At 73.2% G+C, this 42,801-nt stretch carries 36 protein-coding genes and 1 pseudogene; 19 read left to right on the forward strand and 18 right to left on the reverse strand.

The window, feature by feature from the left end; all coding sequences use genetic code 11:
* From ACZ5D2_RS37460 to ACZ5D2_RS37500, 9 genes are all read right to left on the reverse strand, one after another.
* Nucleotides 1–430 (reverse strand): phosphoadenosine phosphosulfate reductase domain-containing protein (locus ACZ5D2_RS37460; protein WP_468935796.1); only part of this gene is annotated, 430 nt, incomplete at its 3' end.
* Nucleotides 427–972 carry an adenylyl-sulfate kinase gene (cysC, locus tag ACZ5D2_RS37465; RefSeq protein WP_350993795.1) on the reverse strand — a complete coding sequence of 182 codons (546 nt, stop codon included), beginning with the start codon at nt 970–972 and terminating at the stop codon, nt 427–429. The genes ACZ5D2_RS37460 and cysC, both read right to left, overlap by 4 nt.
* A 38-nt stretch (nt 973–1,010) precedes the next feature.
* Entirely contained in the window at nt 1,011–1,718 is a 708-nt protein-coding gene (locus ACZ5D2_RS37470; protein WP_468935798.1) for a phosphoadenylyl-sulfate reductase, read from the reverse strand.
* Nucleotides 1,715–1,894, reverse strand: coding sequence for a hypothetical protein (locus ACZ5D2_RS37475; RefSeq protein ID WP_266843340.1), 180 nt, complete (start codon nt 1,892–1,894; stop codon nt 1,715–1,717). The genes ACZ5D2_RS37470 and ACZ5D2_RS37475 overlap by 4 nt, the downstream gene beginning before the upstream one ends.
* Nucleotides 1,891–3,597 carry a nitrite/sulfite reductase gene (locus tag ACZ5D2_RS37480; protein ID WP_371676081.1) on the reverse strand — a complete coding sequence of 569 codons (1,707 nt, stop codon included), beginning with the start codon at nt 3,595–3,597 and terminating at the stop codon, nt 1,891–1,893. Before ACZ5D2_RS37480 ends, ACZ5D2_RS37475 begins: the two co-directional genes overlap by 4 nt.
* A gap of 218 nt (nt 3,598–3,815) precedes the next feature.
* Nucleotides 3,816–3,899 carry a putative leader peptide gene (locus tag ACZ5D2_RS37485; protein ID WP_312847410.1) on the reverse strand — a complete coding sequence of 28 codons (84 nt, stop codon included), beginning with the start codon at nt 3,897–3,899 and terminating at the stop codon, nt 3,816–3,818.
* A 373-nt stretch (nt 3,900–4,272) separates the two neighbouring features.
* Nucleotides 4,273–4,836 carry a GNAT family N-acetyltransferase gene (locus ACZ5D2_RS37490; protein WP_468935803.1) on the reverse strand — a complete coding sequence of 188 codons (564 nt, stop codon included), beginning with the start codon at nt 4,834–4,836 and terminating at the stop codon, nt 4,273–4,275.
* A 26-nt stretch (nt 4,837–4,862) separates the two neighbouring features.
* Nucleotides 4,863–6,134 carry a GAF domain-containing protein gene (locus ACZ5D2_RS37495; protein ID WP_371681125.1) on the reverse strand — a complete coding sequence of 424 codons (1,272 nt, stop codon included), beginning with the start codon at nt 6,132–6,134 and terminating at the stop codon, nt 4,863–4,865.
* A gap of 385 nt (nt 6,135–6,519) precedes the next feature.
* Nucleotides 6,520–8,163, reverse strand: coding sequence for an acyl-CoA dehydrogenase family protein (locus tag ACZ5D2_RS37500; RefSeq protein ID WP_468935806.1), 1,644 nt, complete (start codon nt 8,161–8,163; stop codon nt 6,520–6,522).
* Between the two features lie 17 nt (nt 8,164–8,180).
* Between ACZ5D2_RS37500 and ACZ5D2_RS37505 the strand changes: the two genes are divergently transcribed.
* Nucleotides 8,181–9,296, forward strand: a complete 1,116-nt coding sequence (locus tag ACZ5D2_RS37505) for a YihY/virulence factor BrkB family protein (RefSeq protein WP_371676078.1) — start codon at nt 8,181–8,183, stop codon at nt 9,294–9,296.
* A 141-nt stretch (nt 9,297–9,437) separates the two neighbouring features.
* Nucleotides 9,438–10,172: a helix-turn-helix transcriptional regulator gene (locus ACZ5D2_RS37510; RefSeq protein WP_468935810.1), complete on the forward strand. Its 735-nt coding sequence runs from the start codon at nt 9,438–9,440 to the stop codon at nt 10,170–10,172.
* Here the strand turns inward: ACZ5D2_RS37510 and ACZ5D2_RS37515 are convergent.
* A complete protein-coding gene (locus tag ACZ5D2_RS37515; protein WP_266843348.1) occupies nt 10,103–10,504 on the reverse strand; it encodes a VOC family protein in 402 nt (133 codons plus the stop codon). The genes ACZ5D2_RS37510 and ACZ5D2_RS37515 overlap by 70 nt on opposite strands.
* 199 nt (nt 10,505–10,703) lie before the next feature.
* Between ACZ5D2_RS37515 and ACZ5D2_RS37520 the strand changes: the two genes are divergently transcribed.
* From ACZ5D2_RS37520 to ACZ5D2_RS37540, 5 genes are all read left to right on the forward strand, one after another.
* The gene (locus ACZ5D2_RS37520; protein WP_371676076.1) at nt 10,704–11,168 is read left to right on the forward strand and encodes a CcdC protein domain-containing protein; all 465 of its coding nucleotides are present in this window, start codon (nt 10,704–10,706) and stop codon (nt 11,166–11,168) included.
* A gap of 71 nt (nt 11,169–11,239) precedes the next feature.
* Entirely contained in the window at nt 11,240–12,331 is a 1,092-nt protein-coding gene (locus ACZ5D2_RS37525) for a sensor histidine kinase (protein WP_468935815.1), read from the forward strand.
* Complete coding sequence (locus tag ACZ5D2_RS37530; protein WP_371676074.1) at nt 12,328–12,990, forward strand: response regulator; 663 nt, start codon at nt 12,328–12,330, stop codon at nt 12,988–12,990. The genes ACZ5D2_RS37525 and ACZ5D2_RS37530 overlap by 4 nt, the downstream gene beginning before the upstream one ends.
* Before the next feature lie 266 nt (nt 12,991–13,256).
* Complete coding sequence (gene rsgA / locus ACZ5D2_RS37535; protein WP_371676072.1) at nt 13,257–14,357, forward strand: ribosome small subunit-dependent GTPase A; 1,101 nt, start codon at nt 13,257–13,259, stop codon at nt 14,355–14,357.
* 89 nt (nt 14,358–14,446) lie between these two features.
* On the forward strand, nt 14,447–15,358 hold the full coding sequence (locus tag ACZ5D2_RS37540) for a DUF2199 domain-containing protein (protein ID WP_371676071.1): 912 nt from the start codon (nt 14,447–14,449) through the stop codon (nt 15,356–15,358).
* On the opposite strand, the gene ACZ5D2_RS37545 is transcribed toward ACZ5D2_RS37540, so the two are convergent.
* Nucleotides 15,355–15,840 (reverse strand): DUF456 domain-containing protein, encoded by a 486-nt coding sequence (locus ACZ5D2_RS37545; RefSeq protein ID WP_371676070.1) that lies wholly within the window; start codon nt 15,838–15,840, stop codon nt 15,355–15,357. The genes ACZ5D2_RS37540 and ACZ5D2_RS37545 overlap by 4 nt on opposite strands.
* A gap of 24 nt (nt 15,841–15,864) precedes the next feature.
* Complete coding sequence (locus tag ACZ5D2_RS37550; RefSeq protein WP_266844118.1) at nt 15,865–16,842, reverse strand: helix-turn-helix domain-containing protein; 978 nt, start codon at nt 16,840–16,842, stop codon at nt 15,865–15,867.
* Nucleotides 16,843–17,042: 200 nt separating this feature from the next.
* Between ACZ5D2_RS37550 and ACZ5D2_RS37555 the strand changes: the two genes are divergently transcribed.
* Both ACZ5D2_RS37555 and ACZ5D2_RS37560 read left to right on the forward strand, forming a co-directional pair.
* Nucleotides 17,043–20,804 carry a S8 family peptidase gene (locus ACZ5D2_RS37555; RefSeq protein WP_468935820.1) on the forward strand — a complete coding sequence of 1,254 codons (3,762 nt, stop codon included), beginning with the start codon at nt 17,043–17,045 and terminating at the stop codon, nt 20,802–20,804.
* A gap of 130 nt (nt 20,805–20,934) precedes the next feature.
* The gene (locus ACZ5D2_RS37560; protein WP_468935823.1) at nt 20,935–22,752 is read left to right on the forward strand and encodes a protein phosphatase 2C domain-containing protein; all 1,818 of its coding nucleotides are present in this window, start codon (nt 20,935–20,937) and stop codon (nt 22,750–22,752) included.
* A gap of 146 nt (nt 22,753–22,898) precedes the next feature.
* On the opposite strand, the gene ACZ5D2_RS37565 is transcribed toward ACZ5D2_RS37560, so the two are convergent.
* A complete protein-coding gene (locus ACZ5D2_RS37565; RefSeq protein WP_267008500.1) occupies nt 22,899–23,114 on the reverse strand; it encodes a hypothetical protein in 216 nt (71 codons plus the stop codon).
* A gap of 198 nt (nt 23,115–23,312) precedes the next feature.
* Between ACZ5D2_RS37565 and ACZ5D2_RS37570 the strand changes: the two are divergent.
* Together ACZ5D2_RS37570 and ACZ5D2_RS37575 are read left to right on the forward strand one after the other, a co-directional pair.
* A pseudogene (locus tag ACZ5D2_RS37570) lies at nt 23,313–23,909 on the forward strand (thiamine pyrophosphate-dependent enzyme); the annotation flags it as partial.
* 132 nt (nt 23,910–24,041) lie between these two features.
* Complete coding sequence (locus ACZ5D2_RS37575; protein ID WP_371676066.1) at nt 24,042–24,479, forward strand: ATP-binding protein; 438 nt, start codon at nt 24,042–24,044, stop codon at nt 24,477–24,479.
* A gap of 87 nt (nt 24,480–24,566) precedes the next feature.
* Here the strand turns inward: ACZ5D2_RS37575 and ACZ5D2_RS37580 are convergent, their stop codons facing one another.
* On the reverse strand, nt 24,567–25,631 hold the full coding sequence (locus ACZ5D2_RS37580; RefSeq protein WP_371676065.1) for a DUF2637 domain-containing protein: 1,065 nt from the start codon (nt 25,629–25,631) through the stop codon (nt 24,567–24,569).
* A 192-nt stretch (nt 25,632–25,823) separates the two neighbouring features.
* Nucleotides 25,824–26,699, reverse strand: a complete 876-nt coding sequence (locus ACZ5D2_RS37585; RefSeq protein ID WP_468935829.1) for a (2Fe-2S)-binding protein — start codon at nt 26,697–26,699, stop codon at nt 25,824–25,826.
* 141 nt (nt 26,700–26,840) lie between these two features.
* Between ACZ5D2_RS37585 and ACZ5D2_RS37590 the strand changes: the two genes are divergently transcribed.
* Nucleotides 26,841–27,518 (forward strand): GntR family transcriptional regulator, encoded by a 678-nt coding sequence (locus ACZ5D2_RS37590; RefSeq protein ID WP_371676063.1) that lies wholly within the window; start codon nt 26,841–26,843, stop codon nt 27,516–27,518.
* Nucleotides 27,519–27,565: 47 nt separating this feature from the next.
* On the opposite strand, the gene ACZ5D2_RS37595 is transcribed toward ACZ5D2_RS37590, so the two are convergent.
* Nucleotides 27,566–28,324, reverse strand: a complete 759-nt coding sequence (locus ACZ5D2_RS37595; RefSeq protein WP_371681124.1) for a hypothetical protein — start codon at nt 28,322–28,324, stop codon at nt 27,566–27,568.
* A gap of 196 nt (nt 28,325–28,520) precedes the next feature.
* Complete coding sequence (locus tag ACZ5D2_RS37600) at nt 28,521–30,200, reverse strand: PucR family transcriptional regulator (protein ID WP_371676062.1); 1,680 nt, start codon at nt 30,198–30,200, stop codon at nt 28,521–28,523.
* Nucleotides 30,201–30,455: 255 nt separating this feature from the next.
* Here ACZ5D2_RS37600 and ACZ5D2_RS37605 point away from each other — a divergent pair, with 255 nt between their 5' ends.
* From ACZ5D2_RS37605 to ACZ5D2_RS37635, 7 genes are all read left to right on the forward strand, one after another.
* Entirely contained in the window at nt 30,456–31,349 is an 894-nt protein-coding gene (locus tag ACZ5D2_RS37605; RefSeq protein ID WP_371676061.1) for an FAD binding domain-containing protein, read from the forward strand.
* A gap of 2 nt (nt 31,350–31,351) precedes the next feature.
* Nucleotides 31,352–31,984, forward strand: a complete 633-nt coding sequence (locus ACZ5D2_RS37610; protein WP_371676060.1) for a (2Fe-2S)-binding protein — start codon at nt 31,352–31,354, stop codon at nt 31,982–31,984.
* Between the two features lie 2 nt (nt 31,985–31,986).
* Entirely contained in the window at nt 31,987–34,386 is a 2,400-nt protein-coding gene (gene pucD, locus ACZ5D2_RS37615) for a xanthine dehydrogenase subunit D (protein WP_468935836.1), read from the forward strand.
* 321 nt (nt 34,387–34,707) lie between these two features.
* Nucleotides 34,708–36,171: an NCS2 family permease gene (locus ACZ5D2_RS37620; RefSeq protein WP_371676058.1), complete on the forward strand. Its 1,464-nt coding sequence runs from the start codon at nt 34,708–34,710 to the stop codon at nt 36,169–36,171.
* Nucleotides 36,172–36,243: 72 nt separating this feature from the next.
* Nucleotides 36,244–37,395 carry an XdhC family protein gene (locus ACZ5D2_RS37625; protein WP_468935838.1) on the forward strand — a complete coding sequence of 384 codons (1,152 nt, stop codon included), beginning with the start codon at nt 36,244–36,246 and terminating at the stop codon, nt 37,393–37,395.
* A gap of 221 nt (nt 37,396–37,616) precedes the next feature.
* Nucleotides 37,617–38,870: a YncE family protein gene (locus ACZ5D2_RS37630; protein ID WP_371676056.1), complete on the forward strand. Its 1,254-nt coding sequence runs from the start codon at nt 37,617–37,619 to the stop codon at nt 38,868–38,870.
* Between the two features lie 60 nt (nt 38,871–38,930).
* Nucleotides 38,931–40,169 (forward strand): GNAT family N-acetyltransferase, encoded by a 1,239-nt coding sequence (locus ACZ5D2_RS37635; protein WP_468935841.1) that lies wholly within the window; start codon nt 38,931–38,933, stop codon nt 40,167–40,169.
* Nucleotides 40,170–40,190: 21 nt separating this feature from the next.
* Here ACZ5D2_RS37635 and ACZ5D2_RS37640 read toward each other — a convergent pair whose 3' ends face one another.
* Entirely contained in the window at nt 40,191–42,407 is a 2,217-nt protein-coding gene (locus ACZ5D2_RS37640) for a terpene synthase family protein (RefSeq protein WP_468935844.1), read from the reverse strand.
* Between the last annotated feature and the right edge of the window lie 394 nt (nt 42,408–42,801).

The following is a 42,801-nucleotide window of genomic DNA, read 5'->3' on the forward strand; positions in this document are numbered from 1 at the left end:
CGCCGAAGACCGCGTCGAACTTCAGCTGCTGGATCGCCTCGGTCAGCGGGACGGTCTGCAGCGGGTTGCGGACGCCGTCGGGGCGCTCGCGGAGCGTGCCGGCGTCGATGTACTCCTGGACGGAGGCCACGTGCAGGCGCAGTCCGTGCCGGGCGACGGCGCGGTCGCGGTAGGCCAGGACCTCGGGGAAGTTGTGGCCGGTGTCCACGTGCAGCAGCGTGAAGGGGACCGGCGCGGGCGCGAACGCCTTCAGCGCCAGGTGCAGCATGACGATGGAGTCCTTGCCGCCGGAGAACAGGATCACCGGCTTCTCGAACTCGCCCGCCACCTCACGGAAGATGTGCACCGCCTCCGATTCGAGGGCGTCGAGGTGCGACAGCGCGTAGGGCGCGTCGGTCTCTTCGTGCAGGTGAGCGACGGTGGCCGTCATGCCAGACCCCTCTCGGTGAGCAGAGCGTGCAGGGCCGATGCCGACTCCTGCACGGTCTGCGTGTGCGACTCGATGCGGAGGTCCGGGGATTCCGGAGCCTCGTACGGGTCGTCGACGCCGGTCAGACCGGAGATCTCGCCCGCCGCCTGCTTGGCGTACAGGCCCTTCACATCACGCTCGGAGCAGACCTCGACCGGGGTGGCCACGTGGACCTCCAGGTACGAGGTGCCCTCGGCGGCGTGCCGCTTGCGGACGGCCTCGCGGCTGTCCGCGAACGGCGCGATCACCGGCACGAGCGCCTTGACGCCGTTGCTCGCGAGGAGTTCGGCGACGAAGCCGATCCGCTGCACGTTGGTGTGGCGGTCCTCGCGGGTGAAGCCCAGGCCGGCGGAGAGGAACTCGCGGATCTCGTCGCCGTCGAGGACCTCGACGCGGTGGCCCTCGGCGCGCAGCCGCTCGGCCAGCGCGTAGGCGATGGTGGTCTTGCCCGCGCTCGGCAGACCGGTCAGCCACACGGTGGCGCCCTGGTCGCTCACGCTCATCTGCTTCTCCGTCGGTTCTCTGCTGTCCGTGGTCGTCATCAGCCGTGCAGTCCGCACTCGGTCTTGGCCCGTCCGGCCCACCGGCCGGCCCGCGCGTCCTCGCCCTCCGCCACCCGGCGGGTGCAGGGGGCACAGCCCACCGAGGCGTAACCGTCCATCAGCAGCGGGTTGGTCAGGACACCGTGTTCCGCGACGTACGCGTCCACGTCGTCCTGCGTCCAGCGGGCGATCGGGGAGACCTTGACCTTCTGCCGCTTCTCGTCCCAGCCGACCACGGGGGTGTTCGCCCGGGTGGGGGACTCGTCGCGGCGCAGGCCCGTCGCCCACGCCTCGTACGCGGCCAGGCCCTCTTCCAGCGGCTTGACCTTGCGCAGTGCGCAGCACAGGTCGGGGTCGCGGTCGTGCAGCTTCGGGCCGTACTCCGCGTCCTGCTCGGCCACCGTCTGCCGCGGGGTCAGCGTGATGACGTTGACGTCCATCACGGCCTCCACCGCGTCGCGGGTGCCGATCGTCTCCTCGAAGTGGTAGCCCGTGTCCAGGAAGACGACGTCCACGCCGGGGAAGGCGCGGGAGGCCAGGTGGGCGACCACCGCGTCCTCCATGGAGGAGGTCACGGCGAACTTCCCGCCGAAGGTCTGCGCCGCCCACGTGAGGATCTCCAGTGCGGAGGCGCCCTCCAGGTCCCGGCCCGCCCGCTCGGCCAGTTCCTTCAGTTCCGTGAGACGGGTGTCTTGAACGGTGGTCATATCTCGTCCCCTCCAGCGGTGTTGGACCGGACACCCCGGGCCAGCAGCCCGAGGTACTTCAGCTGGAAGGCTCGGTTGCAGGCCCTGCATTCCCAGGCGCCGTGACCCGTCTCGTGGGGAAACAGGTCCTCGTCGCCGCAGTAAGGGCAGTAGAACGGTGCGGCGCGCTCGCTCATGAGAGGTCCTCGTCGGCGGCGCGGCCCACCCAGGCGGCGAAGCGCTCGCCGTCCTCGCGCTGCTCCTGGAAGCGCGTGACGACCCGCTCGACGTAGTCCGGCAGCCCGGCCGAGGTGACCTTGAGGCCTCGGACCTTGCGGCCGAAGCCGGCCTCCAGGCCGAGGGCGCCGCCCAGGTGGACCTGGTAGCCCTCCACCTGCTCGCCGTCGTCGTCCAGGACCAGCTGGCCCTTGAGACCGATGTCCGCCACCTGGATACGGGCGCAGGCGTTCGGGCAGCCGTTGATGTTGATGGTGAGCGGCTCGGCGAAGTCCGGCAGGCGGCGCTCCAGTTCGTCGATGAGCGAGGCGCCGCGCGCCTTGGTCTCGACGATGGCCAGCTTGCAGAACTCGATGCCGGTGCACGCCATGGTGCCGCGGCGGAACGGGGACGGCTTGACCCGCAGGTCCAGCGCCTCCAGCGCCTCGACGACCGAGTCCACCCGGTCCGCCTCGATGTCGAGCACGATCATCTTCTGCTCGGCGGTGGTGCGCAGGCGGCCGGAGCCGTGCTGCTCGGCGACGTCGGCGATCTTGGTGAGGGTGGCGCCGTCCACGCGGCCGACACGGGGGGCGAAGCCGACGTAGAACCTGCCGTCCTGCTGCTGGTGGACGCCGACATGGTCGCGCCACTGGCCGCTGGGCTGCTCGGGTGCGGGGCCGTCGGTCAGCTTGCGCTTCAGGTACTCGTCCTCCAGGACCTGGCGGAACTTGGCCGGACCCCAGTCGGCGACGAGGAACTTCAGGCGGGCGCGGGTGCGCAGGCGCCGGTAGCCGTAGTCGCGGAAGATCGAGATGACGCCCTCGTAGACGTCCGGGACCTCGTCGAGCGAGACCCAGGTGCCCAGACGGACGCCCAGCTTGGGGTTGGTGGACAGGCCGCCGCCGACCCAGACGTCGAAGCCGGGACCGTGCTCGGGGTGGTTCACGCCGACGAAGGCGATGTCGTTGATCTCGTGCGCCACGTCGAGCAGCGGCGAGCCGGAGACCGCCGACTTGAACTTGCGGGGCAGGTTGGAGAAGTCCGGGTTGCCGACGATGCGGCGGTAGATCTCGTCGATGGCGGGGGTGCCGTCGATGATCTCGTCCTGGGCGATGCCGGCGACGGGCGAGCCGAGGATGACGCGGGGCGTGTCACCGCAGGCCTCGGTGGTCGAGAGGCCGACGGCCTCCAGGCGGCGCCAGATCTCCGGGACGTCCTCGATCCGGATCCAGTGGTACTGCACGTTCTGGCGGTCCGTGAGGTCCGCGGTGCCGCGCGCGAACTCCTCGGAGATCTCGCCGATGACGCGGAGCTGCTCGGTGGTCAGCCGGCCGCCGTCGATGCGGACGCGCAGCATGAAGTACTTGTCGTCCAGCTCCTCCGGCTCCAGGATCGCGGTCTTGCCGCCGTCGATCCCGGGCTTGCGCTGGGTGTAGAGGCCCCACCAGCGCATGCGGCCGCGCAGGTCGTTGGGGTCGATCGAGTCGAAGCCGGCCTTGGAGTAGATCGTCTCAATGCGTGTCCGCACGTTGAGACCGTCGTCGTCCTTCTTGAACTGCTCGTTGCCGTTGAGGGGCGTGTGGTGTCCGACGGCCCACTGGCCCTCGCCGCGGTGACGGCCGGTCTTGCGGCGCGCTGCGGCTGCGGGGGCGGCTGCGGGCGTTTCGGGGGTGGCGGCCATGACGGGTACGTCCTTCTTCAACGGCTCAAGGCGGGGGCAGGGGGAAGCGGCGGCGCGCCCCTGTCACGCTGGAGTCTCTGAGCAGGTGTGGCTGATTACCGCCCTTTTGCCGGGTTTGCCGGCGAGCGTGGGCGGTGTTCGGCCTCAAGGGGCTTGCGGGTGATCGACGTGTCCGCGGCAGCGGGGACTACGGCGATGTGCGGCGGTGGCTGGTTCCGTCAGCGTGCCGGACAGATGGCGCTGGACATGCGGCCGAGGTCGACGTGCCGCCGACTCACCAAGGCAATTCCAGCTCCATTCATGGCGGAAGCGTGTCATGCGCCGATTGGAGGAGTCCACTAGTGTCCACGATCCGGACGAAGTCGTCCCGAATCCTGGGACCGCGTGATCGGCGTCACCCCGGAGGGGGCTTTCGCGCAGGTGGGAGCGGGTGTTCCGGGGATCGGCCTGGCGGCCCCCACGAGGGGCGGAATCCGGCCTCCGGATCGTCTCCACGCTACCCCGGGGCGGGGCGGGGCGGGGCGGGGCTCGGCCGGGGCGGGCCCGGATGCGCCGGAGCCCGGGTCCCCGTGGCGGGGACCCGGGCTCCGGTGGGCGCGGCGTGAGGTGCCGCGTGCGGGTGCCGCATACGGGTGCGGTGCGGTGCGGTGCGCGGGTGCGGTGCGCGGAGGGGGCCTACGCGCCCGGCCAGGGGCCCGGGGTCGGGGTCTCCTGCTTCTCCTCGGTCTCGGTCCTGAACACCTTGAAGCCGCGGCGCTGGTAGTTGGCCATCGCCGTCGGGCCGTCCTGGCTGCAGGTGTGGACCCAGACCCGCCGGGTCCGCTCCCGCTCCGGCCAGCGGTCCGCGAGGTCCCAGGCGCGGGCGACTCCCAGCGACAGAAGGTGTCCGCCGATGCGGCGGCCCCGGAAGTCCGGGAGCAGTCCGAAGTACATGATCTCCACCACCCCGTCGGGCTGCGGGTCGAGCTCCACGTACCCGGCCGGGGTGCCCCGGTCGTACGCCACCCAGGTCTCCACGCCGGGCCGGTCCAGCTGCTCCACCCACTGGGCGCGGGTCAGCGACAGCCGGTCCGTCCAGTGGATGTCCCCGCCCACCGAGGCGTACAGGAAGCGGCTGAACTCCGGCGAGGGGACCTCCGCGCGCTCCACGCGGATCTCGGGGCCCGGGACGGCCGCGGTGACCAGATCCTCGGGCGAGGTCATTTCGAGGGACCAGGTGGTCAGAGTGATGGTGCTCATGCGCCTCAGGGAACCACACCCCCCGGTCACGGCCGGGGGGTCCCCCTGCCCCCACCGTGCCCCAGGCGGGACCGGACCACCGCGGGGGCGGTGGAGTGGGGGAGCAGCAGGTCGGGGTCCTCGGGGCGGATCAGCTCCACCTCCACGTCCTCCGCGAAGCGGTACGGCCGGTGGGTCAGCACCCCGGCGAGGTGGCGGCGGACCCGGGACAGCTCGGCGCGGACCGTCACGGTGCGGGCCGGGTCCCCGAAGAGTTCCGCGGCGAGTTCGGCGGCGGTGCGCCCGGCCGGGGCCTCCGCCAGCAGGAACAGCAGCTCCGCGTGGCGCGGGGTGAGCTCCTGGGACCAGCTGCCCGCGGCCCCGTACACGGTCGCCGACCAGGCCCGCGGCCGGCTCAGGTCCAGTACGACCCGGCTCACCGCCGCCCCGGCCGCGCAGGGCTGCTCCAGCCGCAGCAGCCAGCCGCCGGGCAGCGGCTCCGCCACGCAGTCGCCGAGCTGCGGGATCCACAGCCGCCCGGGCCCCAGCCCCTTCGGCAGCGGGATCCGGTCGGCGGGGGCCAGCCCCGTCACGGCGGCCGTCCAGCCGTGCGGGTCCACGGCCACGGCCCGCCCGGCCAGCCGGGCCAGCAGCGGGGCGGCGACCGACCGCAGCCGCTCCAGGGACTCAAGGTGGCGCACCCGCAGCTCGTGCTCGGCGAGCCGGGCCACCGAGGTGACCCAGGCCAGGGTCGCCGGGTGCATGGTGGCGAGCGGCCCGCTGACGTCGACCACCCCCAGCAGCCGCCCGTCCCGGGGATCGGACACGGGTGCGCCCGCGCAGGTCCAGTCGTGGTGGCTGGAGACGAAGTGCTCGGCCGAGAACACCTGGACGGGCCGCCGGGCCACGAGCGCGGTGCCCACCCCGTTGGTGCCGACCACCGCCTCGTCCCAGTCGGCCCCCACCGCGAAGCCCAGCCGGTCCGCCTTGCGCAGGATCGTGCTGTGCCCCTCCCGCCACAGCAGCCGCCCGTCGGCGTCGGCGACGACCATGATGTGCAGGGCCTCGTCGAGGGCGGGCAGCAGTCCCTCGCGCAGCACCGGGAGTATCTCCCGCAGCGGGGAGACCTGCCGGCGTTCCTCGGTCTCGGCGGCGGACAGCAGCCGCGAGCGGGCGTCCCGGTCGGGGTGCACCCCGCCGGCCAGCATGCGCCGCCAGGACTCGGCGATCTCCGGGCGGGGCGCGGCCGGAGGGCGGTCCCCGGCCAGCGCGGCGGCCCGCACGCCCTTGAGCAGACGCGCCGCCTCCCGCGCGTCCATGGCCGCGATGCGCGCCACGTCGACCGTGCCGCCTGAGGTGTGGGCCACCGGATCCTCCCCGTGCTGAACAGGACGTACTGCGGAGGCGTCCCCGCGGTCCCGTCCGTGCCCGTTCCCCAGGCACGTGCGGCGGGCACCTTCCACACCGAAGGGTCGCAGGGTTGCAACGGTATGCAACCCTCGCCAAGCCCCGGTCACCCGACCGAAACTATCGGCACGCCGCCGAGCGGCGTGGCAGCTCCTTCCTCGGGGCTTCTCGGATCGCGGGGTGGTGCCGAGTCGGCGCGGCGCCACCCCCGGTCCCACCGTGGCGGGCCCGGATCCCGGCGCTGAGCGGTTCGGGTCGTGGTGGTTTGGGGACCACGGCGGCCCAGGGGGACCGCTTTCAGCCCGTGATCCGCGCCCGTGCCACCACCGATGCCAGGTCCAGGGTGTGCGGCAGCGTCCCGAAGGCCGCGCCCCGGTCCCCGCCGAGCCGGGAAGCGCAGAACGCGTCGGCCACCTCCGGCGGCGCCCACCGCACCAGCAGCGATCCCTGGAGCACCAGGGCCATCCGCTCCACCACCCGGCGGGCCCGCGCCTCGATCCCGTCGAGGTCGGCCAGGTCGGTCAGCAGGTTCCTGATCGCCGCGTCCAGCCGGTGGTCGGCGCCCCGGGCCAGCCCGACCTCCTGGAGGAAGGCGTTCAGGGCCTGCGGCTCCCGCTGGAGCGCGCGCAGCACGTCCAGGGCCTGGACGTTGCCCGACCCCTCCCAGATCGAGTTGACCGGGGACTCGCGCAGCAGGCGGGGCAGTACGGACTCCTCCACGTAGCCGTTGCCGCCCAGGCACTCCAGGGCCTCGGCGACCATCGGCGTGCACCGCTTGGTGACCCAGTACTTGGCGGTCGGCACCGCGAGGCGCAGGAAGGCCCGCTCCCGGTCCGTACCGGCGTCGTACGCGGCCGCGAGGCGCAGGGTGAGGACGGTCGCCGCCTCCGACTCCAGGGCGAGGTCGGCGAGGACGTTGCGCATCAGCGGCTGGTCGATGAGCGGTGCTCCGAAAGCAGAGCGGTGCTCCGTATGGTGGACGGCCTGTGTCAGGGCCTGCCGCATCAGCGAGGCCGAGCCGATCACGCAGTCCAGCCGGGTCGCCGAGACCATCCCGATGATGGTCCGCACCCCCCGGCCCTCCTCGCCCACGAGCCGCGCCCACGTCCCGTCGAACTCGATCTCGCCCGAGGCGTTCGACTTGTTGCCCAGCTTGTCCTTCAGCCGCTGGATCGCGAACGCGTTCCGCGTCCCGTCCGGCAGCACCCGCGGCACCAGGAAGCAGCTCAGCCCGCCCGGTGCCTGCGCCAGCACCAGGAAACCGTCGCTCATCGGCGCCGAGCAGAACCACTTGTGCCCGGTCAGCAGGTACTCCCCGGAGGCGTCCAGCGGCACCGCCGCGGTGGTGTTCGCGCGGACGTCGCTCCCGCCCTGCTTCTCCGTCATCCCCATCCCGAAGAGCACCCCGCCCTTCTGCGCGGCGGGCCGCAACCCCTCCTCGTAGACGTGCGAGGTCAGCCGCGGTTCCCACTCCGCGGCCAGCTCCGGATCGGCCCGCAGCGCCGGTACCGCCGCGTGCGTCATCGACACCGGGCAGCCGTGCCCCGACTCGGCCTGCGACCACAGGAAGAACCCGGCCGCCCGCCGCAGGTGCCCGGCGGGCCGGCCCCAGGCGTCGGTGAGCCCCGAGGTCACCGCGTGCCCGAGGAGGCGGTGCCACGCGGGGTGGAACTCCACCTCGTCGATCCGGTGCCCGTACCGGTCGTGCGTACGCAGCACCGGCGGATTCCCGTTCGCCTGCCGGCCCCACTCCTGGGCCTGCGCGGAACCGGCCGCCCGGCCGAGCGCGGTGAGCTCCTCGCGCACCTCGTCCCGGAGGCCGGCGTCCACGTCCGCGAGGTGGCGCTCGACGCCCTCGGTGAGGGCCCGGTCGCCCAGGTAGGCCTCGTATCCGACGAGCGGCGGGGCCTGGTTGCTGACTGTGTGGGTGGTGGCTGCCATGCGGATACGGTAAGGACGTGCAGCCAGCAAAAGAAACAACCGAGCGGATCCCGGGACGGCTCCATCGGGCCCGCGTCCTCTATCGCAACGTCTCCAAGCGGAAGATGGCCTGGCTGCTGCTCAAGGACACCGTCAACTCGTGCGTCGAGTACCGGATCCTGGGGCTCGCGGCGGAGGCGGCCTTCTTCACCCTGCTCTCCCTCCCCCCGCTCTTCCTCGGCCTCCTCGGCCTCCTCGGCTACGTCGACGGCTGGACGGACACCCAGTCCGTGCAGAGCATCGAGGAGAACATCCTGCGCGCGGTCGGCACCGTCCTGTCCGACCGGGGCGTCAACGAGATCGCCAAACCCATGCTCGACGACGTCACCAGCCGCGGCCGCCCCGACCTGATCTCCCTCGGCTTCGCCTTCGCCCTGTGGTCCGGTTCGCGCGCCGTCAACGTCTTCATCGACACCATCACCGTCATGTACGGGCTCGACGGACAGCGGGGCATCGTCAAGACCCGGCTGCTCGCCTTCCTCCTCTACGTCGTCGCCCTGCTGATCGGCGCGATCGTGCTGCCGCTGATGGTCGTCGGGCCCGACGCGGTGGTACGGCTGGTGCCCTGGAGCACGGAGGTGATCGCGGTCCTGTACTGGCCCACGGTCACCCTGCTCTCGATCGCCTTCCTGACCACCCTGTACCACGTGTCCGTGCCCGTCCGCTCGCCGTGGATCGAGGACGTGCCGGGCGCGCTCGTGGCCCTCGCGATGTGGGTCCTGGGCTCGTTCCTGCTGCGGATCTACCTCACCAACACCGTCGAGGGGCCCACCATCTACGGCTCCCTCGCCGCGCCCGTCGCGATCCTGCTGTGGATCGGCATCTCGGCCTTCGCCGTGCTCGTCGGAGCGGCCGTCAACGCCGCCATCGACCGGGTCTGGCCCTCGGTGGCCACCGCCGCCGCGCGCGAGGCGAACGAACGCGTCCGCGAGGCCGAGGCCGCCCAGCTGGTGGCGCGGGCCGCCGCCTGGCGGGCCCTGGCCGAAGGGGAGTCCGAGGACGACGAGGACGCCGGGATGCCGTCGGAGTTCCCGGAGCGCTGGTCGAAGTTCCTGCCGCCCGAGGACTACGGCTCGCGGCTGCGCAAGCACTGACGCGCGCCGGGCCGGGCGGCGCCGGGCCGGGCGGCGCCGGGCCGCGCGGGGACCGGGTGCGACGAGGCCGGGCGGCGCGGGGACCGGGTGCGACGAGGCCGGGCGGCGCGGGCACCGGGCGGCCCGGCATAGCCTGGTGGCGTGTACGAGGAAGCACCGTCGGCCGCCGTCGCCGGAGCCGTGGTCTGGCGGGCCCGGGGACCCGGCGGGGTCGTGCTGCCCGACGGGTGCATGGACCTGCTGTGGGCCGGGGGCCGACTGCTGGTGGCCGGGCCCGACACCGGGCCGCACCCCGCCGGGGAGGTCCCCGGCCGGGCCTTCGCCGGGCTGCGGCTCGCCCCCGGCACCGCGCCCACGCTGCTCGGCGTACCGGCGCACCGGCTGCGCGACCGGCGGGTGGAACTCGCCGACCTGTGGCCCGCCGCCGAGGTGCGCCGGCTCACCGAACGGATCGCCGCCCACGAGGACCCGTGCGCGGGCCTCGAAGCACTGGCGCTGGCCCGCGCCCGCGCCCTGGGCCCGCCCGATCCGCTCCCCGCGCTGGTGACGGCCCGGCTGCGGGCGGGCCGGCCGGTGGCCGGCATCGCCGACGACGTCGGCCTCGGCGAACGCCAGCTGCGCCGGCGCTGCCTCGACGCCTTCGGCTACGGGCCCCGCACGCTGGGGCGGGTGCTGCGCCTCCAGCGGGCCCTGGCCCTGAGCAGGCGCGGGCTGCCCCAGGCCGAGGTGGCCCACACCGCCGGGTACGCCGACCAGGCGCACCTGGCCCGCGAGGTGCGGGCGCTGGCCGGGACCACCCTCGGGGCCTACCGGGCGGCGTCGGAGGGGGCGAACAGCGAGACCCCGCAGCCGTCGGGGTCGAGGACGACCGCGTAGCGCTGGCCCCAGAAGGCGTCCCAGGGCTTCAGGTGCCCCGGATGACCGGCCTCCGTCAGCTCGGCGTACAGCGCGTCCACCTCTGCGGGGGAATCGCACAGGAATGCCAGTTCCCGGCGGACGCCCCCGGTGGGCGGGGTCCACGAGGGGTCGAAGGAGCGCACGACGTCCTCCGTGTCCCAGGCGATCCGCAGGCCCCCGGGCAGGGCGGCCTCGACGTGCGGCTGCGAGTCGGCGTCGGCCGGCACGTCCAGGCCGAGCCGGCGGTAGAAGGCGAGCGAGGCGGCCATGTCGGAGACGACCAGGCCGATCATGTCGAGTCGTGGAGTCATAGCGGCAGGCTAGGCAGGCCCACCGGCCGGCGTCTTGAAGGAAACGGACATCTTTCCGGAGGGGGCCGGGAGGTCCTCGGGGGCGCCGGGTACGCCCTTCTCCACCCGTGGGTGGAGAAGGGCGTCTCCACCCCGGATCCACCCGCGTTCCACCCCGGAGCCGATCACGGCGGGCCCCCGCGTTCCTAGCGTGGACGGCATGGACATCGCACGCGTTCTGCTCATCGCCCTCGTCGTGGTCTTCGTCGTGGCCCGCCGGTTCGGCGGCCGGCCCCTGAAGGACCGGGGCCGTCTGTGGGTGCTGCCCGTCGTGCTGGTGTTCGTCGGCGTCAGCGGCGGCGGGCTCGTCGCCCCCGCCCACCCGCTCCTCAGCCTGGTGCTGCTCGCCGCCGAGATCGGCGTGGCCTTCGGGCTCGGCCTCCTGATGGGCCGTGCCATGACCGTGTGGCGGGAGCCCGACGGGCAGCTCTGGGCCAAGGGCAACAAGGCGGTCCTCGCCCTGTTCGCGGTATCCCTCGCCGCCCGGGCCGCGCTCGCCCTGCTCGGCTACGCCGTGGGGATCACCCCGCACACCGGGGCGCTGCTGCTGACCCTGGCCGGCTGGGTCCTCGCCCAGGGACTGGCCCTGGCCGCCCGTTCCCACCGGATCCCCGCAGCGGCGTGAGGCCGTTCGCGCGGACCCGCTCCGGCCCGGTCCGGGCCGGAGCCGGAGGGGACCGCCTAGAGTGGGCAGACATGTCACACCGGCTGCCCGTACTCACGAACACGCAGGTCAGGGTGGCCGTCCTGGTGGCGGTCCTGGCCTGGTTCCTGCACGGCCTGCTCTTCCCGCCGCCCGGCACCGCCGCCGTCGCCTGCGGACTCGCCGGGCTGGCCCTGATCCTCCTGGGCGCCACGATCGCGGACGGCACCCCGGCCGGCGGATGGGTGCTGGGCGCGGGCCTCGCCGCCGCCTGCGCGACCGGCCTGCTGGCGCCCGCCACGCCCTGGGTCGTCCTCGTCTTCGTCGTCTGCGGCCTGGCCGCCGGACGCCTGGGCGGTGCCGTCAGCGCGCTGCTGCTCGGCACCGGACTGGCCGCCGTCCTCGCCGTCACCCTCCTGCGCGGCCGGGACACCTCCGAACTGTGGAACCTCGTCGGTCTCTGCGGGATGTACGCCTTCGTCCGCGCGGCCCGCTCCCGCAAGGCCGCCGCGGAAACCGAGCGCCAGCGCGCGCTCCTCGCCGAGCGCGCCCACGTGGCCCGCGAGGTCCACGACATCCTCGCCCACTCCCTCTCCGCCCAGCTCATCCACCTGGAGAGCGCCCGCCTGACCCTGGCCGCCGGACGCTACGAGGGCGCCGCCGCGCTCGTCGACCGGGCCCGGGCGCTGGCCAAGGGCGGCCTGGAGGAGACCCGCCGGGCCGTCGCCGCGCTGCGGGGCGACGTACCGCCGCCCGGGGAGGCGCTGGCCGCCTTCGCCGAGGAGTACCGCCTCGCGACGGGCTCGGCGTGCGCCCTCACCGTCACCGCGGGCCCGCGCCCGCTGTCCGCCGAAGCGGCCCTCGCCGTGATCCGCACCGCACAGGAGGCCCTGACCAACGCGGGCAAGCACGCCCCCGGGGCCGACGTGGACATCACCCTCGCCCATCCCGGCGACCGCTACGAGCTCTGCGTCACCGACTCCGGGGGCACCGGGCCCGCCCCCGTGCCCGGACTCGGCTCCTCCGGGGGCGGATTCGGACTGGTGGGCATGGCGGAGCGGGCGGAACTCATCGGCGCCACCCTCGACGCCGGGCCGTACGGCACCGGTTTCCGCGTCCGACTGGAAGGACCCCTCGCACCGTGACCGCCGACAGCATCCCGACCCGCGTCCTGGTGGTGGACGACCAGACCGTCGTGCGCGAGGGCCTGGTGCTCCTGCTCGGCCTGCTGCCCGGCATCGAGGTCCTCGCCTCCGCCGCGGACGGCGCCGAGGCCGTCCGGCTCGTCGCCGAACACGCCCCCGACGTGGTGCTGATGGACCTGCGCATGCCCCGCGTCGACGGGGTCGAGGCCACCCGGCTCATCACCGAACGGCACCCCGGCACCGCCGTCGTCGTCCTCACCACCTACAGCGACGACGCGTCCATCATGGACGCCCTCAAGGCCGGGGCCCGCGGCTACCTCACCAAGGACGCCGACGCCGAGGAGATCGCCCGCGCGGTGGCCGCCGTCCGCGAGGGCGGCACCGGTCTCGGCCGGGCCGCGCAGGAACGCCTCGTCGCGGCCGCCGTGTCCGGCCCGTCGCAGCGCTCCCGCCCCACCGGCCTCCCCGACGGCCTGACCGCCCGCGAGGGGGAGGTGCTCACCCTGATCGCCGAGGGGCACTCGAACCCCGAGATCGCCCGCCGGCTGACGATCTCGGAGTCCACCGTCAAGACCCACATCAACAACCTCTTCGCCAAGACGGGCGTGCGGGACCGCGCCCAGGCCGTCCGCTACGCCTACCGGCACGGGCTGGCCTGAAAACCACAGTCCGCGGTCGGCCGAAACAAATCGGTGGCTGCGCCGTACGGGGTGCCCTATGGTTTCGCACGTCAGGGAGCGCGGCGACGTGCCGCTCCCGCACAGGGAATCAGGAGGTGAGGACATTGATGACTGTCACGGAGACGGGCACGGCCCGCATTCAGGAGTTCATCATCGTTGCCACCTCCGTGGCCTCCGGCTGATCCCATACCTCTCCGCGCGCCCACGGGCGCGCGCTGCCGGGGCCACCCTGTGAAGGGTTCCCCTTGTCTCTCTCTTCTCTTTCCTCCCTCCCGCACGCCCTCACCGCCTTCGGCTGGGACGACGCGTGGGACGCGGAGTTCGCTCCGTACGCCGACCAGGGCCTGCTGCCCGGCCGTGTCGTCCGGGTGGACCGCGGGCAGTGCGACGTCATGACCGCGGACGGCGTCGTCCGCGCCGACACCGCCTTCGTCACCCCGCACGACCCGATGCGCGTCATCTGCACCGGTGACTGGGCCGCCGTCGAGGCGACCGGAAACCCGCGCTACGTCAAGGCGTACCTGCCGCGCCGGACCGCCTTCGTCCGGTCCACCTCCTCGCAGCGCTCGGAGGGGCAGATCCTCGCCGCGAACGTCGACTACGCGATCATCGCCGTATCGCTCGCCGGCGAGCTCGACCTCGGCCGCATCGAGCGGTTCCTCGCGCTGGCGTGGGAGTCGGGGGCGCAGCCGCTGGTCGTCCTCACCAAGGCCGACCTCGTCCCGGACCCGACCGCCCTCGGCTACCTGGTCCAGGACGTGGAGACCACCGCTCCCGGCGTCCCGGTGCTCACCGTCTCCTCCCACACCGGGGAGGGCACGGACGTGCTCGCGGCCGTCGCCGCCGGCGGCACGAGCGTGCTGCTCGGGGTCTCCGGGGCCGGCAAGTCCACGCTGGCGAACGCGCTGCTCGGCGCGGACGTCATGGACGTGCAGCAGACCCGCGAGGTCGACGGCAAGGGCCGCCACACGACCACCACGCGCAACCTCCTCGCCCTGCCGGGCGGGGGAGTCCTGATCGACACCCCCGGGCTGCGGGGCGTCGGGCTGTTCGACGCGGAGGCGGGGGTCGGGCAGGTCTTCTCGGAGATCGAGGAGTGCGCCGCCCGGTGCCGCTTCCACGACTGCGCCCACGAGGCGGAGCCGGGCTGCGCGGTACTGGCGGCCGTGGAGGCCGGCGAGCTGCCCGAACGCCGGCTGGAGAGCTACCGCAAGCTGATGCGGGAGAACCAGCGGATCGTCGCGAAGACGGACGCGCGGCTGCGGGCGGAGATCCGCCGGGACTGGCGCATGAAGTCGGCGGTGGGCCGCGCGAACTACGCCGCGAAGCGCAACGGCCGCGCCTGACGGGTCCCCCGGGGGTTCCCCGGGGCCGGGCGGGCCACGCGGCCCACCCGGCCCCGGCGGTGTTCGGGCACCGACCATAGGGTGCACGGGTGACCACGCATCTTCCCGCCTGCTCCTGCTGCGGTGAGGCGCTCCCCGACGGGCGCCGCATCGACTTCGGCTACCACCTGCCCGACGCCGCCCGCGGCCTGCCCGAGGAGGCCCTCCACCGGCTCGGGGTGCGCGCCCTGCTCCGGGTGGACGGCGGCGGCTCCTACATACGCTGCTTGCTGCCCGTCCGGCTGAGCCACGACACCGAGCTGGTCCTCGGCGCCTGGGTGGAGGTGGACGGGGCCACCCTGCGGCGGGCCCACGAGCTGTGGGGGGAACCCGGCTACGCCGGCTTCTCCTTCCGCGGCAGGTTCGCCAACCGGATCCAGCCGTGGGGGGACGACCTGCTGGGCGCCGAGCTCACCACCAGGGTCGCCGACCCCGACGAACTGCCCGTCGTCGTCGACGTGCGCCATCCGGTGGCCGCCCGCGTGGTGACGGAGGTCTGGGACCGGGACGAGGTCCTCAGCCGCTTCCCGTACCGGCTCCCCGTCGACGTGCGCACCGACCTCGGCGACCACTGGTCGGTGCTGCGCACTGCCGGACTCACCGCGTCCTTCGCCGACGGCGCGGACCGGTTCGACGGCCCCCACCGCACGGCGGCCGTCAACCTGATGCGGGACGACGTACCGGGCCGCGCCCCGGCGGACTTCCTCACCGCCGTACTGTCGGGCGCCCCCGACACGCGGCCCGCCCAGCGGGTGCGCGAGCAGCTGCCCGGCGGCGGCCTGCGGTACGCGTTCTGGACGACGCCGCAGGACAACGGCCGCCCCCGCCACGAGTTCTACGGGTTCACCCTGCACTCCTCCGGCAGTGCCGCCGCAATCCACTGCACCCACGAGGACCCCGCCGACCTGGCCTGGGCCCAGCACATCTGGCGCTCCCTCGCCCGCACGGCCACCACTGCCTAGGCCCCCGCCAGGACCGCGCCCAGCCACGCCGCCGCGACGCACAGGCACGCGACGAGTTCCACCAGCACGCTCGTGCCGACCGCCCGCATCACCGCCCGGACCGATGACCAGGCCTCCCCGTGCGTGCCCAGGCGGCGGCGTTCGCAGAGGTAGATGCCGCCCACGAAGCCGGGGACCGATCCCACCACCGGGATCAGGACGAAGCCCAGGAGCGCGCCCGTGCCCGCGTACACCGCCATGCGGCGGTTCGCCGCGGTGCCGCGCAGGCGGCGCGGCGGGAGGAGCCACTTGACCACCTGCACCACCAGCAGCAGGGCGGTCGCCGCGACCAGCAGGGTCCACGCGGGGGCGGACCGTTCGTGCAGCGCCCACCACAGCACCCCCGCCCAGACCAGCCAGGTCCCCGGTACGCCCGGGACCATCACCCCGAGCACCCCGAGCAGCAGCACCAGCCCCACCAGGAGCAGCTGAGGCAGATCCATCTGCCCAGCCTGACCGACCGGGGGCTATCGGGCCACCCAGCCCCGCTCGTACGCCTGCCAGCCGAGCTGGAGCCGTGTCGTGACCCCGGAGAGCTCCATCAGCCCCTTCACCCGGCGCTGCACCGTCCGCAGGCCCAGGTCCAGGTGCTTGGCCACGCTGGCGTCCGTCATCCCCGCCAGGAGCAGCGAGAGGATCTCCAGGTCGGTGGTGTCCGGGCCGCCGTCGCCCTCCTCCGCGTAGCCCGTGGTGCCCAGGCGCAGCGGGCGGGATTCCCGCCAGACCGCCTCGAACAGGCCCCGCAGCGACTCCAGGAGGCCGGAGGCGTGCACCACCAGGGCCGCCGGTTCCGCCCCCCGCGCGGTCAGCGGCACCATCGCCAGGGTGCCGTCGGCGATCACCAGCTTCGTCGGGACCTCGGTCGTCACCCGGATGTGCTCCCCGCGGGCCAGGGCCGTCCCGGCCTCGCGGATCCCGGTCGGCAGGGTGAGCACCTCCCGCTCGATGACCACCCGGTACGCGACGCCCCGGGCCGCCGCCCGTTCCTCGGCCTCGTTCTCCATGCCCGTCACCACCTGGGGCCGGCCGCTGACCAGCGCGCAGACCTCCGACACGGCGCCGAGCTGGATCTGGTGGAAGCGGTGTGCCACGGCGCTGGCCCCCGTCACCACCTCCACGAGGTCGTGCACCGCCGGTTCGGCCGCCTCCGCCCGGTACTCCTGCGCCAGCAGCGCCGCCGCCAGCTCCGCCCGTTCCAGTTCGTGCCGCTGCTGGGTGAGCAGGGCCCCGAGCGCGACGCCGGGCGGGGCGGCGACCCAGCGGCCCGGCCGGGCCGACGACTGCGCGGCGAGGCCGTGCCGTTCCAGGTGCCGCAGCGCCCGTTCGGTCTGCGGCACCGGCAGCGTCAGCCGGTGCGCGAGGTCCGGGACCTCCGCCGCCCCCAGTGCCACCAGTGCGCGGTACGCCGTCTCCTGGCCCTCGTCCAGGCCTATAGCACCCAGCAAGCCGTCCACCCCCATAGTCAGTGCCGTTCCTGGCGGGAAGCGGCCACGGCGCAAACCCGCCGCGGACATCATCTCCGCACCTCCCGCCGCTCTGCCAGGGTGACGCCACCGCAGCACCAACAACCTCCGGCCGGAAGGTACTTGTAGGGCCGTCATGCCCTACAAACACGCCATTGGCCGGAATTCACCTTGGGAGAGCGATGCGCCCGATATCGCGCACGGCGCTGGGGGCGGCCACAGCGGCCGTCCTCGCCGTCACCGCCGTCGGCCCGTCCGCGGCACGACCGTCCGACGCGGTGCCCGGCGGGAGACCACTCGCCGGCAGTGCGGCGGCCGGCGAACGCCCGACCGCGCCCGTCACCGTCACCCTCGTCACCGGCGACCGGATCCTGGTGTCCACCGACGCCGCCGGCCGCACCGCCGCCACCGCCATGCCCCGCGCCAACGGCACCCAGCCCGTCGTCCAGACCCGCCAGAGCGGCCAGGACCTCTACGTCTACCCCGAGGGCGCCACCCGGGCGCTCGCCGCCGGCACGGTCGACCCGCAGCTCTTCAACGTCACCGGCCTCATCCGCCAGGGCTACGACGACGCCCACGCCGCGAAGCTCCCCCTGATCGCGGTCTACGACGGCTCCGTGAACGTGGCCCGCAGCGCCCCGCCCGCCCCGCGCGGCGCCGGCCGTTCCCTGGTCCTCGGCTCCATCGGCGCCGTCGCCCTCGCCGCCGACAAGGAGCACGCCGCCGAGTTCTGGGCCGACGTTTCGGCGGGCAGCCGTTCGCGCGCCGCGGGCGGACTGAAGAAGCTGTGGCTCGACGGCAAGGTGCGGGGCAGCCTGGAGCGTTCCACCAAGCAGGTGAACGCCCCCGCCGCCTGGGCGGCCGGCTTCGACGGCACCGGCACCAGGGTCGCCGTCCTCGACACCGGCACCGACCTGGAGCACCCCGACCTCAAGGGCCGCGTCGACGCCTCGCGGAACTTCACCGACTCCGACACCGACGCCGACCGCCAGGGCCACGGCACCCACACCATCTCCACCGTCGGCGGCTCCGGCGCCGAGAGCGGCGGAGCCAGGAAGGGCGTCGCCCCCGGCACCCGGCTGCTCAGCGGCAAGGTCCTCAACGACCAGGGCTACGGACTCGATTCGTGGATCATCGCCGGCATGGAATGGGCCGCCGAGTCCCAGGCCGACGTCGTCTCCATGAGCCTCGGGGACCCCTCCCGGACGGCCTGCGACGACCCCCTGGCCGCCGCCGCCCAGCGCCTCTCCGAGCACGGACCGCTGTTCGTCGTCGCCGCCGGGAACTCCGGCCCCGGCAACAACACCGTCTCCTCGCCCGGCTGCGCCCCCGGCGTGCTGACCGTCGGCGCCGTAGACCGGGACGACACCACCGCCGCCTTCTCCAGCCGCGGCCCCGCCGGACCCGGTCACACCCTCAAGCCCGAGATCGCCGCCCCGGGCGTCGGCATCTCCGCCGCCAGCATGGGCGGCCGCGGCGTGTACGCGTACCAGTCCATGTCCGGGACCTCGATGGCCACCCCGCACGTCGCCGGGGCCGCCGCCGTCGTCAAACAGCGCCACCCCGACTGGACCGGGCAGCAGGTCAAGGCCGCCCTCGTCGGCTCCGCGAACAGCGCCGTCCCCGGCGACGTCCGGGAGACCGGCGCGGGCCGCCTCGACGTCAAGGCCGCGGTCGACGCCACCGTCACCGGCGCCCCCGCCGTCCAGGGCGGCGCCCACCACTGGCCGCAGGACCGCGGCGACCGCACGGACGTCGAGGTCCCGTACACCAACACCGGCAGCGGGCCCGTCACCCTGAAGCTGTCGCTCGGCGAGGTCACCGGCAACGACGGCTCGGCGGTACGCGGCCGGGTCGCCCGGCTGGAGCGGAACACGGTCACCGTCCCCGCCGGGGCCACCGTCAAGGTGCCGCTCGCCCTCGACCCGGCCGTGAAGCTGGAACGCGCCCAGTACGGGGACGTCACCGGCCGCGTCCTCGCCACCGCCGACGGCGGCGTCCACGTCTCCACGCCCTTCTCCCTCTACGTCGAACCCGAGACGGTCACCCTGCGCGTCAAGCTGATCGACCGCGCCGGGCGGCCCGCCGCCGGCCCCTCGTCCCTGGACGTCATCGGCACCGACGACGCCACCGGCGAACGCCGCTTCAACGAAGGTTCCGCCGACCAGGTCTACCGGGTGCGCCCCGGCGCCTACTTCCTCTCGGCGTTCGTCGCCACCCCCGACGCCGGCGAGGGCGCCACCATGACGGACTCCCTCACCTACCTCGGCCGCCCGCAGACCGAGGTGCGGCGGGACACCACCGTCGTCCTCGACGCCCGCAAGGCCGGCCGCCTCACCGTCGAAGCGGACCGGCCGGTCGAGGCCCGCTCCACCACCCTCGCCTTCGCCCGGAGCTGGGGCGGGGTCTGGCTGCACGCCGGCACCGCCACGGGCGGCCGCACCGTCCGCGGCTACTACGCCGACGTCGAAGGCCGCGCCGAGGACGGCTCGTTCGAGTTCGGCAGCTACTGGCGGGCCGGAGCGCCCGTCCTCTCCGAACTGAAGGCGGTAGGCGGCCCCCTGCTGCACCCCGTCACCGCGTCCACCGGCAGTGACAACCTCGACGGGCACGGCAGCGCCCCGCTCGTCGACGCGGGCACCGGAACCCCCGGGGAGCTGGCCGCGGCCGGGGCCAAGGGGGCGGTCGTCCTCGTGAAGACCGAGGACGGCGGGCTGAACACCGTCGCCCAGGACGCGAAGAAGGCCGGGGCCGTCGCCGTGCTCGGCTTCCGCGGGGCCCCCGGCCGCTGGGTCCCCTCCACCGGCTTCGCGGGCGGCGCCCTGCCCGTCCTGGGCGTCGAGTCCGCCGAGGGCGAGGGCCTGCTGGCCCGCCTGGCGGCCGGCGAGGTCACCCTGGAATGGAAGGGCACCGCGAAGAGCCCGTACGCGTACTCCCTCGCCTTCCCCGAGAAGGGACGGGTCCAGGGCGGACACGCCTACCGGGTGCGCGACCGCGACCTCGGCCGGGTCGACGCCTCCTACCACTCCATGGGCGTCGCCTCCGACTTCATCGACCTGGCCGGCGCCTACCGGCCGATCGGCACCGCCGTCTTCTTCGGATCGATCGAGACCGTCGCCGTCCCCGGCACGAGGACGGAGTACTACACGGCCGGGGACACCGCCTGGGACCAGACCCTCTCCAGCAGCTTCCCCTGGGGCGAGTTCATGACGGGCGAGCAGCGCACCTACGCCGGGGGCGCCCGGACCACGGCCGTCTGGTACGACGGGGTGACCGCGCCGGTCGCCCCCCGCGACCGCGCCGGGAAGGAAGCACTGGCCGCCGAACGGCAGGGCAACCTGATCGGTTTCGCCCCGGCCATGTGGGGGGACGGCACGCACTACGCGCAGCCGGGTTCCTTCGGCGACATCGGCGGCCTCCGGCTCACACGGGACGGTGAGGTCATCGGGGAGAGCGGGTACCCGTTCGGGGTGTTCGAGGTCCCGGCCGGGGAGGGCCGCTACGAGCTGGTCCAGAACATCGAGAAGATCGGCCAGCCCGCCCGCACCTGGCAGCGGTCCACCGCCGTGCGGACCGCCTGGGGCTTCACCTCGAAGCTCGACCCCTCGGCGTACTCGCAGGGCCTGCCCGTCCTCTTCCCGCGGTACGACGCCCCGATGGACGGCCTGAAGACGGTCGCCGCGGCCGACGGACAGCGCATCGGACTGAGCGCCACCGGGCACGCCGGTTACGTGCCGGGGGCCCTGACCTCGGTGAAGCTGTCCTACGCGTACGACGGCGAGAACTGGACGCAGGCGCAGGTGCGCCACGAAGGCGGCCGGTGGACCGCCGTCGTGAACCACGCCGGGGCCTCCGGGAAGCCGGTGTCCCTGAGGGTCGAACTGACCGACGCGAAGGGGGCCACGGTCACCCAGACGGTCGAGCGGGCGTACCAAGTCCGCTAGTCCGTACGGGGAGTACGGGTCGTAAGGGTCGTAAGGGTCGGAACGGGAAGGGTCCACGGGGCGGCGGCCCGGTGGACCCTTTTCGTGAGTTCGGGGGTTTTCGGAGCCCGGGGAGGCCGACAATGTGGGCATGAGTCAGCAGGGCGCGGAGGACTGGTGGCAGAAGCTCTACGACGACCCGGACGCGGGGCCCGAACCTGACCCGGGGGACACCCTGGACCAGCGCTTCCGCTCCGCGGCGACCCTGATGACCGGCCCGGCCCCGGAGGTCCCCGCCGCGCGGCGGGGACCGGACGGCCGCCCCGAGGGCCCCGAGCCCCCGCGACACCCCGGCCCGCCGGGCCTCGTACCGCCCACACGCACACGACCGTCCCCCGACGGACCGCCGCCCCGACCCGCCGGGGACGACCCACGGCCGGCTCCGTCGGTGCCGATCGACTCTGACGTGCCGCCGGCCGTGGCGGTGCCGCCCGCGCGGCGTGCGCCGGAGCCGCCGACCGTGGGCCCCGGCGTGTCCGGCGGGTCGTCCGAGGAGCCCGGGGCGGAGCGGGACGGCGGGGTCACCGCGGGTGACCCGCCGTCGGGGCCGCCGGGTGTGCCCCCGGTTCCGCCGCCGCCCGTGCGGGGCGGGACGTCCGTCGTGCCCCCGCCGCCGTGGCCGCCCGCCGGGCCCGCGCGGGGCGGGGCTCCGGCCACGGGTCCGCAGCCACCGGCCCGGCCCGTCGGGGTGCCCGGGGACGTGCCCCCCGAGGGGCCGCCTCCGCCGGCCGGACCACCGCCGACGGACGGCTCCGGGATGCCGGCCCGGCCCGTGCCGGGGGAGCCCCCGGCCGCCGGGCCGTCGGCGCCGGAGCCGCCGGGGCGGGAAGCCCCGCTCCGGCCCGGTCCGGCGGATCCTCGGGTGGCCGGGGAGACCGGTTACGTGCGGGGGGACGTGGTGGTGCCGCCCGTCGAGGCCGGCGGCGCCCCGCCGGCCTGGCGGTGGCCCCCGCCGCCCGGGACGGCCGAGCCGGCGCGGGCGGCGCTGTCGGAGACGCCGGCGACGCCGGGCACGCCGGACGCACCGGACGCACCGGACGCACCGGAGTCCCCGTCGTACGGCCCGCGCCCGGCGGTCCGGCACCTCGGGGACCGGGCCCCCACCTACGCCCCCGAGCCCGGCGCCCTCCCCGCCGCCGACCCGGCCGCGCTGGACTTCCTCACCCCCGACACCGTCCTGGAGGGGGCCCGCTACGGCACGTACACCCTGCGTGCCGCCTCCCTGCGCGGGGACTCCGCCCGGTTCCGGGGCGAGGCCCGCCGGGACCTCCTGCTCACCGCCCGCTTCGGAGGCGGTGACGACGGCCTGGTCCTGGTGGTGCTGGCCGGCGGGGACCGGGCCGCGCCGGGAGCCCGGGAGGCCGCCGCCGAGCTGGGCCACTCCGTCGCCGCGGCCGTCGGCCGCAGCCGGGAGCGGCTGGCCGACGACATCCGGGCCGGCCGCCGCGAGGCCCTGCTCTCGGGTCTGCAGCGCCTCACCGGCCGGGGCTACGGCCGGCTGCGGGCCCGTGCCGCCGAGCTGGGTCTCGCCGAGGAGGCGTACACCGCAGGACTGCGCGGACTGCTGCTGCCCCTGGACCCCGAGTGCCGGAACCGGGTCTGCTTCGGCGCCGGCGCGGGCGGGCTCTTCCGGCTGCGCGCGGGCCGCTGGCAGGACCTGGAGGCGGACGGGCCCCCGGCCGGAGGCTTCCGGTTCCGGGCCGCCGTGGCCCGTCCGGGCGACACCCTGCTGCTCTGCTCCGGCGGCCTCGCCGACCCGATGCGGGAGGAGGGCCTGCTCCCCGACGAGCTCGCCTCCCGTTGGTCGCAGGGCGAACCGCCGGGTCTCGCGGCCTTCCTCGCGGATACCCAGCTCCGCCTCAAGGGGTACGCCGACGACCGGACGGCCGCCGCGGTCTGGGAGGCGTGAGCGGGCGCCCGGGAAGGCGGTGGAGCACGCCCCGGTCGCGGCCCGGCCCACCGCTCCGTGCCGCGTATCCCGGTGGAGCCGTGATGTCGCAGTGTGCTCGTGCGGGAGCGCCCCGCGGCGCGTGGCTGCGGGGCGCCCAGTGGGCGTTAGTCGACCATCTGCCCGTCGCCCGTACCGCCGACGCACTTCATCCCGACCACCTTTCCGCCGCCGTCCACGCACTCACCCGGGGTGAGGCTTTCGGTGTGGGCGGTGGCGGTGGCGTTGTGGGTGGCGGCGGTGGCGGTGGCGGCACCTGTGAGACCGAGTCCGGCGAGGGCTGCCGTGGCGATGACGGCGGCGAGAGTTCGTCGAATGCGCATGTGGTTTCCCTTTCACGGATTGCCTCGGTTGGGGCACTACTCAGCTTGATCTTCACCCATGTGGGTGGCGCGTTTGGTTACTCCATTCGAGTGACACCTGCCGGGAGTGGGCCACCGGCGACGCGGGGACGGACACCGGTGCCGCAGGTCCGGGGCGACGTACGGGAGACGCTGCGCCCCGAACGCGCGGGTGCGGGCGAAGACGGCATGTGCAGCGTGTGGGCGGCGCGCTATCTTTCCCCGAACGGCAAGCGCCGCATCACCGGTTCCTTCAGCCCCGGCTCCATGGCCGATGTCCTCCCGCAGTCCACCGGCGCAGAGTTCACCGACCGGGGCCGTCAAGTGGTGCCGATGCCGGGTGACGGTGGTTGCTCCCTGCCGATGGGAGATTTCCTCACCCCCATGCAGTACGACCCGCCCGTCAAAGTGCTCCTGTTCAACAACTCATCGCTCGGAATGGTCGAGTTGGAAATGCCGGTTTCCGGCCTTTCCTCGTACGGAACCACGAACCGGAACCCGGATTTCGCCGCCATCGCCCGCGCGGCCGGCGCGTTCGGGGTTCGCGTGGAGAATCCCAAGCAGCTCACAGGGGCTTTGAGGCCTGCTTTCCGGCACCGGGAAGCCGCTCTGGTGGACGTGGCGACCGACCGCGACGCGCTGTTCGTTCCCCCCAGGATCAGCGCCGGAACGGTGACCGGATTCGCACTGTCCGCCAGCAAGATCGTGTCGGACGGCGGGGTGGGCCGGATGATCCGGATGGCTCGATGCAATCTGCGCAGCGTGCCCCGCCCCTGAGGGCGCAGGAGTGCGGACTGCCCCGGGGGGCATGAATTCCGCAGGCCTGTTCGAGCACGTGGGGAAAGCGGGAGGGGCATCGCCGTGCGGGTGGGGGCGAATACCGGGAAGCAGTGGAGAAGAGGGGGCCCGGTGGCGCGCGAGCCGTCCGTCGGGGACGGGGCGGCGAGGGCGGGTGCGACCGAGATCAGACGCAGCGTGCGCCGGGCCGATCTGAAGGCGGTCGGCGAGGTCCGCGGGGCCCTGCGGGAGCTGGTGCGGCACCACTGCCGCGCCGAGACCTCCGACGTGGCGGAGCTGCTGGTCACCGAGCTGGTCACCAATGCCCTGGTGCACACCGAGCAGGGTGCCGAGGTGTCCGTGACCCTCGTCGCGGCCCGCCTCCGGGTGGAGGTGCGCGATTTCAACGCCCGCCGCCCCACTCCGTACGTAACGTCCGCCGACGACGGTACGCACGGCCGGGGGCTGGTCCTGGTGCAGGCGCTGGCCGACGCCTGGGGCGTGGATCCACTCGCACGGGGGCGCGGCAAGGTGGTCTGGTTCGAACTGGAGGCGCCTGCCCCGGCCTGAGCCGCGGGCCGGATCCCTGGTGTCCGCCGGGCCCGGACGCGCGACAGCGGGGCGCGACGCGCCCCGCCGACACGTGTGCGGTCCAGCTCATCCGAACTGCTGTTCGAGATCCTTCAGTTTGCGCTCCAGCGAGTCGAGCCGCGGGAGGGTCTGGGTGTCGTCCTCGGCCGTGAGGTCGACGGTCCGGGGAGCGGACGGGTCAGGTGATTCGCTTCCGTTGGTGTTCACGGCTTGCAGGGAGGGCCTTCGGCGCAGGGGCAGCTGTCCCGCTTCCGATATGGCCGGCTCCGCGCCGACCGGCGCGGAGCCCGATCCGGGGGCCAGCCCCGGCACGTCGACCTGGCGCGCGCGGGCCCGCCCGAACGCCCTGTTCTGCCGGCCCAGCGCCTTGATGTGGGCGCGGTCCAGGCGGTGCTGCTCCCGCCTGCGGTGCCGGTCGTTCTCCTTCTCCTTCTTGTCCTCGCGCACCTCGTCCACGGCCTCGTCGAGGGTGCGTACGCCCTCCAGCAGCATCAGCGACCAGGCGCCGAAGGTCTCCCGCGGGGCCCGCAGCCAGCGGACCATCCGGATCTGCGGCAGCGGACGCGGGATCAGGCCCTGTTCGCGCAGTGCCGCGCGGCGGGTCTGCTTGAGGGCGCGGTCGAAGAGCACGGCCGCCGAGAGCGACATTCCGGCGAAGAACTGCGGGGCGCCGTCGTGGCCCGAACCCCTGGGCGCGTGGACCCAGTTGAACCAGGCGGCCGCGCCCGCGAACAGCCAGACCAGCATGCGCGAGCCGAGGGCCGCGTCACCGTGGCTGGCTTCGCGGACGGCGAGCACCGAGCAGAACATGGCGGCGCCGTCGAGGCCGAAGGGGACCAGGTACTCCCAGCCCCCGGAGAGGTTGAGGTTCTGCCGGCCGAATCCGACCAGCCCGTGGAAGGAGAGCGCGGCGGCCACCGCCGCGCAGCAGAAGAGCAGGACGTAGGAAGCGGTCCCGTAGACGGCCTCCTTGCGGCGCCTGCGCTCCTCGCTGCGTTCCCAGCTGTCGTCGGCCGCGGCCTTCTCGCTCTCCCGCTTGCCCCGGGCCAGCACCGCCACTGCCGCAAGTACGCCCAGGATCAACAGGCTGCCGGGCAGCAGCCAGTCCAGCGATATGTCGGTCAGTCTCATGCGGTTGTCCCTTGCCTCGCGTATGCGGCTTTCCGGGCGCCATAGTGGCGCAGTGGGTCCGTGGTGCACGCGGGTTTCGGGGCAAGAGGACGCCAACGGGGGGCGGGGCCCGTCGGATAGGGTGTTGTGTCTCGAACTGGGTTGCGGGACAACCGAGTTGCGTTCGAATCAGCTTCATCCCTGGGGGTGGGTTCAGTCGGCGGCGGCCACCGCCGCGAGCCGGCTGACCCGGTCCGTGTCGCAGGTGCGTGGGCAGGTCGTGCAGGTGTCCTCGGGGCGGATCGTGTAGAAGAAGCAGCAGCCGGCCCGGTCGCGGGTGGTCAGCTCCTCGCCGCCGGGGCCGGTCAGGGTGCGGAAGTCCGCGCCTCCCGTGTACGGAGCGGGCCCGCCGGGCAGCAGCCGCCGCAGTTCGGCGACGGCCCGCCGCTCCTCGCCGAACAGGCTCCCGAGGTACCAGAGGCCCTCGACGACCTCGTCGGTGACCAGCGCCCACCGGGCCCGGGGGCCGCGCCGCAGGCGGGGGCCGAAACCTTCCAGCAGCGGTCCGAGGTGCTGGGCCACCGCCGCCCGCACCTCTTCGCGCAGTGCCTCCTCGTCGGGGACCGTCCGGGCTCCGGGGAGGCCGGCCGCCGGATCGCCGGGCAGGCACGCGAACTCCTCGACGCGTACGGACATCCGGCCCTCCGTCCGGTGGAAGGCCACCCGGTCCACCGGCAGCCGGGGCACCCGGCGCTCCAGGAACCAGGGGACGGTGATCAGCAGGCAGGCCGGCCAGGCGTAGCGGTGGAGGCCGAAGCCGGCCGCCACGTCGGGCCGCGCCGGGCGCCCGTAGTCCCGCAGCACCTGGTCCGCGTCCCAGGAGAGGTGGTCGTCGAGGGCCGCGCCGCCGGCCGCGAGCTCGTCCGCGCCGACCCATCCCGCACCGCGGGGGAGGGGTTCGCGCGCGTCGCGCTCGTCGATGCGCAGGCCCGGGTAGGCGGCGGTCAGGCGTCCGTACGCCGCCGCCACCGGAGAGCCGGCCGGGGCGGGTGCGGACGGGAGCAGGACGTCGGCAGCCGGGCCGGTCATGACGCATCACCGAATCACGCGATCGTTGGAAGGTAAGCCTAACCTTACCCGATCTTCGTGCCCCGTACGCCCACGGCACCCCCGTCACACCGGGGGAATTCACCTATCCTCGGTACCGGTCGAGACCTGGAGGAGGACCGAGTGCACGAAGCGGCCCACGCCCCGGTGTCCGAGGAGCCACTGGTGCCCGCGCAGAAGGTGCTGCGCCATTCGGTGCGCGGGCAGATCCTGGACGCGCTGCGCGCGGCCCTCGTCGACGGGGAGCTGGCACCCGGGCAGATCTACTCGGGCCCCGCGCTCGGCGAGCGCTTCGGGGTCTCCGCGACCCCCGTGCGCGAGGCGATGCAGCAGCTGGCGCTGGAAGGCGCGGTGGAGTGCCTGCCCAACCGGGGCTTCCGGGTGCTGTCCGGCACCCCGCGCGCGCTGGCCGAACTGGCCGAGGTCCGCGCCCTGCTCGAAGTGCCGGTGATGCTCCGGCTGGCCCGCACCGTGCCCGCCGCCACCTGGGAGGCCCTGCGTCCGGCGGCCCTCGCCACCGCGGAGGCGGCCGCCGCGGGCGACCTGCCGGGTTACGCGGACGCCGACCGGGCCTTCCACCGGGCGGTGCTCTCCCTGGCGGAGAACACCCAGCTGGTGCGGATCGCGGAGGAGCTCCACCGCCGGGCGCAGTGGCCCCTGCCCGGCGCCCCGCGGGTGCGCCGCGCCGACCTCGTCGCCGACGCGGCGGAGCATTCGGCCCTCCTGGAGGCCCTGATCGCCCAGGACCTCCCGGTGGTGGAGTCACTCGTACGGGAGCACTTCGCGGGTTCCGCCGGCTGACCCGGGGCTCCGGCCGGGGCAGGCCGGGTCAGGCAGGCCGGGCCGGGTCAGGCAGGGGACGGGGCCAGCTGGTCCGCGAGCCAGGTGGGGATGCCGCCCAGCAGGTGGAACAGGCGGCGGGCCTCCGCGCGCAGCCGGGTGGCCTCCGGCTCCGGTTCCGCCTCGGCCAGCGCCGCCAGTGCCGGGGCGGTGCCGACCAGGAATCCCAGGTCCTCCCGGATGCGCAGGGACTCCGCGAAGCCCTTGCGCGCCTCGGCCATCTCGCCGTCGCGCAGGGCCAGAGCGGCCAGGTGCCGCCACGTGAACGACAGCAGCAGGGTGTCCCCGTGCGCCTCCGCCCCCGCGTGGGCCCGGTGGTACGCCGGACGGGCCGCCTGCGGGGCGTCGGCCAGGTGTTCGGCGACCAGTCCGCGCCGGAAGTCCAGCAGCGGCCGGCTGCGCGAGGTGGGCGCGAGCAGGGCCGCCGCGCGGCCGAGCGCCGAGCGGGCCTCGTCGGCCCGGTCGCGGACGCCGAGCACCGTGGCGGCGTAGGCCAGTTGGCCCCGTTCGCAGGCGGCGGCGCCGCGTTCCTCGTCGTCCCGGGCCACGGCTTCGGCCACCCGCAGGGCGTCCTCCGCCTCGGCCCAGCCCTGACCGGTGAACAGGCACCGTTCCACCAGGAGCGCGGTGCGCTGCACCGCCGCCCGGGCCTCGCTCGCGTGCGGCGTCAGCAGGGCCGCCGCGTCGGTCCAACAGCCGCGCGAGCGCAGCCGCCATATCGCCCGCTGGAGGGGGTCGTCGCCCCCGGTTGATCCCGCACCGGACATGGCGGTATCCGCCACATTGCCCTCCCCGAAGCAACCAAGCAGCACGTCTTTGAGCCCTGGGGCGAAATGAGAGCACGGATCGGCTGCCTCGGCCAAGGGGTCGGGTGAACTCTTTCACAAAGTCCGGACGGCTCGTCAGCCGTCTCACGCCGTCCCCTCGGCCCCCTCCCTGTTCAGGAGGGCGGGGCCTGCGGAATCAGCTCATCCGCAGGGCGAGGAAGAAGTCGAGCTTGTCCTCCAGCCGGGAAAGGTCGCGCGCGGTCAGCTGCTCGATTCGCCCGACCCGGTAACGCAGCGTGTTGACGTGCAGGTGCAACCGGGTCGCGCAGCGGGTCCAGGAGCCGTCGCAGTCGAGGAAGGCCTCCAGGGTCGGGATGAGCTCCGCGCGGTGGCGGCGGTCGTAGTCGCGCAGCGGGTCCAGCAGCCGGGCCGTGAAGGCGCGGCGCACGTCGTCCGGGACGAACGGCAGCAGCAGCACGTGCGAGGCGAGCTCGTGGTGGCCGGCGGCGCAGACCCGGCCAGGCCGGGCCGCGGCGACCCGGCGGGCGTGCCGGGCCTCCTCCAGCGCCCCGCGCAGCCCCTCCGCGGAGTGCACGGCCGCGCTGACGCCGAGGGTGAGCCGCCCGTCGTCGGCCAGACCGGCCGCCAGGGGCTCGCGTACGGCCGCCAACAGCGCGTCCGCGTGGAGCGCGGAGTCGGGCCCCTTGTCCTCGCCGGAGTCGCCGGAGAGGGCCGGCAGGGGCACCAGGGCGATGGCCTCGTCACCCGAGTGGGCGACCGCGATCCGGTCGGAGGGTTCCGGCCCGGACATCGACGGGTCGACCAGGATCTCCTCCAGCAGCGACTGGGCCACCGGGCCGCCGGGGATGTCCCCGCCGTCCCAGTCCACCCGGGCCACGACGACCTGCCAGTGCGGGGCGGCGCCCAGGCCGGGCAGCAGCACGGGCGCGGCCACCCGCAGGCGGGCGGCGATCTCGGCGGGCGGGGCACCCGTCTGGACCAGTTCGAGGACTTCCTGTGCGAGCCGGCGGCGCACCGTGCGGGCGCCGTCGCGGCGGTCCCGCTCGACGGCGATCAGCTGGGTGACGCCCTGCAGCAGGTCCAGGCGCTCCGCGGGCCAGTCGCCCGCGTCGGCCTCGACGGCCAGCAGCCAGTCCGAGAGCACGCTCTCGCGCACGTCCCGGGCGGCGGGACCCGCTGGTCCGCGCCCGTGTCCCCTGATCGGGAACAGGGAGTAGGTAATACCCTGGATGGACATCCGGTGCGGGCCCCTGCGGCCGGTCCGGACCGCCGCGAGGTGTTCGCTCGCCAGCGTCGCGCAGATGCCCGGAGCCAGTGGTTCCCCGGCCCCGGCGATCTGCCTGCCGGTGGGGGAGAGCACCCAGGCCCGGAGATCGAGGTCCGTGGTGAGCAGATCCAGCACCACATCGGGTCCGCCGCCCGCGGGACCGGATGTCATCAGGCGCCGGTGGCGGTCCACGACGGCCGCGAGATCGCCCGCGCGCTCCCCGGAGACCTGCCGCACCACGTACTCCGTGATGGTGGCGAATGCAACGTCCTCATTGACCGCGAAGAGCGGGAGCCGGTTGCGCCGACAGGCTGAAACGAGATCGTCCGGGATGTCTCCCAGCTCCGCCTCGCCGGCCGCGAGGCCCGCGACCCCGGCGCTCGCGAGGATTCGTACGAACGGCTCGGAGTCGGCTGAATTTCTTCGCCAGGCCAGGCCGGTGAGGACGAGTTCGCCCCCGGATAGGTATCGGCTGGGATCCCTCAGGTCGGTCGTCATGACCCCGCGGACCGTCCGGTCGAGTTCTTCCTCGCCGCCCAGCAGCCGCAGCCCCAGCGCCTCGGTTTCCAGCAGTGCGCGCAGCCGCATGATGTCGCCGCCGATCTGTCTCGAATGTTGCCGTTGGAAATCGGGCAGGTCGTCGCATCCTGCCTTTCATACGAATCTACAAGACGAGGGAGGCCGTCAGCCAACTCCTTCATGGTTTCGGTGACTGCACCCGGGAGACGCGCGGCTTGTGTACTGGCTACACACCGCGTTAACGGCACGTGAACGACCAGTCGAGGGCCATCGGTCTCCTGGCTTGAAATGAACTACCCCGATTGAGAATGAAGAGAGCCGCACATGGACTTCCTTCGCCCCGCCAGCTGGGAGGAGGCGCTCGCCGCCAAGGCCGAGTACCCGACAGCTGTGCCCATTGCGGGTGGCACCGACATCATGGTCGAGATCAACTTTGACCACCGCCGCCCGGAATACCTCCTGGACCTCAACCGCATCGAACTGCTGCGGGAGTGGGAGGTCGGCGAGGAGGTCACCCGGCTCGGAGCCTCCGTCCCGTACACCCAGATCATGGAGAACCTGCGCGGAACGCTGCCGGGTCTCGCGCTCGCCTCGCACACGGTCGCGTCCCCCCAGATCCGCAACCGCGGCGGTGTCGGCGGCAACCTCGGTTGCGCCTCGCCCGCCGGTGACTCCCACCCCGCGCTGCTCGCCGCCGACTGCCGCGTCGAGGTCGAGTCGGTACGCGGTTCCCGGCTGATCCCGATCGACGAGTTCTACACCGGCGTCAAGCGCAACGCGCTCGCCGCCGACGAGCTCATCAAGTCGGTCCACATCAAGAACGCCACGGGCCCGCAGCAGTACTCCAAGGTCGGCACGCGCAACGCGATGGTCATCGCGGTCTGCGGCTTCGGCCTGGCCCTGCACTCCGACACCCGCACCGTCCGTACGGGCATCGCCTCCGCCGCCCCGACCCCGATCCGGGCGAAGGCCGCCGAGGAGTTCCTGAACGCCGCGCTCGAAGAGGGCGGCTTCTGGGACAACGGCAAGGTCATCACCCCGTCGATCGCCAAGCAGTTCGGTGAGCTCGCCTCCGGCGCGTGCAACCCGATCGACGACGTCCGCGGCACGGCGAAGTACCGCCGCCACGCGGTCGGCATCCTGGCTCGCCGCCAGCTCGTCTGGACGTGGGAGCAGTACCGCGGCACCACCGGCCGCCCGCTCGAAGGGGCTGCGTAACCATGCGCGTCAATTTCACCGTCAACGGTCGTCAGCAGGAAGCCGACGACGTGTGGGAGGGCGAGTCCCTCCTCTACGTGCTGCGTGAGCGCCTGGGCCTGCCCGGTTCGAAGAACGCCTGCGAGCAGGGCGAGTGCGGTTCCTGCACCGTCCGCCTCGACGGCGTGCCGGTCTGTTCCTGCCTGGTCGCGGCCGGTCAGGTCGAGGGCCGCGACGTCGTGACCGTCGAGGGCCTGGCCGACTTCGCCAAGCAGCGTGCCGAGCACGGCCACGGCGGTGCCTGCGGCACCGGCGGCGGCTGCGGCGGCAAGGGCGTCTCCACCGACGAGGCCAAGCGCTGGTCCGCGCACGGGTCCGGCAGCGGGCTCCCCCCGCGGGCCGGTGACTCCCAGACGGGTGAGGGCGTGGAGCTCTCCGACATCCAGCAGGCGTTCATCGACGCCGGCGCCGTCCAGTGCGGTTTCTGCACCCCGGGCCTGCTGGTCCAGGCCGACGAGCTGCTGGAGCGCAACTCCGACCCGTCCGACCAGGACATCCGTGAGGCCCTGTCCGGCAACCTCTGCCGCTGCACGGGTTACGAGAAGATCCTCGACGCGGTCCGCCTCGCGGCCGCCCGTCAGGGAGAGGCGCTCTGATCATGGCCAACACCCGCACCACGCCGTCCGGTACCCCGACGAACGTCACCCAGAAGCACGCCAAGGGCGGCATCGGCGAGTCCACGCTCCGCCCGGACGGCACGCTGAAGGTCACCGGTGAGTTCGCGTACTCCTCGGACATGTGGCACGAGGACATGCTGTGGGGCCAGACCCTGCGCAGCACCGTCGCGCACGCCGAGATCGTCTCCATCGACATCTCCGAGGCGCTGGCGATGCCCGGCGTCTACTCGGTCCTGACGTACGACGACCTGCCGGCCGAGATGAAGAACTACGGCCTGGAGATCCAGGACACCCCGGTCCTCGCCCACGGCCGGGTGCGTCACCACGGCGAGCCGGTCGCCCTCGTGGCCGCCGACCACCCGGAGACCGCCCGCCGCGCGGCCGCCAAGATCAAGATCGACTACCGGGAGCTGCCGCTCGTCACCGGCGAGGCCTCCGCCCTCGCCGCCGATGCGCCGCTGATCCACGAGGGCCGCGACGACCACCACGCCGGTCACGTCCCGCACCCGAACGTCGTGCACCGCCAGCCGATCGTCCGCGGCAACGTGGAGGAGGCCCGCAAGCGCGCCGACGTCATCGTCGAGGGCGAGTACACCTTCGGCATGCAGGACCAGGCCTTCCTCGGCCCGGAGTCCGGTCTGGCCGTGCCGACCGAGGACGGCGGTGTCGACCTCTACGTCGCCACCCAGTGGCTGCACTCGGACCTCAAGCAGATCGCCCCCGTCCTCGGTCTCCCCGAGGAGAAGGTCCGCATGACGCTCTCGGGCGTCGGCGGTGCCTTCGGCGGCCGCGAGGACATCTCGATGCAGATCCACGCCTGCCTGCTGGCCCTGGCCACCAACAAGCCGGTCAAGATCGTCTACAACCGGTTCGAGTCCTTCTTCGGCCACGTGCACCGTCACCCGGCGAAGCTCTACTACGAGCACGGCGCCACGAAGGACGGCAAGCTCACGCACATGAAGTGCAAGATCGTCCTGGACGGCGGCGCGTACGCGTCGGCCTCCCCGGCGGTCGTGGGCAACGCCTCCTCCCTCTCCGTCGGCCCGTACGTCATCGACGACGTCGACATCGAGGCGATCGCCCTCTACACGAACAACCCGCCCTGTGGCGCGATGCGCGGCTTCGGCGCCGTCCAGGCCTGCTTCGCGTACGAGGCCCAGATGGACAGGCTCGCGGCGAAGCTGGGCATGGACCCGGTCGAGTTCCGCCAGCTCAACGCCATGGAGATGGGCACGATCATGCCCACCGGCCAGGTCGTGGACTCCCCGGCGCCCGTCGCCGAGCTGCTGCGCCGGGTCAAGGCCCGCCCGCTGCCGCCGGAGCGCCAGTGGGAGTCGGCCGGCGAGAGCGCGGACGTCCGCGCACTGCCCGGCGGTCTCTCCAACACCACCCACGGCGAGGGCGTCGTCCGGGGTGTCGGCTACGCGGTCGGCATCAAGAACGTCGGCTTCTCCGAGGGCTTCGACGACTACTCCACCGCCCGCGTACGGCTGGAGGTCATCAACGGCGAGCCCGTCGCGATGGTCCACACGGCCATGGCGGAGGTCGGCCAGGGCGGTGTCACCGTCCACGCGCAGATCGCCCGTACCGAGCTGGGTGTCACGCAGGTGACCATCCACCCGGCCGACACGCAGGTCGGCTCGGCCGGTTCCACGTCCGCCTCGCGGCAGACGTACATGACGGGTGGCGCCGTGAAGAACACCTGTGAGCACGTCCGCGAGGCGCTGCTGGAGCTGGGCCGCCGCAAGAACGGCTCGTACCACCCGGCCTGGGCCCACGCGGAGCTGCTCCTGGAGGGCGGCAAGGTCGTCACCGACGGCGGTGAGGTCCTCGCGGACATCGCCGACATCCTGGAGGACGAGGCGATCGACCTGGAGCTGGAGTTCCGGCACCGGCCGACCGTGCCCTTCGACCTCAAGACCGGTCAGGGGGACGGCCACGTCCAGTACACCTTCGCCGCGCACCGCGCGGTCGTCGAGGTGGACACCGAGCTCGGCCTGGTCAAGGTCGTCGAGCTGGCGACCGCCCAGGACGTCGGCAAGGCCCTGAACATGCTCTCCGTGGTCGGCCAGATCCAGGGTGGTACCACCCAGGGTCTCGGCGTGGCGGTCATGGAGGAGATCATCGTGGACCCGAAGACCGCGAAGGTGCGCAACCCGTCCTTCACGGACTACCTGATCCCGACGATCCTCGACACCCCGGCCATCCCGGTCGACGTCCTGGAGCTCGCCGACCCGAACGCGCCGTACGGCCTTCGCGGTCTCGGCGAGGCCCCCACCCTGTCGTCCACCCCGGCCGTCCTCGCGGCGATCCGGCAGGCGACCGGTCTGGAGCTCAACAAGACGCCGATCCGTCCGGAAGCCCTCACCGGGACCCTCTAGGACGGCCGGTCCGGGGGCCGCGAGGCCCCCGGACCCCCCAGATTTCCGGGCGGTGTGACACGGGAACGTCACACTTCCAGTCGCACCGCCCGGAGCACGGAGTACCGCACCGCTCGCGGTCCTCGCAGAACCGGCAGTACCCCTGCAGAAAACCCCCACGTAGTACCAGCGGTCACCCCCGCACTACCCGCAGTACACGCAGTGCACTTCTCGCGTCGCCTCGGGCCGTCACCCCGGGTCGTGCAGCCAAACGCAGTTTCCCAAATCCCGCGTCTCCAATCTTCAAGCGGGTGCCCCTTTGAACCTTGGGAGTTAGGCACCATGACCCAGTCATCCGTGGAGCCCAAGACCAGTGCGGAGGAGGCCGGCGACGGCTCTCTGGCCCCCGCCGGACGTTCTTGGCTCGACCGGTACTTTCACATAACGCACAGAGGCTCCAACATCGGCAACGAGGTTCGTGGCGGCATCACGACCTTCATGGCGATGGCGTACATCCTCCTGCTCAACCCGCTGATCCTCTCCGGCAAGGACGTCGCCGGAGACACCATGAGCCAGAAGGCGCTGATCACGGCCACGGCCTTCGCCGCCGCCCTGACCACCCTGCTCATGGGCTTCGTCGGCAAGGTCCCGCTGGCCCTGGCCGCCGGCCTGTCCGTCTCCGGCGTCCTGTCCTCGCAGGTGGCCCCGCAGATGACCTGGCCGCAGGCCATGGGCATGTGCGTGATGTACGGCGTCGTGATCTGTCTCCTGGTCGTCACCGGCCTCCGAGAGATGATCATGAACGCGATCCCCCTCGCGCTCAAGCACGCCATCACCATGGGCATCGGCCTCTTCGTCGCCCTGATCGGCCTCGTCAAGGCCGGCTTCGTCGGCAACGGCGGGGAGTTCATGCCCCCCGTGCAGCTGGGTGCGACCGGTGAGCTCTCGGGCTGGCCCGTCTTCCTCTTCTGCGTGACCCTGCTCGCCATCTTCATGCTGCAGGCCCGCAAGGTCCGCGGCGCGATCCTCATCGGCATCGTCGGCGGCACCGTCCTCGCGGCCATCCTCAACGCCGTCGTGAACATCGACCCGAAGGCCTGGAAGAACGGTCCGCCGGAGCTCGCGGGCTCCGCGATCTCGATGCCCGACTTCTCGCTGTTCGGCAAGGTCGAGTTCGGCGGCTGGGGCGACGTCGGCGTCATGACGATCGGCATGATCGTCTTCACCCTCGTGCTCGCCGGCTTCTTCGACGCGATGGCCACCATCATCGGCGTCGGCACCGAGGCCAAGCTGGCCGACGACCAGGGCCGCATGCCGGGCCTGTCGAAGGCGCTGTTCATCGACGGTGCCGGTGGCGCCATCGGTGGCATCGCGGGCGGCTCCGGCCAGACCGTGTTCGTCGAGTCCGCCACCGGCGTCGGCGAGGGTGCCCGTACCGGCCTCGCCTCCGTCGTCACCGGCCTCTTCTTCGCCGCCTGCCTCTTCTTCACCCCGATCACCCAGATCGTCCCGGGTGAGGTCGCCTCGGCCGCCCTGGTGGTCATCGGCGCGATGATGATGCAGAACGCCCGCCACGTGGACTGGTCCGACAGCGCGACCTCGATCCCGGTCTTCCTGACCGTCGTGATCATGCCGTTCACCTACCAGATCACGGCCGGTGTCGCCGCGGGCGTCATCTCCTACGTGGCCATCAAGGCCGCGCAGGGCAAGGCGCGCGAGGTCGGTGGCTTCATGTGGGTCCTGACCGGCATCTTCCTGATCTACTTCGCCCTCCACCCCATCGAGGCGTGGCTCGGCGTGAAGTAGGTCCGGACGTGATCCGTACCTGACCCTCCACGCATCCGATACTGGAACCCGAACCCTCCGAGGAGGCCGCACATGCTGGACATCGCCGAAGAACTCAACCGGTGGGTCGAGCAGGGACGTGACTTCGCCGTCGCCACGGTCGTGGCGGTCGGCGGGAGCGCCCCGCGGCAGCCCGGAGCCGCACTCGCCGTGGACGGCGAGGGCACGGCCATCGGTTCGGTCTCCGGCGGATGCGTGGAGGGCGCGGTGTACGAGCTGTGCCGCCAGGCGCTCGAAGACGGCGAGACCGTCCTTGAGCGCTTCGGGTACAGCGACGACGATGCCTTCGCCGTGGGCCTGACCTGCGGCGGAATCATCGACATCCTGGTCACCCCAGTGCCCGTGGGCTCCCCGTGGCGCGAGGTGCTGGCCCGTGCGCTGGCCGCCGCCGCGCACGGGGAGACGGCCGCCGTCGCCCGGATCGCCGAAGGCCCCGCCGAGCTGGTGGGCCGCGCGCTCCTCGTCCAGGCCGACGGCTCCTACGAGGGGGGCTTCGGCGGACACCCCCTGCTCGACCGCACCATCGCCGGGGAGGCCCGCGCCATGCTCGACGCCGGCCGGACCGGTGTCCTGGAGATCGGCGCCGACGGCAGGCTCTGCGGAGAGCCGCTGAAGGTGCTCGTCGAGTCCAGCGTCCCGCCCCCGCGGATGATCGTCTTCGGCGCCATCGACTTCGCCTCCGCCCTGGTGCGGATCGGCAAGTTCCTCGGCTACCACGTGACCCTGTGCGACGCCCGGCCCGTCTTCGCCACGAAGAATCGTTTCCCCGACGCGGACGAGATCGTGGTCGACTGGCCGCACCGCTACCTGGAGGGCGCGGAGGTGGACGGCCGGACCGTCCTGTGCGTGCTGACCCACGACGCCAAGTTCGACGTACCGCTCCTCGAACTGGCCCTGAAGCTTCCCGTCGCCTACATCGGCGCCATGGGCTCCCGCCGCACCCACGAGGACCGCAACGAGCGGCTCCGCGCGGTCGGCGTGACCGAGCTCGAACTGGCCCGCCTGCGCTCCCCGATCGGCCTGGACCTCGGCGCCCGCTCCCCGGAGGAGACCGCGCTGTCCATCGCCGCCGAGATCGTCGCGAACCGTCGCGGCGGCACCGGGGCGACGCTCACCGGCGCGCACATCCCGATCCACCACGACCCGTCGCAGACCGTGGTCAGCCGGATCGGTTCCGTCGCTTGAAGCGGTGCTGAGCGGCGGTAGCGCCGGGCGCCGCACCCGTACACGCCGAAAGGGCACGACCCCGCGGGGGTTGTGCCCTTTCGGCGTTCCGTCTATTTTACCCGCCGGTAACAGCAAGCGGTCCGTCACGCCCTTCCGCCCCACCTTTCCGCCCCACCCCTCTGCCCCACCCCTTTGCTGCACTTTCCGCTCCACCCTTCCCCCCTCATGGAGTCGAACGGATGTTACGAAGCCTGCGCACCCGGTACCCGCTGGCCGCGGTCCTCCTCGCCGCCACCGCCGTCACCGCCCTGGCCGCGCCCGGCCGGGCGGCGGCCCCCGCCGAACCCCTGCGCGAGGTGCTGTTCGTCGGGAACAACTGGGACGGCACCGCCGACGCCCTCGCCTCGACCGGCGACCTCGCCCGCATCGGCCGGATCAACGTGATCCCCGACAAGGAGGAGCGGCTGCGGGAGATCTACCTCAACCCCGTCAAACTCGCCTTCTTCCTCGGCATCCGGGCCGGTGCCGGAGAGGGCCACGACCAGTTCGCGGACGACATGTACACCACCCCGGACGGCTCCGCGGTCGTGGTCTCCCGCCCCAGCTTCGCCGACGTCGTCTCCATCGACGTCCGCACCGGCCGGATCAACTGGCGCTTCCCCGTGGCCGGCTACCGCGCCGACCACATGGCGGTCTCGCCCGACGGCACCCGCGTCGCCGTGTCCGCGTCCACGGCCAACACCGTGCACGTCCTCGACATCGCCACCGGCCGCGAGGCCGGCTCGTTCGCCACCGGCGACAAGCCGCACGAGAACACCTTCAGCCGGGACGGCCGTTACCTCTGGAACAGCTCGATCGGTGACGTGACCTCCGCCCTCGACGCGCCCTGGCTGGACTGGACGAAGGGCGACCGGAAGATCACCGTCGTCGACGCGCGGACCTTCCGCACCGTCCGGGTGATCGACATGCGCGAACGCCTCGACGCCTTCGGCCGCCGCGACCTCTCCGACGCCGTCCGGCCCATGTCCTTCAGCCCCGACGAGTCGAAGATCTACTTCCAGGTGTCCTTCTTCAACGGCGTCGTCGAGTACGACGTGGCCACCGACCGGATCACCCGGATCAAGGAACTCCCCGTCAACCCCGCCACCAGCACCGACCGCACCACCTGGGTCAACGACTCCCGCCACCACGGCCTGTCGATGAGCCCCGACGGCACGAAGCTCTGCGTCGCCGGGACCATGGACGACTACGCCACCGTCGTGGACCGCGCCACCCTCGCCCAGGGGCCGCTCGTCCCGGCCGACAAGCCCTACTGGGCCACGGTCGACGGCGACGGCACCGCCTGCGTCATCTCCGAGAGCGGCGCCGACCGGGTCACCGCCATCGACTTCGCCACCGGAGCCAAGCGGGTCTCCGTTCCGGTCGGCGACCACCCCCAACGGGTCCGCCTCGGGCACGTTCCGGCCGGCTGGAGCGGTCCCACGCCCTCCTGAACGGGCAGATCCGGCCATTATGGGGTGACCGGTCCGCGATGACCGATTAGTCTCCGGATCATGGTGGACATCCGCGAGGTACCCGAGGCCGACATCGACCGCGCCCAGGAGCTCGCGTACCTGGCCTTCCACGACCGCCCGGAACGGGAGGCGCGCGAACGCCACCACCGCCTGCTGAGCGGCTGCGACCGGCTCGGCGCCTACGACGGGGAGGTGCTGGTCGGCTTCATGGCCGCCCACGCCTTCCGCCTCTCGGTCCCGGGCGCCGACCTCGACTGCCCCGGGCTCACCTTCGTGTCCGTCGCCCCCACCCACCGGCGCCGGGGCGTCCTCACCGCGCTGATGGAGGAGCGGCTGCGCCGGGCCGGGGCCGCGGGCAGCCCGATCGCCGCCCTGTGGGCATCGGAACCGGCCATCTACGGCCGCTTCGGCTACGGGCCGGCCACCCAGGGCGTCACCATCGAGATCGACTCCGGCCGGCCCCTCGCCCTGCGGATCGACCCCGACCCGCGTCCGCTGCGCCTGGTGGACCCGGCCGACGCCCTCGACGTGATCGCCCCGTACCACGAGGCCGCCCGCCGCACCCGGGCCGGCCGGCCGACCCGCGGCCCCGAACGCTGGGAGCAGGAGTGGCTGTGCGAACGGGACGAGGAGGACGAGGAGTTGGGCCCGCCCCGGATCATCGCCCTCGGGCGGCCCGGACAGCCGGTGGCGGGCTACGTCCTCTACCGCACGAAGCCGCAGGACGACACGGGCCCCTTCCCGGTCCGCACCCCGGGCCTGGTCCGCGTCGACGAACTGGAGGCCGACACACCCGCCGTCGCCGCCGCGCTGTGGGACTGCGTGGCCTCCCTCGACCTGACCGGCACCGTCCGCGCCCGGTGCCGCCCGGCCGACGACCCGCTGCTGCACTTCGCCGCCGACCGGGACCAGGTCAGGGTCACCGCCCAGTTCCCGGCGCTCTGGCTGCGCCTGGTCGACGTGGCCGCGGCGCTGACGGCCCGGTCGTGGGCGGCGCCGGTGGAACTGGTGCTGCAGCTGGCCGACGTACGGCTGCCCGCGAACGCCGGGCGGTTCCGGCTCAAGGCCGGGCCGGGCGGGGCGACGTACGAGCCCGCCCGCGCGACCCCCGACCTGACCCTGGACGTACGGGAGCTGGCCGCCTGCTACCTGGGCGGGACCAGGACGGCGGAGCTGGTGGCCGCCGGGCTGGTGACCGAACACACCCCGGGCGCGGCGGCGGCCCTGGACGCGGCCCTGGCGACGGGGCCGCTCCCGCACACGGGGGACGAGTTCTGACCCCCTGGTGCGCTTCTCCGCTCAGGCGGGGAGGCGGATCCGGGCCGCCGCCATGCCGAAGCCGGAAGCCCCGATGGCGGCGGCCGGGCCGTCGACCGGCCGGTGCAGGTCCTCCTCGCGGTAACGGCGGCACTTGCGGTGCCAGTTGAGGATCCCGGCCAGCCAGTCCTTGAGCTCCACGACGTACGCGTCGAGCCCGGCGCGCGCGTCCCGGTCCAGCTTCCAGTCCTCGTAGAGCAGCGGCAGCTGCGTCGCGACGATGTGCTCGAACTCCTCGGTGCGCTGCGTCATCAGGTCGTGGCAGATGTGCAGGGCCTGCTCGTAGCCGATGTCGAAGAAGTTCCGGGTGACGAGCACGTGGTTGTGCACCTCGCCCTCGACCTCCACCTCCTTCTGGTAGGAGAAGACGTCGTTGATCAGGCAGGCGGTGTCGGCCGCCGCGTTCTCCAGCGACCGGATCGTCCCGGAGCGGTAGATCTCCTCGGGGATGCCGCGGCCGGCCTGGCCGAGCCGGCACAGGTACATCGTCAGGTGCGAGCCGAAGGTGTGGCGGCGCATCTCGGCGTAGTCCACCGGGTCCGGGATGTGGTTGGCGATCTGGTTCTCCGTCTCCCACACCCAGCTCTCCAGCATGCTCACCAGCGTGGCCCGGAACTCGGCACGGACCCGGTCGTCCATGTCCTGAGTGGTGCGCACCCACAGATCGGCGAGGGAGCGCTCCAGCGCGGTCAGCGGCAGCGGCTGTTCGGCGTGGTCGACGGGGATCATGGAGATCAGCCGGGCCGTGGCCGCCTTGGCGGCCACGAGGTTCCCCGACCGGGCGAACACCACCGGGTAGTAGTCGTCCCCGTACGTCCCCCAGGTCAGCCAGCACGCGTTGAGCAGCAGCGCCCCGGGCGTGGCGTCGGGGTCGATGCCGGCCGAGCAGAGGGCGAAGTCGTAGCCGCGCAGCTTCTGTTCGGTCCAGATGGTGGAGCCGGGATCGCCCGGCTGCGGGTCGATCAGACCCATCCGGCGCGCCCACTCCACCGATCCCTCGCGGGCGGAGCCGAGGTGCGGGCTGAGGGAGAGCTCGAAGGGCATGTGGATGTCCGGGATCACGGACGGGCCGGTGCGTTCGAAGGGGACGTGGGTGAAGGAGCGGCGGCGCAGTTCCATCGACCGCCGGGTGAACAGGGAACCGAGGTCGAGCGCGGTGGTGCCCAGGCCGCTGGGGAGGAAGGGCAGGGTGAGCGGGGCGGTGGCCTTGGCCTCCTTGTTCATGTAGCGGCTGGAGACCATGTGCCACTCGTGGCCGCCCGACTGCCAGTCCTGCAGGCCCTTGGCGTAGGCGAGGACGGCCGCGATCTCGGCGGGGTCCATGGCGTGGTCGGCGAAGAGCTGGGGGAGTTCGACGAGCGCGGTCTGCTCGAACTGCTGGAGGCGGGAGGTGAGCAGGTCGTTGGAGGCCTCGGCGGCCTCCTGAGTGGAGCAGCCGAGGAAGGTCTCCAGCACCAGGATGGCGTTGGAGAGTTCGCCCTCGTGGGCGACCTCGCGCTCGTAGGAGAAGATGTCGTTCCTGATGTGCACGGCGTCGGAGAAGGCGTCGCGCAGCACGCCGAGCGGCCGCGAGTGCGCCACGCGCGCGGGCACCTCGGCGGAGACGTACTCGATCAGTCCGGCCGACCAGGGGGCGCCGCCGACCTTGCGGCGCATCTCGATGTACTCCAGGGGGTTCGCCACCCGCCCGATGTTGATGTTGGCGAGCTCCCACATCGACTCGTCGAGCAGGTTCTTCGTCGACAAGGAGAACCGTTCCCGCCAGTCCATAGACATGGCCGGGACGGTCCGCGCCCACAGGTCCGCGAGCCCCGCCTCGACGGGGTTGGTGGCCTCGGGGAAGCCCGCGGCCAGGTCCATCGGCATGAAGGCGGCGAGCCGGTCGAGGTACGCCTTGGCGCCCTCGCGGTCCTGGGAGCGCTTGTACATCTCCAGGAAGTGGTCGTCGAAGAAGAAGACCCACACGTACCAGTCGGTGACCAGGTCCAGCGCGTCACTGTCGCAGTCGGGGTGGGTGTACGAGCACAGCAGGGCGTAGTCGTGCGAGTCGAGGTCCTTCTCCTCCCACACCCCGGACCCCTCCAGCATGCCGAAGCCGCGCGCCCACCGCTTGGTGTGGGCCCTCGCCTCCTCCAGGTGGGGGTTGAGTCGCGCCGGATACGGCACGTAGAAGTCCGGCAGTTGGAACGGCTGCGTCACGGCGGGGCGGGCCTTTCGGTCAGGTGCGCGGGGACCGGCGGTTCCCGCTCCCCGCACGAGATCAGCAGGGCCATACCCGTGATGCCGGTGGGACAAGGCGGAATTCACTTCATCGGGTGACGGGGGCGCGGTTCCCCGGCGCTCACCCTCCGGCACGGGCTAGAAGGGGTTGGGAGCCGCCACGACGCTCGCCCGGCCGGGAATCCATTCCCGGCCGGGCGAGCGCCTGTTCGTGGTCCTGGCCGGCTATCCGAGGGTGCGGGCGGTGGCCCAGTCGTCTTCTTCGACGCGTCGGCCGGTGCCGATGGTGGTGCGGCCTCCGTTGTAGAGGTGGAGGGTGCCGTCGTTGCGGGTGAGGTAGAGGTCGGGGATGCCGTCGCCGTTGACGTCGGGG

It is taken from the genome of Streptomyces sp. NPDC031479 (assembly GCF_055581065.1).

Bases quoted from the DNA above. Each gene is read 5' to 3' on its own strand.
- cysC (WP_350993795.1), bottom strand. From the start codon at position 972: ATGAGCGTGAGCGACCAGGGCGCCACCGTGTGGCTGACCGGTCTGCCG.
- ACZ5D2_RS37470 (WP_468935798.1), bottom strand. From the start codon at position 1,718: ATGACCACCGTTCAAGACACCCGTCTCACGGAACTGAAGGAACTGGCC.
- ACZ5D2_RS37475 (WP_266843340.1), bottom strand. From the start codon at position 1,894: ATGAGCGAGCGCGCCGCACCGTTCTACTGCCCTTACTGCGGCGACGAG.
- ACZ5D2_RS37480 (WP_371676081.1), bottom strand. From the start codon at position 3,597: ATGGCCGCCACCCCCGAAACGCCCGCAGCCGCCCCCGCAGCCGCAGCG.
- ACZ5D2_RS37485 (WP_312847410.1), bottom strand. From the start codon at position 3,899: ATGAATGGAGCTGGAATTGCCTTGGTGAGTCGGCGGCACGTCGACCTC.
- ACZ5D2_RS37490 (WP_468935803.1), bottom strand. From the start codon at position 4,836: ATGAGCACCATCACTCTGACCACCTGGTCCCTCGAAATGACCTCGCCC.
- ACZ5D2_RS37495 (WP_371681125.1), bottom strand. From the start codon at position 6,134: ATGGACGCGCGGGAGGCGGCGCGTCTGCTCAAGGGCGTGCGGGCCGCC.
- ACZ5D2_RS37500 (WP_468935806.1), bottom strand. From the start codon at position 8,163: ATGGCAGCCACCACCCACACAGTCAGCAACCAGGCCCCGCCGCTCGTC.
- ACZ5D2_RS37515 (WP_266843348.1), bottom strand. From the start codon at position 10,504: ATGACTCCACGACTCGACATGATCGGCCTGGTCGTCTCCGACATGGCC.
- ACZ5D2_RS37520 (WP_371676076.1), top strand. From the start codon at position 10,704: ATGGACATCGCACGCGTTCTGCTCATCGCCCTCGTCGTGGTCTTCGTC.
- ACZ5D2_RS37525 (WP_468935815.1), top strand. From the start codon at position 11,240: ATGTCACACCGGCTGCCCGTACTCACGAACACGCAGGTCAGGGTGGCC.
- ACZ5D2_RS37545 (WP_371676070.1), bottom strand. From the start codon at position 15,840: ATGGATCTGCCTCAGCTGCTCCTGGTGGGGCTGGTGCTGCTGCTCGGG.
- ACZ5D2_RS37555 (WP_468935820.1), top strand. From the start codon at position 17,043: ATGCGCCCGATATCGCGCACGGCGCTGGGGGCGGCCACAGCGGCCGTC.
- ACZ5D2_RS37560 (WP_468935823.1), top strand. From the start codon at position 20,935: ATGAGTCAGCAGGGCGCGGAGGACTGGTGGCAGAAGCTCTACGACGAC.
- ACZ5D2_RS37565 (WP_267008500.1), bottom strand. From the start codon at position 23,114: ATGCGCATTCGACGAACTCTCGCCGCCGTCATCGCCACGGCAGCCCTC.
- ACZ5D2_RS37580 (WP_371676065.1), bottom strand. From the start codon at position 25,631: ATGAGACTGACCGACATATCGCTGGACTGGCTGCTGCCCGGCAGCCTG.
- ACZ5D2_RS37585 (WP_468935829.1), bottom strand. From the start codon at position 26,699: ATGACCGGCCCGGCTGCCGACGTCCTGCTCCCGTCCGCACCCGCCCCG.
- ACZ5D2_RS37595 (WP_371681124.1), bottom strand. From the start codon at position 28,324: ATGTCCGGTGCGGGATCAACCGGGGGCGACGACCCCCTCCAGCGGGCG.
- ACZ5D2_RS37600 (WP_371676062.1), bottom strand. From the start codon at position 30,200: ATGCGGCTGCGCGCACTGCTGGAAACCGAGGCGCTGGGGCTGCGGCTG.
- ACZ5D2_RS37605 (WP_371676061.1), top strand. From the start codon at position 30,456: ATGGACTTCCTTCGCCCCGCCAGCTGGGAGGAGGCGCTCGCCGCCAAG.
- ACZ5D2_RS37610 (WP_371676060.1), top strand. From the start codon at position 31,352: ATGCGCGTCAATTTCACCGTCAACGGTCGTCAGCAGGAAGCCGACGAC.
- pucD (WP_468935836.1), top strand. From the start codon at position 31,987: ATGGCCAACACCCGCACCACGCCGTCCGGTACCCCGACGAACGTCACC.
- ACZ5D2_RS37620 (WP_371676058.1), top strand. From the start codon at position 34,708: ATGACCCAGTCATCCGTGGAGCCCAAGACCAGTGCGGAGGAGGCCGGC.
- ACZ5D2_RS37625 (WP_468935838.1), top strand. From the start codon at position 36,244: ATGCTGGACATCGCCGAAGAACTCAACCGGTGGGTCGAGCAGGGACGT.
- ACZ5D2_RS37630 (WP_371676056.1), top strand. From the start codon at position 37,617: ATGTTACGAAGCCTGCGCACCCGGTACCCGCTGGCCGCGGTCCTCCTC.
- ACZ5D2_RS37635 (WP_468935841.1), top strand. From the start codon at position 38,931: ATGGTGGACATCCGCGAGGTACCCGAGGCCGACATCGACCGCGCCCAG.